The organism is Pseudomonadota bacterium (assembly GCA_016711215.1).
Lineage (GTDB): Bacteria > Myxococcota_A > Polyangia.
In genome coordinates this window covers 115,344-173,014 of record JADJTL010000006.1, presented here as the reverse complement: position 1 = coordinate 173,014, position 57,671 = coordinate 115,344, and the positions used below count along the sequence as shown (strand labels likewise).

At 66.8% G+C, this 57,671-nt stretch carries 54 protein-coding genes and 3 pseudogenes (2 of these 57 cut by a window edge); 42 read left to right on the top strand and 15 right to left on the bottom strand.

Going from position 1 to position 57,671, the window contains the following annotated elements; genetic code table 11:
• From IPL40_15080 to IPL40_15030, 11 genes and pseudogenes are all read left to right on the top strand, one after another.
• A pseudogene (locus IPL40_15080) lies at positions 1-967 on the top strand (phage tail protein); it begins 370 nt to the left of the window's first position.
• A gap of 130 nt (positions 968-1,097) precedes the next feature.
• On the top strand, positions 1,098-1,376 hold the full coding sequence (locus IPL40_15075; protein MBK8482464.1) for a metal/formaldehyde-sensitive transcriptional repressor: 279 nt from the start codon (positions 1,098-1,100) through the stop codon (positions 1,374-1,376).
• Positions 1,373-3,307, top strand: a complete 1,935-nt coding sequence (cadA, locus tag IPL40_15070; protein ID MBK8482463.1) for a cadmium-translocating P-type ATPase — start codon at positions 1,373-1,375, stop codon at positions 3,305-3,307. The genes IPL40_15075 and cadA overlap by 4 nt, the downstream gene beginning before the upstream one ends.
• 102 nt (positions 3,308-3,409) lie before the next feature.
• Positions 3,410-5,314, top strand: a complete 1,905-nt coding sequence (locus tag IPL40_15065) for a hypothetical protein (protein ID MBK8482462.1) — start codon at positions 3,410-3,412, stop codon at positions 5,312-5,314.
• Positions 5,315-5,321: 7 nt separating this feature from the next.
• Positions 5,322-5,840: a hypothetical protein gene (locus IPL40_15060; protein MBK8482461.1), complete on the top strand. Its 519-nt coding sequence runs from the start codon at positions 5,322-5,324 to the stop codon at positions 5,838-5,840.
• Between the two features lie 44 nt (positions 5,841-5,884).
• A complete protein-coding gene (locus IPL40_15055; GenBank protein MBK8482460.1) occupies positions 5,885-6,574 on the top strand; it encodes an N-acetylmuramoyl-L-alanine amidase in 690 nt (229 codons plus the stop codon).
• Positions 6,575-6,591: 17 nt separating this feature from the next.
• Positions 6,592-6,825, top strand: a complete 234-nt coding sequence (locus tag IPL40_15050) for a hypothetical protein (GenBank protein MBK8482459.1) — start codon at positions 6,592-6,594, stop codon at positions 6,823-6,825.
• Between the two features lie 194 nt (positions 6,826-7,019).
• Positions 7,020-7,289, top strand: coding sequence for a hypothetical protein (locus IPL40_15045; GenBank protein MBK8482458.1), 270 nt, complete (start codon positions 7,020-7,022; stop codon positions 7,287-7,289).
• A gap of 12 nt (positions 7,290-7,301) precedes the next feature.
• Complete coding sequence (locus IPL40_15040) at positions 7,302-7,604, top strand: hypothetical protein (protein ID MBK8482457.1); 303 nt, start codon at positions 7,302-7,304, stop codon at positions 7,602-7,604.
• A gap of 74 nt (positions 7,605-7,678) precedes the next feature.
• Positions 7,679-8,344, top strand: a complete 666-nt coding sequence (locus tag IPL40_15035) for a hypothetical protein (GenBank protein ID MBK8482456.1) — start codon at positions 7,679-7,681, stop codon at positions 8,342-8,344.
• Positions 8,331-8,534: a hypothetical protein gene (locus tag IPL40_15030; GenBank protein ID MBK8482455.1), complete on the top strand. Its 204-nt coding sequence runs from the start codon at positions 8,331-8,333 to the stop codon at positions 8,532-8,534. Before IPL40_15035 ends, IPL40_15030 begins: the two co-directional genes overlap by 14 nt.
• A gap of 25 nt (positions 8,535-8,559) precedes the next feature.
• Here the strand turns inward: IPL40_15030 and IPL40_15025 are convergent, their stop codons facing one another.
• The gene (locus IPL40_15025) at positions 8,560-9,234 is read right to left on the bottom strand and encodes a cation transporter (protein MBK8482454.1); all 675 of its coding nucleotides are present in this window, start codon (positions 9,232-9,234) and stop codon (positions 8,560-8,562) included.
• 87 nt (positions 9,235-9,321) lie between these two features.
• Between IPL40_15025 and IPL40_15020 the strand changes: the two genes are divergently transcribed.
• The 6 genes from IPL40_15020 to IPL40_14995 all read left to right on the top strand — a co-directional run bounded on the left by IPL40_15020 (position 9,322) and on the right by IPL40_14995 (position 17,787).
• Positions 9,322-9,738, top strand: coding sequence for a BlaI/MecI/CopY family transcriptional regulator (locus IPL40_15020; GenBank protein MBK8482453.1), 417 nt, complete (start codon positions 9,322-9,324; stop codon positions 9,736-9,738).
• 46 nt (positions 9,739-9,784) lie between these two features.
• Entirely contained in the window at positions 9,785-10,753 is a 969-nt protein-coding gene (locus IPL40_15015) for a hypothetical protein (protein ID MBK8482452.1), read from the top strand.
• Positions 10,754-10,952: 199 nt separating this feature from the next.
• Positions 10,953-12,191 (top strand): TolC family protein, encoded by a 1,239-nt coding sequence (locus tag IPL40_15010; protein MBK8482451.1) that lies wholly within the window; start codon positions 10,953-10,955, stop codon positions 12,189-12,191.
• Positions 12,188-13,369, top strand: a complete 1,182-nt coding sequence (locus IPL40_15005; GenBank protein ID MBK8482450.1) for an efflux RND transporter periplasmic adaptor subunit — start codon at positions 12,188-12,190, stop codon at positions 13,367-13,369. The genes IPL40_15010 and IPL40_15005 overlap by 4 nt, the downstream gene beginning before the upstream one ends.
• 10 nt (positions 13,370-13,379) lie before the next feature.
• Positions 13,380-16,553 carry an efflux RND transporter permease subunit gene (locus IPL40_15000; GenBank protein ID MBK8482449.1) on the top strand — a complete coding sequence of 1,058 codons (3,174 nt, stop codon included), beginning with the start codon at positions 13,380-13,382 and terminating at the stop codon, positions 16,551-16,553.
• A gap of 70 nt (positions 16,554-16,623) precedes the next feature.
• The gene (locus tag IPL40_14995) at positions 16,624-17,787 is read left to right on the top strand and encodes a transposase (protein MBK8482448.1); all 1,164 of its coding nucleotides are present in this window, start codon (positions 16,624-16,626) and stop codon (positions 17,785-17,787) included.
• A gap of 629 nt (positions 17,788-18,416) precedes the next feature.
• Here the strand turns inward: IPL40_14995 and IPL40_14990 are convergent.
• Positions 18,417-18,557: a hypothetical protein gene (locus tag IPL40_14990; protein MBK8482447.1), complete on the bottom strand. Its 141-nt coding sequence runs from the start codon at positions 18,555-18,557 to the stop codon at positions 18,417-18,419.
• Positions 18,558-18,665: 108 nt separating this feature from the next.
• Between IPL40_14990 and IPL40_14985 the strand changes: the two genes are divergently transcribed.
• The gene (locus IPL40_14985) at positions 18,666-19,436 is read left to right on the top strand and encodes a metallophosphoesterase (protein MBK8482446.1); all 771 of its coding nucleotides are present in this window, start codon (positions 18,666-18,668) and stop codon (positions 19,434-19,436) included.
• A 956-nt stretch (positions 19,437-20,392) separates the two neighbouring features.
• The gene (locus tag IPL40_14980; GenBank protein ID MBK8482445.1) at positions 20,393-21,175 is read left to right on the top strand and encodes a transposase family protein; all 783 of its coding nucleotides are present in this window, start codon (positions 20,393-20,395) and stop codon (positions 21,173-21,175) included.
• A gap of 19 nt (positions 21,176-21,194) precedes the next feature.
• On the opposite strand, the gene IPL40_14975 is transcribed toward IPL40_14980, so the two are convergent.
• The 4 genes from IPL40_14975 to IPL40_14960 all read right to left on the bottom strand — a co-directional run bounded on the left by IPL40_14975 (position 21,195) and on the right by IPL40_14960 (position 23,536).
• A complete protein-coding gene (locus IPL40_14975) occupies positions 21,195-21,872 on the bottom strand; it encodes a hypothetical protein (GenBank protein ID MBK8482444.1) in 678 nt (225 codons plus the stop codon).
• Positions 21,873-21,930: 58 nt separating this feature from the next.
• Positions 21,931-22,290, bottom strand: coding sequence for a hypothetical protein (locus tag IPL40_14970; GenBank protein MBK8482443.1), 360 nt, complete (start codon positions 22,288-22,290; stop codon positions 21,931-21,933).
• A gap of 68 nt (positions 22,291-22,358) precedes the next feature.
• On the bottom strand, positions 22,359-23,132 hold the full coding sequence (locus tag IPL40_14965) for a hypothetical protein (GenBank protein ID MBK8482442.1): 774 nt from the start codon (positions 23,130-23,132) through the stop codon (positions 22,359-22,361).
• Between the two features lie 116 nt (positions 23,133-23,248).
• On the bottom strand, positions 23,249-23,536 hold the full coding sequence (locus tag IPL40_14960; protein ID MBK8482441.1) for a helix-turn-helix domain-containing protein: 288 nt from the start codon (positions 23,534-23,536) through the stop codon (positions 23,249-23,251).
• Positions 23,537-24,096: 560 nt separating this feature from the next.
• Between IPL40_14960 and IPL40_14955 the strand changes: the two genes are divergently transcribed.
• From IPL40_14955 to IPL40_14905, 11 genes are all read left to right on the top strand, one after another.
• A complete protein-coding gene (locus IPL40_14955) occupies positions 24,097-24,546 on the top strand; it encodes a DUF2924 domain-containing protein (protein MBK8482440.1) in 450 nt (149 codons plus the stop codon).
• A complete protein-coding gene (locus IPL40_14950; protein ID MBK8482439.1) occupies positions 24,543-24,869 on the top strand; it encodes a recombinase family protein in 327 nt (108 codons plus the stop codon). Before IPL40_14955 ends, IPL40_14950 begins: the two co-directional genes overlap by 4 nt.
• Positions 24,869-26,122, top strand: coding sequence for a recombinase family protein (locus IPL40_14945; GenBank protein ID MBK8482438.1), 1,254 nt, complete (start codon positions 24,869-24,871; stop codon positions 26,120-26,122). Before IPL40_14950 ends, IPL40_14945 begins: the two co-directional genes overlap by 1 nt.
• Entirely contained in the window at positions 26,119-26,508 is a 390-nt protein-coding gene (locus IPL40_14940; protein MBK8482437.1) for a hypothetical protein, read from the top strand. The genes IPL40_14945 and IPL40_14940 overlap by 4 nt, the downstream gene beginning before the upstream one ends.
• Before the next feature lie 115 nt (positions 26,509-26,623).
• On the top strand, positions 26,624-26,824 hold the full coding sequence (locus tag IPL40_14935) for a helix-turn-helix domain-containing protein (GenBank protein MBK8482436.1): 201 nt from the start codon (positions 26,624-26,626) through the stop codon (positions 26,822-26,824).
• Positions 26,821-27,678, top strand: coding sequence for a DUF1819 family protein (locus IPL40_14930; protein MBK8482435.1), 858 nt, complete (start codon positions 26,821-26,823; stop codon positions 27,676-27,678). Before IPL40_14935 ends, IPL40_14930 begins: the two co-directional genes overlap by 4 nt.
• Positions 27,668-28,204, top strand: coding sequence for a DUF1788 domain-containing protein (locus IPL40_14925; GenBank protein ID MBK8482434.1), 537 nt, complete (start codon positions 27,668-27,670; stop codon positions 28,202-28,204). Before IPL40_14930 ends, IPL40_14925 begins: the two co-directional genes overlap by 11 nt.
• A gap of 10 nt (positions 28,205-28,214) precedes the next feature.
• Entirely contained in the window at positions 28,215-29,237 is a 1,023-nt protein-coding gene (locus tag IPL40_14920; protein ID MBK8482433.1) for a hypothetical protein, read from the top strand.
• Entirely contained in the window at positions 29,234-31,924 is a 2,691-nt protein-coding gene (locus tag IPL40_14915; protein MBK8482432.1) for a hypothetical protein, read from the top strand. Before IPL40_14920 ends, IPL40_14915 begins: the two co-directional genes overlap by 4 nt.
• A gap of 17 nt (positions 31,925-31,941) precedes the next feature.
• Positions 31,942-33,771: an AAA family ATPase gene (locus IPL40_14910; protein MBK8482431.1), complete on the top strand. Its 1,830-nt coding sequence runs from the start codon at positions 31,942-31,944 to the stop codon at positions 33,769-33,771.
• Between the two features lie 9 nt (positions 33,772-33,780).
• Positions 33,781-35,727, top strand: coding sequence for an ATP-dependent helicase (locus tag IPL40_14905; GenBank protein MBK8482430.1), 1,947 nt, complete (start codon positions 33,781-33,783; stop codon positions 35,725-35,727).
• Between the two features lie 9 nt (positions 35,728-35,736).
• On the opposite strand, the gene IPL40_14900 is transcribed toward IPL40_14905, so the two are convergent.
• A complete protein-coding gene (locus IPL40_14900; GenBank protein ID MBK8482429.1) occupies positions 35,737-36,141 on the bottom strand; it encodes a hypothetical protein in 405 nt (134 codons plus the stop codon).
• A gap of 38 nt (positions 36,142-36,179) precedes the next feature.
• Here IPL40_14900 and IPL40_14895 point away from each other — a divergent pair, with 38 nt between their 5' ends.
• The 6 genes from IPL40_14895 (at position 36,180) to brxL (ending at position 44,896) form a co-directional block, all read left to right on the top strand.
• A complete protein-coding gene (locus tag IPL40_14895) occupies positions 36,180-37,643 on the top strand; it encodes a hypothetical protein (protein MBK8482428.1) in 1,464 nt (487 codons plus the stop codon).
• Positions 37,640-38,464 carry a Fic family protein gene (locus tag IPL40_14890; protein MBK8482427.1) on the top strand — a complete coding sequence of 275 codons (825 nt, stop codon included), beginning with the start codon at positions 37,640-37,642 and terminating at the stop codon, positions 38,462-38,464. Before IPL40_14895 ends, IPL40_14890 begins: the two co-directional genes overlap by 4 nt.
• Positions 38,465-38,527: 63 nt before the next feature.
• Entirely contained in the window at positions 38,528-39,901 is a 1,374-nt protein-coding gene (locus tag IPL40_14885; GenBank protein MBK8482426.1) for a hypothetical protein, read from the top strand.
• A 300-nt stretch (positions 39,902-40,201) separates the two neighbouring features.
• Entirely contained in the window at positions 40,202-40,354 is a 153-nt protein-coding gene (locus tag IPL40_14880; protein ID MBK8482425.1) for a hypothetical protein, read from the top strand.
• Positions 40,351-43,119 carry a PglZ domain-containing protein gene (locus IPL40_14875; GenBank protein ID MBK8482424.1) on the top strand — a complete coding sequence of 923 codons (2,769 nt, stop codon included), beginning with the start codon at positions 40,351-40,353 and terminating at the stop codon, positions 43,117-43,119. Before IPL40_14880 ends, IPL40_14875 begins: the two co-directional genes overlap by 4 nt.
• Positions 43,046-44,896: a protease Lon-related BREX system protein BrxL gene (gene brxL / locus IPL40_14870; GenBank protein ID MBK8482423.1), complete on the top strand. Its 1,851-nt coding sequence runs from the start codon at positions 43,046-43,048 to the stop codon at positions 44,894-44,896. The genes IPL40_14875 and brxL overlap by 74 nt, the downstream gene beginning before the upstream one ends.
• 530 nt (positions 44,897-45,426) lie before the next feature.
• Here brxL and IPL40_14865 read toward each other — a convergent pair.
• A complete protein-coding gene (locus IPL40_14865; GenBank protein ID MBK8482422.1) occupies positions 45,427-46,581 on the bottom strand; it encodes a hypothetical protein in 1,155 nt (384 codons plus the stop codon).
• A gap of 172 nt (positions 46,582-46,753) precedes the next feature.
• Between IPL40_14865 and IPL40_14860 the strand changes: the two are divergent.
• Both IPL40_14860 and IPL40_14855 read left to right on the top strand, forming a co-directional pair.
• Positions 46,754-46,885, top strand: a pseudogene (locus tag IPL40_14860) (DUF4209 domain-containing protein).
• Between the two features lie 318 nt (positions 46,886-47,203).
• Positions 47,204-48,181, top strand: coding sequence for a DDE-type integrase/transposase/recombinase (locus tag IPL40_14855; protein ID MBK8482421.1), 978 nt, complete (start codon positions 47,204-47,206; stop codon positions 48,179-48,181).
• Positions 48,182-48,670: 489 nt separating this feature from the next.
• Here the strand turns inward: IPL40_14855 and IPL40_14850 are convergent, their stop codons facing one another.
• The 7 genes and pseudogenes from IPL40_14850 to IPL40_14820 form a co-directional block, all read right to left on the bottom strand.
• Positions 48,671-49,666, bottom strand: coding sequence for a nucleotidyl transferase AbiEii/AbiGii toxin family protein (locus IPL40_14850; GenBank protein MBK8482420.1), 996 nt, complete (start codon positions 49,664-49,666; stop codon positions 48,671-48,673).
• The gene (locus IPL40_14845; GenBank protein ID MBK8482419.1) at positions 49,567-50,427 is read right to left on the bottom strand and encodes a type IV toxin-antitoxin system AbiEi family antitoxin domain-containing protein; all 861 of its coding nucleotides are present in this window, start codon (positions 50,425-50,427) and stop codon (positions 49,567-49,569) included. The genes IPL40_14850 and IPL40_14845 overlap by 100 nt, the downstream gene beginning before the upstream one ends.
• A 263-nt stretch (positions 50,428-50,690) precedes the next feature.
• Entirely contained in the window at positions 50,691-50,978 is a 288-nt protein-coding gene (locus IPL40_14840; GenBank protein MBK8482418.1) for a hypothetical protein, read from the bottom strand.
• A 169-nt stretch (positions 50,979-51,147) separates the two neighbouring features.
• Positions 51,148-51,513, bottom strand: a pseudogene (locus IPL40_14835) (DUF393 domain-containing protein).
• Between the two features lie 12 nt (positions 51,514-51,525).
• Entirely contained in the window at positions 51,526-52,248 is a 723-nt protein-coding gene (locus IPL40_14830) for a hypothetical protein (protein ID MBK8482417.1), read from the bottom strand.
• A 48-nt stretch (positions 52,249-52,296) separates the two neighbouring features.
• Positions 52,297-53,214, bottom strand: a complete 918-nt coding sequence (locus IPL40_14825) for a TIGR01777 family protein (protein ID MBK8482416.1) — start codon at positions 53,212-53,214, stop codon at positions 52,297-52,299.
• Positions 53,215-54,011: 797 nt separating this feature from the next.
• Positions 54,012-54,461 (bottom strand): SRPBCC domain-containing protein, encoded by a 450-nt coding sequence (locus IPL40_14820; protein ID MBK8482415.1) that lies wholly within the window; start codon positions 54,459-54,461, stop codon positions 54,012-54,014.
• Positions 54,462-54,907: 446 nt separating this feature from the next.
• Here IPL40_14820 and IPL40_14815 point away from each other — a divergent pair, with 446 nt between their 5' ends.
• The 4 genes from IPL40_14815 to IPL40_14800 all read left to right on the top strand — a co-directional run.
• Positions 54,908-55,510: a hypothetical protein gene (locus IPL40_14815; protein MBK8482414.1), complete on the top strand. Its 603-nt coding sequence runs from the start codon at positions 54,908-54,910 to the stop codon at positions 55,508-55,510.
• A gap of 137 nt (positions 55,511-55,647) precedes the next feature.
• On the top strand, positions 55,648-56,160 hold the full coding sequence (locus IPL40_14810) for a DoxX family protein (GenBank protein MBK8482413.1): 513 nt from the start codon (positions 55,648-55,650) through the stop codon (positions 56,158-56,160).
• Between the two features lie 252 nt (positions 56,161-56,412).
• The gene (locus IPL40_14805; GenBank protein ID MBK8482412.1) at positions 56,413-56,688 is read left to right on the top strand and encodes a hypothetical protein; all 276 of its coding nucleotides are present in this window, start codon (positions 56,413-56,415) and stop codon (positions 56,686-56,688) included.
• A gap of 103 nt (positions 56,689-56,791) precedes the next feature.
• Positions 56,792-57,671 carry the 5' portion of a hypothetical protein gene (locus IPL40_14800; GenBank protein ID MBK8482411.1) on the top strand. Its footprint extends 311 nt past the window's final position, so 880 of the gene's 1,191 nt are visible here — the first part of the coding sequence; it begins with the start codon at positions 56,792-56,794; its stop codon lies beyond the right edge, outside the window.

Sequence of the window (57,671 nt, the reverse complement as noted above, 5' to 3'; positions counted from 1 at the left end):
CGGCGGATCTCGACGAGGTCTACTCGTTCGCGATCGAGGACCGAACCGCTCCGCGGGTGGTCGCGGCCCAAGCGACCGCCCAGAAGATCGTGCAGGTCGGGTTTGATGAGGCCGTGGTCGCTTCCGGCGCAGCAGCGTTCACCTTCGAGCCGCTCGACTTCCCGGCGGTGCCGATCACCGTCATCGGTGCCGAGTCCCTCGGAAGCGTGGTGCGGGTCGACCTCGACACCGAGATGACCCCGGACGTCCGCTACCGCGTGATCGCGGCCTTGGTCACGGACGTCCAAGGCAACCCCGTCGAGCCGCCCTTCGATCAGGCCGTGTTCGTCGGCTTTCGGCCAGCGCGTCCGCAGGGGAGGCGGTTCGACCTGTGGTCGATGCTGCGAAACACAACCGCCGCACCGATGCGACCGGAGACTTGCGACGCTTCATCGCCTGCCTGCAGGAGACACTCGATCTCCTGCTCGCGGAGGCGGATCGGTTCCCGGATCTCTTCGATCTCGAGCGCGCCCCCGAACCATTTCTCGATGCCATCCTCGCCGACCTCGGAAACCCGTTCCCTTTCGACATCGATGCCCTCGGCAAGCGCCGTCTGGCCTCGGTGCTCGTCGAGATGTACCGGCAGAAGGGAACCGCGGGCGGCATCCGAAATGCGATCCGCTTCTTCCTCGGCATCGACGTCGAGGCCATCACGCCGTTCACGGGCACGACCCTCGTGCTCGGCGAGTCGGAGCTGGGCGTCGACTGGGAGCTGGGGCCGTCGGACCGCTTCGCCCGGTACGCCTTCGACGTCACGGTGGGGCTCCCGCTCGCCGACACCGAACGCCAGCAGCTCCGGGCGATCGTCGACTACATGCGACCGGCCCACACCCACTTCGTGGACCTCATCGAGCCCGGACCGCCGCCCACGTTCGAGCACTGGGAGCTGGGGGTGAGCGAGCTCGGGGAGACGAGCGACCTACACTGAAAGTTGCAAGCCGCCTCCCGGGAGAAGCCCCAGGAGAGCGGGTTCGGCAACGGCCGGATGGGTGGCGTCGCCGACCGAGTAGGCACGCTGTCTCACTGGGCAACCATACCCCCCTATGGTATAGAGGCGCATGGCCCATCTCCAGCGAGACCGGGAGAAGTTGCTCGCCCGCGTGAAGAAGATCCGCGGGCAGCTGAACGCGGTCGAGGCGGCGATCACTGAAAACGACGACTGCTCGCGAGTCCTGATGACGCTCGCGGCCTGCCGTGGCGCGCTCAACGGGCTGATGATCGAGATCCTCGAAGGCCACATCCGTTTCCACGTCGTCGATCCGGCGCAGCGGCCTGAGTCGAAGCGCGCCCAGGCGGCTGCCGAGCTGATCGAAGTCCTGCGGACGTATCTCCGATGACTGAGGAGGCGATGGGCGCACCCAAGGAACAGCCCGGCGACGAGCACGAGCACCACCTCGACGCCGCAGAGCTGATCCGCATCGGCCTGGTGGCGCTCGCGGTACTGGCGAGCTGGTTTCTCCCGTGGCGCCCCGTGGCCCGTGTCGAGTTGATCTCGCTGGTGGCAACCGTCGTGGGCGGTTTCCCGATCTGGAAGGAGGCGATCGGGGCGGTGCTCAAGCGGCGGATGACGATGGAGCTGTCCATGACGATCGCCATCGGTGCCGCGCTCGCGATCGGCGAGAGCTTCACCGCCGCCGTGATCGTCCTCTTCGTGCTCGTTGCCGAGGTGCTGGAGCACCAGACCGTCGGGCGCGGACGGAGGGCCATCAAGCAGCTGACTGACCTGCTGCCGCGAACCGCGACCGTGCGCCAGGGAAGCAGCGAGCACGAGGTCGGGATCGCCGAGATCCATCCCGGCGACGTCGTCGTCGTGAAACCCGGTGCGCGTCTTCCTGTCGACGGCGAGGTGGTGGGCGGCCACAGCTTCGTCGACCAGGCGACGATCACGGGCGAGTCGCTGCCCGTAGAAAAGGTCCCAGGCGCTCGGGTGTTCGCAGGCACGATCAATCAGTCCGGTGTCCTCGAGATCCGGACGTCAGGAATCGGGCGCGACACGGCGTTCGGACAGATCATCGAGGCCGTCGAGCGCGCCGAGCACGCGCGCGCACCGATCCAGAAGACTGCTGATCGGCTCGCCGGGTATCTGGTCTACTTCGCGCTCGCGTGCGCCGGGCTTACGTTCCTCGTCACCCGCGACGCGCGCTCGACGATCTCCGTGGTCATTGTCGCGGGCGCGTGCGGGATCGCCGCCGGAACCCCACTCGCCATCCTGGGCGCGATCGGTCGCGCCGCACGACTGGGATCGATCGTGAAGGGCGGGCTGTACTTGGAACGGTTGGGGCACGTCGACACCGTGGTGCTGGACAAGACCGGCACGCTGACGCTTGGCGTCCCGGAGGTCGTCGCGATCAAGCCGATGCCCGGCGTCGACGAGCACGATTTGCTGGAGGCTGCGGGCATCGCCGAGAAGCGATCAGAGCATCCGCTCGCGCGAGCGGTCCTCACGCGTCTGGCGAGCGCCCCTCCAGAGCCGGAGCACTTCTCGTACACGCCGGGCATGGGGATCGTGTGTGCTCACGGCGGCACACAGATCGTCGTCGGAAAACGAGCGCTGCTCGAACAACAGCAGGTGGCTCTCGACACCTGTCCACCGGCACCCGCCGCGCTGACCGAGGTGCTGGTCGCACGAGCCGGGACGCTGCTCGGAGCCATCCACATCGCCGACGTGCTGCGGCCGGAAGCCGTCGCGGCGGTTGCGCAACTCCGCGCCCTCGGCCTGCGGACCGTGCTCCTGACCGGCGACAGCGCGGCTATCGCCGAGGCCATTGGCGAACAGCTTGGTGTCGACGAGGTTGGCGCCGGGTTACTGCCCGAGCAGAAGCTGGAGCGCGTGAAGGTGCTGATGGCCGCCGGCCGCCAGGTCGTCATGGTCGGCGACGGCGTGAACGACGCGCCCGCCCTGACCCAGGCAGACGTTGGTGTGGCGATGGGCTCGGGCACCGACGTGGCGAGAGAGAGCGCGGACGTGCTGCTGCTGGGCAACGATCTCCTGAAGCTCGTGGAGACGCTGCGCATCGCTCGCTCGTGTCGTCGCATCATTCTGCAGAACTTCGTCGGCACCCTGGTCGTCGACGGAGTCGGCGTCGGGCTTGCTGCGTTCGGACTGCTCAACCCGCTCCTCGCCGCCTTCATCCACGTGTCGTCTGAGCTGGCCTTTATCCTCAACTCGACCCGCCTCCTGCCTCGCCCGGCGGCGCGTGAGACCGGGAAACTGGTGACCGAAGCGTTGCCCGTGCCAGTGGCACGCGAGGGCCGCCCCGCGGCCTGACGTCGGCCCGGGCCGTGCTCGACCTGGCGCCGCCCTGACACTGTCCCCGTTCAGGTCGGGGCCGGCTTTGCCCTCGTGGAGGCTCATCTCCGAGGGCAGCCGATGGCCGACCGTCTCGACTACTACTTCCGCCAGCGCGTGAGCGAGGCCGAACTCGACCTCGCGTTCGAGCTGCTCGAGAAGGCCGACCGCAACCTGGCGGCAGACCTCGGCGTCTTCGGCGTCATCAGCGGGGCCGAGCCCACGCCACATTCGCCGGTCCCCGATCTCACGATCGATCTGACGGCGCCCGGCCGGGCGTACGACAACCTCGGCCAGCGCATCTTCTTCGGCACCGGGCAGCGCGTCGACTGCGCCGTGGACGACTCGGGGATCCCCACCGAGGTCACGGTCGCCGGCAAGGAACGCTGGCTCGGGGTGTTCCTGCGGTTCGACCGCCTGCTCTCCGATCCACGCACGGACGGCAACTCGCAACAGGTCTACTTCCGGCGCGACGAGTCGTTCGAGCTGGTCGTTCGCCAAGGACCCGAGGCGAACATCGGCACCGCCCCGAAGGTGCCGCTCCAGCAGGACGAACTCCTCGTCTGCGACGTGCTGCGTCGACAGGGGCAGACGCAGATCATCTCGGGCGATCTCGACACCTCGCGCCGGCAGGCGTTCATCTTCGCCACAGGCGACGCGGTGCAGATCGTGTCGGGGCTCTGGGCCGTCATCGCGCCCGCGGTGAACACCGCCCAGGCCGCGCTCGACTCGGTGGACTCCCTGCTCGCGGGGCACTTCGCGGGCACGGCCAACAAACACGCGGCAGCAAACGTCACCTCCACGGCGCACGGCTTCGTCGCGGCGACCAACGTGCAGGCCGCGCTCGACGAGATCGTGGACGACCTGTCGTCGGCCGTGGCAGGAACGCCAGGCGCCTCGAAGGTCGGTGCCGATGCGGTCGCTGGAGCGCCGAACGCACTGCCCGCTGGAAACGTCGACGGCCAGCTCTCGCAGCTGCTCGCCTTTCTGAACACGCACGTCGGCGCGGTCACCGGTGCTCACAACGCGAGCGCCATCGCAGCGACGGCCCACAACAACATTGGCGGCATCAACGTCCAGTCGCAGCTCCAGGAGATCGTCACCGACCTCGCCGCAGTCGCTGCCGGGACGGCAGGCTCGACGCTGGTGGGCGTGGATGCGGTTGCGGGCGCGCCGAATGCGCTGGCCGCAGGAACGGTGCGCGCCGGGCTCGCAGCGCTTCTCGGGTTTATCAACACGCACTTGAACCAGGCGGCGGGAGCGCACGTCGCCTCGGCGATCTCGGTCGCGGATGCCGGCGGCAACCTCAACGCCGTGAACGTGGAGACCTCGCTCGCCGAGGTCGTCGATGCCTACGAGGGTGACCACTTCCGCGGCAACGAGGCGAACCCGGGTCAGCACCGAACGATCCGCCAGCCGGCGCTCGGTGGCTCGAAGGCGCTCATCCTTGATTCGAATGCGTCGGGCACGGCGCCGACGCACCTGCGCATCTACGCCGACAGCGATTCGCTCTGGTTCACCCTGAACGCGTCGTGGAACGGCAGCGCCTGGGCGCGGGACAACACCGGCTACTTCTCGGGCGGCTTCCGCATGTCGCGGAGCGAGATCGAGTTCCTCCACGAGAACAGCTTCGCCGCGACCTTCACCACCTGGTCGCGCACGTGGAGGCTGCCCATGAGCAGCACCACGAACTCCGCGTTCGAGATGAGCGGCTCGGTGCAGGAGATCGGGCGCCTGGGGATGGAGTGGACGAACGCCGACACCGCGACCCGAACGCTCGCGGGGGGTGGCTCGGTGACCTTCCGGAACCGGTTTCCGGCCACACCGTCGTCGCTCACGTTCTCGGTCTTGAACGCGAACGGATCCTTCTCTGGAAGCCCGAGCTCTTACTTCGCCGACCGCGATGGGTTCGGTTTCTACAGCTACCAGAGCATGCCGTCGCTCTCGACGTTCTGGTGGTTCGGCACGTACACGGCGGTCGCGTGAGGTTCCCATGGCCATCTACGAAGTAACCAGCACCGAGGTCGTCCAGCGCTGCGGCAAGTGCAGCGCCGAGAACCGCATCGCGATGGGGGTGCTGAAGGTGGGCGTCGCCCACGAGGCCCAGACCGACCCGCGCACGATTCCGTTGCCCGCGTGCCCCACGTGCGCGTCGACGGAGTTCCTCATCCGGTCGCCGGATGATGAGCCCGAGTACCCGGCGCCGGGCGCGTTCGGGCATCTGCACCGGCTGCTGGTCGATGAGCTCCACGCCGAGCTCGTGAAGACCGACAAGGTCATCCCGGCGTTGCTCGATTCGCTGGGCCGGGCAGACCAGACGCTTGCGCGGCCGGTGGCGAAGGCCACGCGGGATCGCTGGTTCCCCACCGGCATGAAGATCGAACGGCCGACCGTGGAGGCGGCGCTCGAACCGGTGCCCGTCGTCGTGGAGCCCGTCCTTGCCCCGGAGCCCGAGCTCGGGCCCGAACCTCTGCTGGAGCCGGTGGTCGCACCGATCGAGGAGAGCAAGTGACTGGCCTCGTCGTTGGCGGCGTCGCTACCGGTGCGGCGGAAGGCATGGCCGTCCGGACGTTCCTCGAGGACGGCGTCGTGCGCTTCGCCTCGAAGGGCAAGCGCACGCGCGCGACCGAGCTCGTCATCCACGAGACCGTTACGCGCAGCGTGGCGTCGACGATCGCCGTCCTCCAGAAGCGCGGGCTCAGCGTGCATCTGGTGATGGGCCCTGACGGCGAGCTCACGCAGCACGGAGACCTCGCGACCGAGGTGCTCTGGCACGCGGGGAAGGTTCACAACCGACCCTCGTTCGGCGTCGAGGTCGTGAACCCGTACTACCCGCGGAACCTGAAGCCCGGGCTTCCGTGGTCACGCGTGATCGATGCGCCCTGGGCCCACGAGGGACGCTACGTGCTGCCGACGGCGGCGCAGGCTGAAGCGGTGTGTTCGCTCATCCGCTGGACGACGAGCTCGCCGGCACCCGGCATCGAGGTGCCGCGCACCTGGGTGGGGCTGAACAAGGGTGCGATGCAGCTCGGCCCCGTGGCGGCTGCGGCGAAGCCCGTCGCCGGCGTGCTCGCGCACCACTACTTCGGGCACGCCGACGGCGCGTGGCTCGTGCTCTACGCTTGGATGCGCCTCCAAGCCGGGCTCGCTCCGGAGGTCGCGTTCGAGGAGGCGGTTCGTCGAACCACGGGCGCACGACGGTCCGTCGACGTCTGTGATCTCTTGCCGTCAACGCCCGTCGCCTGAGCTGGAGGGAGATGACGATGGACAACGAGTTCACCTCTGTCGCTGCGTGGCTTCAGGCCACCGGACCCTACGGCCTCGTCGCGGTTCTCGGCTGGGCCTTCTGGCGCGTGAACGAGAAGAAGGACCGCGAGCTCAAGGCGCTGCACGAGAAGATCGTCGAGCTCGCCGAGGCTCAGACCGCCGCCGTCATCAAGGTCGAAGCGGCTCTCGTCGCGCTGCGCGACGCCATCGACGAACTGCGCGGACGGTGACCGCAAGTCGGGCGACAGCTGCGCCCGAGTGCAGGTTCCGCTCCAGGTCCCGCCCCCACATTCCCGCGAGTTTCCGCCCTGTTTTGGGTGTCCCGCAGCGAGGTCGATTCTGCGGCGAATGGCCTTGAGCTGTTCCGAAAGCGACGCCTGTATGTCCTCGACGCTTGGACATCCCGGGCGCGGAGGAAACGACCATGAACGTGAAACAGCTGATCGAGATACTGGAGGACCTGGACCCCGACGCGGAGGTCCTGCTCATGAGCCAGCAGAGCTGGCCATTCGAGAACGGGATCGCCGGGGTCGCGGTCCGTGAGGACCTCGTCGAGGACGACGAAGACCTCGATGACGAAGAGCGCGAGGAGCCCCGGTTCGAAAAGGGCACCGCCGCGAACGACGTCTTCATCGTCGAAGGCCAGCAGCTTCGCTACGGCAGCAAGGCCGCGTGGGACGCGGCTCGCCGCTGAAGGAGAACGACCATGAAGAAGACCATCGGCACCGTCACCACCTACCACGGCAGCGAGCACGCGTACCTGCGCGGCCACAAGGTCCGCATCGTCGCGGTGATGAAGGGCGCGGCCTCGCCCGACCACGACCCGGACAAGGACGGCACCTACCTCCGCGACGAGGAAGACGTCGCGCGCGCCGGCGGCATTACCGCCGACGACCGCATCGAGGTGCAGCCCTGGATCGAACAGGAGGGGCGCTTCAGTTTCGTCGCCAGCGACCCCAGAGCGATTGACCTCGGGTGCTTCAAGCACCTCGCGAGGAAGACCAAGTGAACTGAACCCGCCCGGTGCGACTCGCCGGGTGGTCCGGCGGGTGGCTTCGAGCGCAACCGAAGAAGGAGCCCGCCATGAACAGTAACACGCAGAAGACCCTGAAGAGCATCGAGACGCTGCGCCTGCCCGAGCTGCAGGCGCGATTCGCTGAGATCGTCGGAGAGGCCAGCCGCTCGCCGAACCGGAAGTTCCTCCTGCGCCGCATCGGGGAGGCGCTCGCCGCCCGCGGCAACGACGGCGCGACCGAGGCGCCGAAGCAGGAGCCGAAGGGGAAGGGCCGCCGCCGCGCCGAGAAGCCCGCCCCGACGCCGGAGGCCGCGCCCGAGGTCGCCAACGACGCGGCGCCGCCCGCGCAGACGGAGGCCGCGGAGGTGCCGCGCCCGCGCGGACGCTTCACCGCGATGAGCGTCGAGGAGCTGCAGGCGAAGTACCTCGAGGCGGTGGGTCGCGCCACGGGCAGCGATGACCGGCGTTACCTCATCTGGAAGATCCGCGAGGCCGAGAAGGGCCGCATCCCGGTGGGCCCGCGGCCCGCGCGCACGGGCGAGCCCGCGGACGTGAAGATCCTGCCGCTGCGCCTCGAGTCCGCGATCGTCGAGCGCATGGACGACGCCTGGCGCACGCGCGGCATCAAGAACCGCATGGAGTTCTTCCGCCGCGCGCTCGGGCACTACCTCACGCACCTCGGCGCGGAAGACGCGGCGGCGATGTTCGCCACCGGAACCGATGTCGCCGGCTGAGCACGACAAGCGACGGCTGGTCGAGTGGCTCCGGGCCGAGCTGGCCCGGGCCACCGGCCGTCGGTACCGCATCGACCTCGACGCGCTCGACGCCGAGAGCCTGCGCGAGCTGCAGCGCCTGCTGCACGACCTCGACCACGAGAAGCAGGCGGCCGTGAACCGCGCGCGGCTGATGCCCTGGACGAGATAGACCTGCACGACCGCCCGCTCGGACCTCAACAGCAGGCCTTGCCGTTCCACGCCTCGCGGGCCTCGCGGCCGACGAGACCCGCGATGACCAGCGCCGCGACCGGGTCGGCCCACCACCAGCCGAAGAGGCCGTTGAGGCCTACGCCAGCGAGCGCGGCGAGCGAGAGCCACCAGCACGCCGTCGTCTGGGCCGCGTCTGCCGTCATCGCCTCGCTGCCAAGCTCGTGCGCGATCCGCCTCTTCGCTCGAGCAAGCCAGAGCATCACCGCGACGGAGATGCTCATCAGCACGACGCCCACGAGGCTGAACGACGGACGATCCGCTGTCGACAGCGTGTGGACCGCGTCGAAGGTCACGTAGACAGCGAGCAGGAACAGCGAAGCCGCGACGAGTCGACGTGCCCGGTGCTCGACCGCGTCGAGCCGCTCGTCCGAGAGACGACGGTCGCGCTCCGCGCGTATGCGCCAGATCATCACGAGCGCCGAAGCGCATTCGACGAAGCTGTCGATCCCAAATCCGAGCAGCGCGACGCTCCCGGCAATTACCGCCGCCGCCACGGCGATGACGCCTTCGACGACGTTCCAACCAACGGTCAGGTACTCGAGGGCCAGGGCGCGCCGGAGAGCCCCCGGGCGGGCGTCGTTAGTCTGGCGGGACGTGCCGCATTCGCATGCAGCTTCGGTCGGGGTCACGTGAGCCATGGGCGGCACCGGCAGGGGACTCGACATCGGGTTGGTCTTCATCTACTATAGCAAGTAGTACATGCGCCACAACACCGGGATCGCGCCATGACCTTCCGCGTTCGGTCAGGAAAGAAGGGCATCGAGCTTCGTCTTCACGAGCTCGAGGCTGCCATCATGGACGTCGTCTGGACGAAGAGTCTGTCGGGATTCGCGGTGAGCGAAGTCGTAGCGGTTCTTGAGAAGCAGCGCGACATCGCCTACACGACGGTGATGACCACGCTGGGCCGCCTTCACGAGAAGGGGCTGCTCGCACGCGAGCGCGAAGGCAAACGGTACTTGTACACACCGAAGCTCTCGCGCGAGGAGTTCCTCGAGTCCACGGCACGCGAGGTCCTCGATGGTGCGGTTGGCGAGCATCATGCGCTTGCAATGCTGGTGGAGAAAGTCTCGGAATCATCGACCACAGAGCTCGATGAACTCGAGGCGTTGATCCAGCAGCGGCGGCGGGAGCTCGAAGCATGACCGAGGCTGCGTTTCCGCTCTTGGCACTGCCTTCGTGATGCTCGTCGTGCTGCCAGCGTACGCGTTGCTGGCCAAGGGCATCCTTTGGATTCTGGAGCGAAGAGAATCGGGTGGCGCGCTTCGCCGGCTCAACTCGAGGTACCTGGTGCTCATCGGCTCGAGCGCGGTGCCACTCGTCTGGTTTCTCTCGGCGGGTCTTCACCAAGCGGAATCCGGGTCCGTCGTCGCGTGTCTCTTCGACCACAAGGCTGCCGCGCTATGCTTCGAGCCCGGATTCTTCGCCGTGACCCTGAGCGTCTTGTTGATTGGGCTCTCGGTGAAGAGCGTCCGTGCGACCAAAGGCCCCCAACTCGCCGGCTCGGCACGAGCTCGAGGCCTCGCGCAACGTGCTGAGGAAATCATCGCTGCCCACGAGTCGTTGTGTGACCTCGCTGGACGAATCGCCGTGACTGATGATCCGGGGTTTGCCCTGGGAACGCTGGGGACCTTTCGACCGAAGGTCGTCCTCGGACTTTCCTACGCCGAGGCGTTGCACGATGAGGCGCTCGCGAGCGCGCTCGGGCACGAGGCCGAGCATGTTCGCGCCCTTGACCCGCTTCGCTACCTGGTGCTCTCGATCGCCCTCGCCGCGAACCCCTTTGGACGCTGGCTACTTCAGCCTCATGCAAGCCGCTGGCTGGCGGCACGCGAGGCCCACTGTGACCGAGAAGCTGTCATCCGAGGCGCGGCGCCCTTGTCGCTGGCAGAAGCGCTCGTGCAGGCCGCGCGCCCGACGAGACCCGAAGCCGTAGCGCTCGGGGCCCGCGACACCACGGTCTTGAAGCTCCGCATCGGATTGCTGTTCGCCTTCGCTGAGAAGCGCCCCGTGCCCTGTTGCGGACGCGGTCTTTCGGCCGTTTCAACGGCCTTCCTGCTGCTCGTGATCGTGTCGTTTCTTCCACATCACACCGGTACGGAGGCGCTCGACGCTATCCACGCCGGCGCCGAGCACGCGTTCACCTACTTCTGGCGCTGAGGAACTGATGGCTCGACTTCATCGAACTCGTCTGCTCGCAACTACTACTCGGTTTAGTAGATTCCCGCTCGCGATCGCGCTGAACTTGCTCGCCAGCGCCTGCGCCCATGGTGGACCCGGCGCGCGTTCGGCACGCGAGGCGCCGGCTCCGCACCTTCGCGCCGTCGCGGACGCTCACGCTGAGTCGGGCGCTGTTTCAGTGGACGCAATCCCGGATCCGGCTGCGACTCAGGACGTCACCCTCGGTGGCATCCTTGCGTACGCGGATCAGTATTCCCCCGTCCTGGTCGTGGCGCGAAGCACGCGCTCACGAGCCGAGGGGGCGCGCGTCGCTGCGTCTCCGCTCCTGCCGGCGAATCCAGAGGTCTCGGTCGCCGCGGGTCCACGCTTCGGTTTGGCCGGAACCGGTGTGGACGTGGATGTGGCGCTGATGCAGCAGATCCAGATCGCGGGTGAGCGTGGCCTGCGCCTGGACGCTGCGGACCGTTTTCGCGACCTGACGAACGCCGAGATCGAGCAGATCCGTTGGGCGGTTCATTGTGAGGTGCATGCGGCCTTCCACCGCGCGCTCGTCGAGCGTGAGCGTGGCCGTCTCGCAGAGCGCGTGGTCGCGTTTCAGGAAGAGGTACTCCGCGTTGTCGAGCGCCAAATTTCTGCGGGCGAGACGGCGGCCTTGTCCCTGCGCCTCGCGCAGGCGGAGGTAGCGCAGGCGCGTCAAGTACTCGTCGGCGCGCAGCAGGCCCTTCTTGCTTCTCGCATACGGCTGGCGCAGCTGGCCGGCTGGCCTGCGTCACGCCCCCCGAATCCGGCCGGCTCTGTCGATGCCCCACGCGACCCGCCGCCCCAGGAGCGCCTCATCGCGGTTGCACAGCAGAGACTTCCCAGTCTGCGTGCGGGGGGTGCCCGCGTTCGAGAAGCCGAGGCACGCGTTAGTTTGGCCGACCGCGAGGCGTGGCCCCGACCCTCCCTCGGAGTGCAATACCGGCGAGAAGGGAACCCGACGGACGAGGGCGCCTACAACGTCGTGATGGGCGTCGTCTCGATTCCAATCCCGATCTTTCAGACAAACCAAGCTGAGCGCGCTCGCGCACGTGCGGATGTAACTGTCGCGGAGGCCGAGCTAGCTGCAACGCGGACGCTGCTCGAAGGGCAAATCGCCGAGGCGCGCAGCGAGGTCATCGCCGCGGCTCAGCGAACGCGCGCCTATGGGACGGAGATCCTTCCGCGCTTCGAGGAGAACCTCACGCTGCTGCGGCGCTCCTTCGAGCTTGGCGAGATCGACATTCTGGCCCTTTCGACGGGCCGAGAGCGCTTCCTCCGAATCCAGAGCGACGCGCTCGGCGCCCAGATTGACTATTTCTTCGCGTTGGCCGGCCTCGAGCGGGTCGTGGGTGTCGACCTCTGGCGCGATGACCACCACGAGGAGAGCACTCCATGAACCGCACGTTCGTCACTTGCTTCTTGATCGTCACACTGACCTCCGCCTGCAAGAAGGGCGCTGAGCCCGGCCATACCGAGGCGCGCGAGCACGGTGAAGGTACGGGGCACAGCGAGGAGGGTGAGCACCACGACGAGGGGCACGGGAACGAGGTTCGAATCTCGCCAGAAGCGGCCGAGCGCGCGGGGATCCGAGTCGGACGTGCGGAGAAGCGGGCGCTCACCGGCGGCGTCGCCATCCCGGCCGAGATCCAGTTCGAGCCCAGCAGCACGGCCCATGTAGCGGCCCTCGTCTCGGGTCGAATCACGAAAGTTGCGGTGGCACTCGGTGACCGTGTCCGGCGCGGGCAGCTTCTGGGGGTCGTCGCGTCGAGCGACGTATCTACCGCTCGCTCTCGTCTCGACCAGGCTCGTGCGCGTCTCACCGCAGCAGAGTCCACGCTCCGACGGCAGCAGCAACTCTCGACGGAGGGTATCGGAGCCCAGCGCTCGCTCGTCGATGCCGAGGCCCAAGTTGGAGAGCTTCGCGCCGAGGTAGACGGCCTTCGTCGGCAGCTCTCCGTGTTTGGGTCGGGGAGTGGCGGAGAGCTGGCGTTGACCTCGCCCATCGACGGGGTCGTCGTCGACCTGCACGCCACGCTCGGCGAGGCTGCGATGCCCGAGCAACCCGTGTTTATCGTGACGGACCCGACCAAGGTCTGGGTGCGCGGCAATGTTCCTGAGCTTGAGATTGCACGCGTCCAGTCGGGGTCGGCAGCACTGGTGCGACTACACGCGTTTCCAGATCTGTCGATGCCAGGGACGATCACCTACGTCGCGCCGGCTCTCGACGAACGGACCCGTTCGCTGCCAATTCGCGTCTCCCTGCAAGCGCCAGATGCTCGCCTCCGCAGCGGGCTCTTCGGGAGCATTGAGCTGCTTGGCGGCTCCGCCGATGAGCGCGTGGTCGTAGTGCCCGCCGATTCGGTTGCCCAGCTCGATGGTCAGAACGTCGTCTTCGTGCCGGCGGACGAGCCAAACACATTTCGGCCGCAGCCAGTAGCTCTGGGACGTCACGCGGGCGGCTATTTCGAAGTCCGCTCAGGCCTTTTAGAAGGCGCCAGCTTCGCGTTGTCCGGTGCCTTCACGCTGAAGAGCGCCCTTCGGAGCGGCGAGCTCTCCGAAGGCCACGAGCACTGAGAGGACCACGATGAAGAATCTCGTCGAGCTTTGCCTCAAGTGGCGCCTTCTCGTTCTCGCCCTGGTCGTACTCGTGGCGGTCTTGGGCGTCCGAAACGCATTCCACCTGCCGATCGATGCGGTCCCGGACATCACCAATGTCCAGGTGCAGGTGTTGACGAACGCTCCGGCTCTCGGCCCTGTCGACGTCGAGCGCACGATCACGTTCCCGGTCGAATCGTCGATGAGCGGGCTTCCGGACGTCGAGCAGATTCGCAGCGTCTCCCGGTTCGGACTCTCGGCCGTCACGGTCGTGTTCGACGAGGGGACGGATCTGCTTCGCGCGCGCCAGCTCATTTCAGAGCGTCTCACGCAGGCGCGCGAGCGGCTTCCTGCTGGCATCTCGCCCGAGCTCGGACCGCTTAGCTCGGGGCTCGGCGAGATCTTCCAGTTCGAAGTTCGGAGCGATCGGGTGTGCGCAGCGGGGCAGCCCGATACCGAGCAGTGTCACACTCCGATGGAGCTGCGCTCGGTCCTCGATTGGTTTGCCGCCTACGAGCTCCGCTCGGTCCGCGGTGTCGTGGAGGTCAATTCGTTCGGTGGCGAGCTGAAGACCTACGAAGTAGAGGTGCTGCCGGACCGCCTCCGTGCGCTCAGCATCTCCCTCAACGAGCTCTTCGAGGCACTCGAACGGAACAACGCGACGGCGGGTGGTGGGTACCTCGTGCGCTCGGGCGAGCAGCTCCTCGTCCGAGGCGAAGGCCGTATTCAGAGCCTCGACGAGATTGGCGACGTCCTCATCGAGACTCGGGAGGATGGAGTCCCGGTTCGCGTACGCGACGTCGCGCGCGTTCACCTGGCGCCGATGATTCGGCAGGGGGCGGTGACACGGGACGGACGCGGTGAGGTGGTGACCGGCATCGTGATGATGCTGGTCGGCGCGAATGGTCGCGAGGTCGTCGAAAGTGTGAAGGCCAAGCTCGCGCAGATCTCCCCTTCGCTCCCGCAAGGTGTCCGAATCGACGTGTTCTACGACAGGGCCGACCTGGTCAACCGAACGATCAAGACGGTGGGAACGAATCTCGCGGAGGGAGCTCTCTTCGTCATCGCGGTCTTGTTCCTGCTCCTCGGCAGTGTGAGGGGCGGACTGATCGTTGCTGCCGCGATCCCGTTTTCGATGCTCGTCGCGTTCACGGCAATGAAGCTCCTGGGCCTTTCAGGCAATCTCATGAGCCTCGGAGCCATCGACTTCGGCATCGTCGTCGACGGCTCGGTCATCGTCGTCGAGAACGCGGTGGTACATCTCGCCGCTGCCGCGCGCGGTCGCGGTCGACCGCTGAGCTACTCGGAGGCTGCAGAGAGCGTGCTCGGCTCGACGCTCGACGTGAGCAAGGCCGCGCTGTTCGGACAGGCCATCATCGTGCTCGTCTATGTGCCGATCCTCACGCTGGCCGGCATCGAGGGCAAGATGTTCAAGCCCATGGCGATCACCGTCCTCTTCGCCCTGATCGGCGCGGTGGTGGCGTCGATCACGTTCGTGCCAGTCCTTGTCGCCACGTTCATGCGTCAACACACGGAGGAGAAGGAACCGTTCGTCGCCCGCCTGCTTCATCGTGTCTACCCGCGCCTCCTCGAGCCGCTGATGCGAATGCCGAAGAAGGTCATCGGCATATCCCTTGCGCTGCTCACGCTTACAGGACTCGTTGCGTCCCAGATGGGGGCCGAGTTCGTTCCTCGTTTGGACGAAGGCGCCCTCGCCATCCAGGTGCTCCGGCTTCCGAGCGTGTCCCTCGAGGAGAGCGTGCGGAGCGCGACGCGCTTCGAAACCGTGATGCGCGAGTTCCCCGAGGTGGTGACCGTCGTCTCGAAGACCGGACGAGCAGAGATCGCGACTGACCCTATGGGTGTCGAGCTGTCGGATGCGATCATCATCCTGAAGCCCCACGACGAATGGCAGACGGCGCGGACGCGTGAGGAGCTGGTGCAACGAATCTCAGCTCGCCTGACGGAGGCACTCCCGGGTCTGGGCTTCTCCTTCTCGCAGCCGATCGAGCTACGCATGGCCGAGCTCATCAGCGGTACGCGATCGGACGTCGCGATCACCCTCTACGGCGATGACCTTGCCACACTGGAGCGCTTGAGTTTGCAGTTACAGGCTGCCGTGCGGGGGATTCCCGGCGCCTCTGACGTTCGTGGCGAGCAGCTCGCCGGTCTGCCCACGATGGAGGTGACCGTCGACCGCGCGGCAGCCTCGCGTTACGGCGTCTCCGTGCGCGATGCACTCGACGCGATCGAGGCCATCGGCGGTCGGGGAGTCGGGGAGGTCTACGAGGGCGAGCGGCGATTCCGGCTCCAGGTGCGCGTGCCTGCCGCGCTGCGCGACGACATCGACGAACTGCGAAACCTTCCGGTGAGCGGAGCGAGCGGCCCCCTCGTTCCTCTAGGACAGATCGCCAGCATTCAGATCGTGGACTCGCCCGCGAGCGTGAGCCGCGAGAACGTGCGGCGGCGAACCAACGTCGAGGTGAACGTTCGAGGACGCGACCTGGCGTCCTTCGTGCACGATGCCCAAGCACGTATTCAGAGCCAGGTGCCGATGCCCCCCGGCTATGTGATCCGCTGGGGAGGGCAGTTCGAAAACTTGAGCGCCGCCACGGAACGCCTTGCGGTCGCGGTGCCGCTCGCGCTCGGCCTCATCTTCGTCCTGCTCTACATGGCCTTCGGGGAGCTGAAATCCGCCCTGCTCATCTACCTGAACGTCCCCTTCGCCGCCGTCGGTGGCGTTTTCCTACTCGCCCTACGAGGCATGCCGTTCTCCATCAGCGCCGGGGTGGGATTCATCGCTCTCTTCGGTATCGCCGTGCTGAACGGCGTCGTCCTGCTCACCACCGTCAAGAAGTTACGCGAGCAGGGTCGCTCGCCTGTGGAAGCTGCGCGGGAAGGTGCCGAAGCTCGCCTTCGAGCAGTCGTCATGACCGCGACAGTGGCGGCGCTCGGCTTCATCCCGATGGCGCTGTCGTCCAGCGCAGGGGCTGAGGTTCAGCGCCCGCTCGCGACGGTCGTCATCGGCGGACTCGTTAGTGCGACGTTTCTGACGCTCTTCGTTCTGCCCACCATCTACGCATTCGTGTATCGCAAGGACGAGCCACAACAGCCGCCTGGCCCAGAGGCCCAGGGGCTCGACGAGGAAGGCGCTCCAGCATGAGCGACGTCGACCTACTGGACCGGCATGCCATGGGGATCTCCGCACGGGTACGCCATGTTATCGAGGCCCCATGCTTGCCCTGCTCCTGCGCACGACGGAGTTCGTTTTCTACCACCTGCTCCTTTCGCTCGTGGACCGCGTGAGCCGCCTGCCGCGTGACACGACGGTGCCCGAAGCGATGCGGCTCTACCGCGAGAACATCGCGCTCAAGGCCCAACTTGACGCGCTCGAGCGGCGCCTCTTCCTCATGGAGGGCAAGCCGAAGCGTGTCCCGCTCGGGCTCCGGGCGGCGCAGGTCTTCGCGTACCTGCTCACCCGCGGCGACGAGCCATTCCAGCGCTACTCCCTCTCGGCGCCCCGGACGACCATCATGCGCTGGGCGACGCGGTTCCGGTCGCTGCGACGGCGGCTTCAGCCGGGCGGTCGCCCACCGCTCGATGCCCAGATCGTCGAGCTCATCGTGACGCTCAAGCGCGAGAACCCGGCGTGGGGCCAGCGCCGAATCCGCGAGGAGCTGCGGCGCATGGGGATCCGCGTGAGCGAGCCAACGATCGTGCGCATCCTTCGCGAGCATGGCTTCTCGCCGCAGCCGGGCCGCAGCATCTCCTTCGACCGCGTGCGGGCCGCCGCCAAGGACGCCCTCTGGGCGCTCGACTTCTTCGCGGTCAAGACCGCGAAGGGTGTCTGGCTCCAGGTCCTCCTCGTCATCGACATCCACACGCGCGAGCTGCTCGACCTCCGCGTCTACGACGGCTGGGACGTGGACTCCGCGTGGACGAGCCGGATGTTCAACGCGATCCTCGGTCGAACCAAGCGGCAGCCCGTCGCCGTTGTCCATGATCATGGCCCGCAGTTCCTCGGGCAGTTCCAGCGGCAGATGCGCGTGCTCGAGGTCGACGAAGAGGTCACGCCGGCCCGCATCCCCCAGATGAACTGCTACGCGGAGCGGGCGATCGGCTCCATCCGCCGCGAGCTGCTGCGGCACATCCGCGTGCCCGATGCGGCCGAGCTCCAGTTCTTTCTCGACGAGTACCGGCGCTACGCGAACACCGAGCGCGCACACCAGGGGCTCGATGGACGGACGCCCGAGGAGGTGTCGAGCGCCGCCCCCGAGGCCGAGGTCATCGACCTGGCGGCGATGCGCTCCCGTCGACTGGAGCGGCGCGAGTACGCGCACGGTCTGCTCCACGGCTACACCCTGGTCGAGGGCGACGAGCGGCGCGCAGCGGCGTAGGGTCTGGGCTGGCCACCGCCGGGCTGAGAACGATTCCTTTACTACCGGCGCCTGGGCGGACGGGATTCGTGTGTCCGCGGTGCGCTCGCATCGTGTAGGTTGCTCGGCGAGATGTTCGGCGAGCACCTCCAGCGCGACGATGTTCGAGTCGGGACCAGCTCTGCGCGGGTCGGTTCCGTGCCGTTCACTCGCCGATCGAGGTTTCTTGGGATCTGCCGGGTGCTACCGGCGAATGGGGTAGCATTCTCGGGTCGTGCCAGGCGCCATCACGCAACCCAAGGACCAGGCTGGGGAATTCGCCTGAGAACGAGTTGAATCTCGGCGCCCCGACCTGAGAACTTGGTTGGTGGGGCCGACCGAATGGGGAGCCATTTTTGCCCAAGGCCAACCACCTTGGGCGCCAGGTAAACAGAGGGCCTCATCGGGATGACCGGCGAGGCCCTCTTCTTTTTGCCGTGCTTCCGCAGGGTCTTGCGGCATCTCGGTGATCGGCGCGTGCTCGATGGACGGTGACGCTCAGAGCACGACGTCGCTCGCGAGCTGCTTCGCGACGCCCGAAGAGCGGCTCTGAGGGGCTCAGACCGGGCGCGGCTCTCTGCGCCGCGTTTAACAAGGCGCGGCTCTGAGCTTTACAGCTCGGCCAGCAGCCAACCAGCCACCGACCGGTTCACAGCACCCACGTCGTTGATGTCGCGCGCCTTGTCGTCGTCGCGGGCGGTGTTCAGAGCACGGGCGCGAAATGGATCGGTCTGCCGTTCCGCTGCCGCCAACCGAAACGGCTCTGGGTTAGCGCAAGCTGTAAAGCTCAGAGTCCCAAGGCCGACGGCCGCGCTCGCGCGCTTGGACGACTCGCGAAGTCCGGGCATGGTGGACGGGTCATGATCATCTGCGCCGCCGGCGACATCCACGGAGCCCTCGACCGGCTCTACGAGGACGTCCTCGGCTTCGAGGAGTCCCTCGGCGTGCGCTTCGAGTGGGTGCTGCACGTCGGCGACTTCGGCGTATGGCCGGACGAGGCCCGGATCGACAAGGCCACCAGAAAGCACGATGGCGCAGGTGACTTCCCCGTGTGGTGGTCCGAGCGCGGGGCAGCCCCGCGCCGCACCCTGTTCATCAAGGGCAACCACGAAGACTTCGTCTGGCTCGACGCGCAGTCCGACACTGAGGTGCTGCCGAACCTTTTCTACCTGCGCAACGGGACGACGTTCGACCTGGGCGGGCTCACGGTCGGTGGCGTCGGCGGCTGCTACGGCCCCTCGAACTACGAGCGGCGCTCGAAGGATCTCCAGGGCTACGCCAAGCGGCACTACACCCGCGAAGACATCGACGTGCTGCTCGCGCGGCGACGCGTCGATCTCCTCCTCACCCACGACGCGCCGGCGGGCGTCGTGTTTCCTCGGCACCGGCGCGGTCTCAACTGGGCGAGCGAGGCCATCGGCCTCGACGACCTCGTGCGCGGCACTCGTCCCCGCGTCTGCTTCTTCGGCCACCACCACACCCGCCTCGACTCGCAGATCGACGGCGTGCCGTGCATCGGCCTGAACAAGGTGCGGATGCCCGGGAACCTCGTGGCGATCGATGTCCCCGAGCGCGGACGGGACTGGACGGTGCTCGGGAGTGGCCCCAGGAGACTACCCGGACGCCGTTGAACCTGTGACCGTAGGCCCCGGCCAGAGTGTGCATGCACGCTTCGCCAGGGCCTTCCCTCTGTGCCAACGTTGGCTGAGACAGCCGCTCCTCGATATCTTTGTACTGACGGCGGAGAAACGGTGTCCCCAGCGTGCCCAAGCCATCCCCAATACCAGGTCGAGAGGTCGCCGCCGAGAGCGACGGCAGGCGGCGTGGAGCCGGGCGTAGCAAGCTCGCCGCATGAGGCCGTGGCGCCGGGCGCGCGACGGCAGTTCTCTGCAGCCGAGAAGCTGCGGCTAGTGAAGGCGGCCGACGTGGCCCTCGCGAGCGGCGAGCGCGGCGCGCTGCAGGCGATGATGCGCAAGGAGGGCATCTACAGCTCCCACCTCGCGACGTGGCGGCGGCAGCTCGGCGTGCGTGGCGAGCCGGCCTGGCCTCGCGCAAGCCGGGCCGCAAGCCGAAGCTCGACGCCAAGGACCGCGCGCTGCTCGCCGCCGACCAAGGAGGTCGCCCAGCTCGAGCGCAAGCTCCGGGTGGCCAACGCGCTCATCGACCTCCAAAAAAGCACACGAGCTACTGGGCCTCGCGCTTCCCGAGCCGCCCGAGGACGAGACCTGATGCGGCTCGTCGAGCAACGCGAGGCCCGGTGTGCCGGTCAGCGCGGCGTGCGCGCGCTTGGCGTGGGCCGCGCGTCGCTCTATCGGTGGCGTCGCCCAGCCCGGCACCGCCATCGCGCGGCGTCCGCGCGCGACCCCGAGCCCGCGTCGCTCGACGACGCCGAGCGGCAGCGCTATTCTCGATGCGCTCCACAGCGCCGAGTTCGCCGACCAGCCGCCGACGGAGGTGTACGCGACGCTGCTCGGGCGCGGGACCTACCTCGGGTCCATCCGCACGATCTATCGCGTGCTCGCCGCGGCTGGTGAGACCCAAAGAGCGCCGCAATCAGCGCCGTCCGCAGGCGCACGCGATGCCGTCGTTGACCGCGACCGCGCCCAATCAGGTCTGGACGTGGGACATTACAAAGCTCGCGACGACGCAGAAGGGCGTTTTCTTGATGGCGTACGTCATCATCGACCTCTTCAGCCGGTTCGTCGTCGGTTGGATGGTCGCGACCAAGGAGTGCAAGCACCTCGCAGCCCAGCTCTTCGCCGAGACCATCGCGCGTCACGGCGTCGAGCCCGGCCTGCAGGTCCACGCCGACCGCGGGTCGGCGATGAAGAGCGACACCCTCGCGCAGTTGCTCGACTCGCTCAGCGCATCGCGCAGCTTCAGCCGCCCTCGCGTGTCCAACGACAACCCCTACAGCGAGGCGCAGTTCAAAACCATGAAGTACCAGCCCGACTACCCCGGTCGCTTCGGCTCGGGCTCCACGGCCGCGCTTGGCTCGGCGACTTCTTCGGCTGGCACAACGACGACCATCACCACGCGGGCCTCGCCCTGTTCACCCCGGCCGATGTCTTCTACGGCCGCGTCGCCGAGGTCGCCGGCGACGCGCCAGGTCGCGCTCGACGCCGCGTACCGCACCCATCCTGAGCGCTTCCCCAACGGTGCGCCGCGCGTGCGGCTGCCGCCTGCCGCAGTGCACATCAACCCCATCGTCATCGAGGCCGTCGATATCGCCGCGCTGGCCATCGACAGCGCACCGGACCCGGTCACCGACGACTACGGTCCTGCGCCACCAAACCCAACTGCCACCGACATGCCGATGCCGACCGGGCCGACCTACGGGCGACCGGCCGCGGTGGCTATCGCTACATAGAATTCACGTGCCCACTGTCTCAACCGCGTTGACACGTTCCGAAGCGCCGGTCGATGCATTGCGAGCAGGCCCCGCAGTGGGGGTGCATGTTGGTTCTCGCGCTGACGTGTGCGCAGCTCACGCTGTGTCGAATGAGCCCAGCCGCACCGCTGGCGGCGAGGCGTTCCATGACCTCGGCTCGGGTCTTCAGGACGAACGGATTCTCGATGGTGAGCCGACGTCCGGCGACGGCTTCCAGGATGCGCGAGAAGCCCCAGAGCACCTTGGGGTGCGCGGTCCGGGTCGCGGTGGCACCCACGACTTGGCGAGAAATCGGAAGGTTCAGGCCGATGACGCCATTCTCGAAGAGAAGCACGCGCTCGCGCCCGATGAGATGAGCGACGGCTCCGGCCATCGCAGCGTACAGGAAGGAGCGCGACCGCTGCGTGCGCTCCTGGCGCAGCACCTTGTCCTTCTTGACCACCTCGATGGCCACGTGATCCGGGCCCCACCCCTTCGAGAGCCCTTGAAGGTCGGTGATGAGCTGGCGCTGGATCGCCCAGGTCTTCGAGGCAGAGCGGTGGCTGACCAGGATGACGTTCTTCTTTCCCCCGAGGGCGAGTTCGGCGGCGCCAGCAAGAGAGTCGAGGCCGCCGGAGAACAGCGCGACTTCATCGATGTGGTCCCAGGAGAGGAACGGCGCCCCGTCGTTCGTCAAGAACGTCAACTGCTCGGGAGCGAGCCGCTGCGCAGGCTTGAACTCGAATGTGTAGGAGTCATCCGAGAGGAAGCCGAGGGGTCTGTTCGAGCAACTCCCGCATCTGGGGAGTCGACCACAGGTCCGGGCACTCCACGCCCACGACAAATCGGAAGCGCCGGTTCCATTTCGCGTTGAGGTCGGGGTCGCGGCGGTCGCCGCGCAGCACGGCGGAGTCCGCGGCCAGCACGTAGGAGGCGATGACGATCAGATCTCGGAACTGCGGGGAGAGCCGGCCCGTCAACTTGTCGCAGATGCCGCCGATGTCGACGCCGATGTTCTTGTCGGGTCCGATGGTGGCCAGGCGCAGCGCATCCTCCGGCGCGTCCGGATGGTCGACCCCTCCGCAGAGGAACCAGCGTTCGGTGGGGCAGGCCACTCGGCCGCCCGACGCCGCGGGGTGGGGCCGAGCGGGAGCCGCCCCGGGGCTGTGTTCGACGGGGCCGGTCATTCGGCCGCCCCACGCCGCAGCTCGCCGCGGATCTTCTTCAGCGCATACCCGAGGAACTTGGTGGTGCGCTCCTCGGTGAGGTCCTTCTCGAAGCGGGCCTTGGAGTACCAGCCGCCGGCGAAGGACTCGACAATCTTGGACGCCTGGCGGCAGTGCAGCTCGAGCGCCGTGGAGAACGCCTGCTTCTCGTCGAGGCCTTCAAAGCGCCGGCCCTCGCCAACGTGTTGTGGCAGCTCCTTGCTGACGTAGTAGGTGAGGTAGCGCTCGGTGAAGTGGGCAAAGAAGTCTCGCGCGAGATGCCCGAACTGCATCTCGGTCGCGACCTTCCCAAGCTCTCTGCGCACGTCGTCGGGAGTGCTCCCCCAAAGCGAGGTCGCGCGATCCCGAAGGAAGCCCGACAACGTCTCGACGGCGGCGAGCTGCGCCAGTTCACCTGGACCACTTCGCGCCTTCAGGGAGTCGACATGCCGGTCGACAGCACCGGTGAACGCCGAGGTGAGGTCCGCCGCCGACGGCTTGTCCGAGACGGAGAGTCCGAGGTCGCGCAGTGCCGCCGCGAAGTCCTTACTGCGCGCGGCGTCTGGGAGCTGGCTCAGGAGCCAGAACGCCCTCTTGAGCCCCGGGTCATTAGCGACCTTGGAGAGGTCCTCGTCGACCGCGTCGAGAGTAGCCGCCGCGACCGCGGCCGAGCTCGCACCGCCTCCAACGAGGTCGATGAGCTCCTTCCATCGCCGCGTTCGCGGCAGCGTGCCGAGACGAATGTGTCCCATTCAGAATCGTCCTCGGCCAGCTGCCACCGCCCGGCTGAGCTCGGACGAAGGCGTGCGACACCCGGGGTGCTGGAACTGGTCCTTCGGCTGGTACTTCAACCCCATGGTGTGCCCGCCTACCTGCGCCCTCGCGCCTTGAGGATCTCGAGCGACCGAGCTTTCCCTGAGTCCCGGCGCAGGTAGTCCTTGCGGACAAGCTGGGTCACCAGCTCGTGCGCGCTCGCCGGCGCGATGCCCAGCTCCTCGCCAAGCTCCTTGATGGTCGGGGGGAAGCCGCGCCGCCCGATGTACGAACGGATGGCTTCGAGCGTGCGCCGCTGGCGCTCGGTGATCTTCTCGACAGGTGGTCGGCCGCGTCGCGAACTCGCGGAGCCGTGAGTGCCAGCAGTCTTCTTCTTCGCCATCTGCGGATGCCCCCCTTCGGCCGTTCGCACAGACTGTCGCTCTTGGTCCTCTTAAATTAGGCCGGACGGACCGCAGGGTCAATTCAGGAAGTCAGGAAAAGCCGTAGCTCATGGAAGCCACGCGCCACGCTCGCCGACACTTTCGACCAGCCCCCGGTAGGTAAACAGCGATGGCGCCGCCTGCGCAGATGCGCGCTCGCCATCGACGGGAGCGGCAGATGGACGAGACGACCAGCGCGACGGGAGAGCGTGACAACGAGGACGAGCTCGGCCCCGCGGAGCGCCGCAAGGCTGCAGCGCGGATTCTCGCACGCGGCATCCGCCGGCTCCTGACACGAGCCTCGCCCGCTGCTGGACCGGCTGTGCTGCCCTCATCTCCCCGCGGAGCTGACGCGCCCGACGACGTCTCGGTGGCAGCCGGAAAACGGGAGAGCGTTGCCTTGCCTGTGGTCCCACGTCGAGCGCTCATGTCGAAGGTGAGAGCGGATTAACGGCCGGAGACCACCCGTAGAAAGAGAGGCAGCCAGATGGCGAAAAGAGACGACGGCCTAATCAAGGAGATGATGGCGGTGCGCAAGCTCTCCATGGAGGAGCTGCGCGCGCGGTACCTCAAGCTGTTCGGCGAGGAGAGCAAGAGTCGCAACAAGGACTTCCTCTTCAAGCGCATCGCGTACCGGCTGCAGGAGCGCAAATACGGGGGCCTCACCGAGGCAGCTCGTGCGCGCGCCGAGGTCCTCGCGGAGCAGGCGCCGGTGCGAAGGCGCCTGCCACCGGGCGCCGCCGAGGAACTGGCCTGCGCGGCCCGGCCGCGTGACCCTCGACTGCCGCCACCCGGGACGGTGCTCCACCGAGCGCTCGACGGGGCCAAGCACGAGGTCACCGTCCTCGATGACGGCTTCGAGTACCGCGGCGAGCGGTTCAAGAGCCTCTCGGTGCTCGCCAGCAAAATCGCAGGGACGCGTTGGAACGGCTACGGCTTCTTCGGCCTCCTCCAGCGGGAGAGCGCATGACCACGGCGAGCGCCAACGGCAAGGCGCCCCGCCAGATCCGCTGCGCCATCTACACGCGGAAGTCCACGAGCGAGGGGCTCGACATGGACTTCAACACGCTCGACGCGCAGCGCGAAGCGGCCGAGCACTACATCCGCAGCCAAGCCGCGATGGGCTGGACGGCGCTCCCCACGCGCTACGACGACGGCGGGTTCACCGGCGGGAACCTCGACCGACCGGCGATGCAGCGGCTGCTCGACGACATCGACCGCGGCGAGGTGGACGCGGTGGTCGTCTACAAAGTCGACCGCCTTCACGCTCACTCCTCGACTTCGCCCGGGTGATGGAGCGGTTCGAGAAGAAGAACGTCGGGTTCGTCTCCATCACTCAGCACTTCGACACGTCGTCATCGATGGGCCGATTGGTCCTGAACGTTTTGCTTTCCTTCGCCCAGTTCGAGCGCGAGCTGATCAGCGAGAGAACCCGGGACAAGATTGCCGCCGCCCGCCGCCGCGGGAAGTGGACTGGCGGCCCGCCCGTCCTGGGCTACCGCGTGGACACCGATCGGCGCGCGCTCGCCGTGGTTCCCGACGAGGCCGAGGTGGTTCGGCTCGCGTTCGAGCTGTACCTGAAGACGCGCTCCATTGGCGCGGTCGCGGCGCGGCTCAACTCCCTTGGCCACACGCAGAAGCGCCACACCACGAAGGGCGGCAAGCAGGTCGGCGGCAGGCCCTGGGACAAGAACGCCGTCCATCGGCTCCTGCGGAACCCGCTCTACGCGGGCAAGGTCAGGCTGAAGGACGAGCTTCACCCCGGCGAGCAACCTCCCCTCGTCAGCACGGACGTCTTCGAGCGCGTCGAGAAGTGCCTCGCTGGCCGCTCCACCGGGCGCGGCGTGCGCCGCAGCCGGCGGCCGGAGTTCCTGCTGACGGGCATCCTCCGGTGCCAGGCGTGCGACTCGGCCATGACCTCGTCCATGGGTCGCGGCCGCAACGGCAAGAGCTACCGGTACTACCGGTGCTACCGGGAGGCCAGCGAAGGGACGCCCTGCCCCACCGGGCTGGTCGCGGCCGACCAGGTCGAGGGCGACGTCATTGCCCAGGTGCGCGAGGCCGCGAAGAAGGGCGACCTCCAGCGTGAGATTCTCGCCGACCTCAACGAGGACGATGGCTCTCAGGCGGAGGTCCAGGCCCAGCGCGAGCGCCTGACCGCGCGGCTCGCCGAGATGAACGGCGAGGCCCGACGCCTGCTGGCGGCGTTCTCCAACGGGGGCGCGGGCAGCAAGCTCATGGTCGAGCGCCTCGGGGAGCTGGAAGCGGACATGGACCGCGTCCGCCTCGAACTTGGCGAGGTCGAGGCGCGCCTGCGGGGCGCTGACGGCGTACGCCACGAGGTCGAGCAGGTGGCGGAGTTCCTCAACGCGTTCGACGGGCTGTGGGACACGCTCGTCCCGGCCGAGCGCCGCGAGTTTCTGCACACGCTGGTGCGCCGCGTCTCGGTGGACAGCGCAGCCCGGGAGCTGCACGTCAAGCTCTTCGACCTCGAGGAATGCTCACCGCGCGGCCCGGCCGGCCTTGCCGCGGAGGGCGCGCCATGACCGACATCACGATCACGTTCGAGCCGAGGGCCCGCGCCCGTGAGCGTCGCGTTGCGGAGGCCGCTGCAAGGCCGCCCCGTCGCTACCCCGCGCGCGTCGCTCGGCAACTCGCGCTGGCGCACGCCCTCCAGCGAAGGGTCGATGTCGGCGAGTTCGCTGACCACGCAACCATGTCCCGGGCGCTCGGCCTCACCCGAGCGCGGATCAGCCAGCTCATGGACCTGCTTCTCCTAGCGCCCGACATCCAGGCCGAGATTCTGTTCCTTGAAGTGCCGCCGGGAGCGCAGCCCGTCAGCGAGCGCCGGCTCAGGGACGCCGTACTCGACTCGCTCGACTGGGGCGAGCAGCGACGCCGCTGGGACCAGCTACTGCCTCGTAAGTACTGATATCGCCTCGTTCTCTCCTGAAGATGACTGTTGTTGGTCCATTCCTGACGTGTTAGGTTCTGCCCGATTCTATTATGACTAGGCCGAACCAGACCGTGCGAGGTCGGAGACGAGCATGACGGACGACCGCTGGCTCTCCGTGGAGGAGATCGCGGAGCACATCGGAGTCACGAAGGACTCCGTCTACCGCTGGATCGAGCGCAAGGGGCTGCCGGCGCACAAGGTCGGCAAGCTCTGGAAGTTCAAGAAGGAAGAGGTGGACGAGTGGGTGCGGTCGGGTCATGCGCACGAAGATGGCGAGAAGGTGGAGCGGTGAGCCTGATCGAGGGGGACACCGTGTCGGCCGCGGGCCGCTCCGGCCGGCGGGGAAACGGCGGCCTGCCGGTTTCTCCTGCCTTCACCTTTCCTGCAACCCGGGAGGGCCAGCCCTACGTGTCGCGCCTCGCGTCGCGCGCGGCGTTCTACGCAGAGCTGCATTCGCTGCTCGCTGCGGTGGAAGGCGCCGTTCCCCGCGCGGAGTATCGCCGCCGCGTCATCGAGGACAACGTGCTCTCGCGTCGCACCGCCGCCGCGCGCGAGAAGACCTGGAAGGAGCTGGCGGCGCGCTACGGCATCGACGGCGCGTCCCCTCTGTTTCGTGCATTTCTCGAAGAGTATCGACGGGCCTCATCGGAGAATGACCGCGCACTTACGGCCTACCTTCTCTTCGCGCTCCACGACCGCCTCGTCTGTGACCTCGGCACCGAGTGGATCTACCAGTACCTCAGGACCGCGCCGGGTGATCTACGGACGGCCGACGTGCTCGCGTTCCTCAGGTCGCGCGAGCGGAGCCACCCGGAAATCGCCGGCTGGTCGACGTCGTCGCGCGAGAACATCGCGAGCCACTACCTTTCGGCGCTCAAGGAGTTTGGCCTCGCGCGCGGGGCGCAGCGCAAAGCGAGCGTCCGACCAGCGCCCGGATCGGCATCCGTCCGCTTCCTTCTCCGCGCCCTGCAGCTTTCCGGTGTGGGCAACCTGGCGGCGGTCCAGTCGCCATTGTTCCGGCTGCTTGGCCTCTCGCTCGACGAGACGGTCGACCTCCTCTTCCGGTTGAGCGCGACCGGGTCGCTCCGCTGCCGGATTCAGGGCGACGTCGTCGATCTCGATCTCGGGGGTCCCAATGGACCTTGAGACGAAGATGCGGTCGCTGCGCGAGATGCTGCTCCAGCCTCCGGCCGACCCTTCGGTACGGACCGACTCAAGCGTTCTCGTCGTCTATCCGCCGGAGGAGGAGAACGACTTCCGCGATCACCTTCAAAAGCTTCTGCACCTCCTCACGGAACGCAGCGTGGCCTTCCGCCACGTCGACCTCACTACCCTGCCGTTCGAAGTGCTCGAGGCGCGAGGGCTGCTGCCAGACGTCTTTACCCAGGAGTTCGAGGATCTCGCCGCCATCAAGCGTGGCCTCGCCCGCGCGGTGCAGGATGCGCTCAAGCAGCGTGTCGAGAAGGCTGCCGCCGAGGTTTCTTCGGGCGCGGTGATCCTCAGCGCCACGGCGTCGCTCTATCCCGTCATCAAGTTCGCCGATGTCCTCGCCGACCTGCGGCACTTGCCCTGCCGGATCATTCTCGCGTTTCCGGGGCACGAGGAGGGCGGCAAGCTCTACTTCATGAACCAGCGCGACGGGTACAACTACCTCGCAGTGAAGCTGAGCTGAGGAGCACATGATGCCGATCCGAGACCTGTTCGTGCGGGACCTGGGGCGCAAGATTGAAGGCGTCGTCAAAGTCTACGACCACGCTGCGCTCGCGCAGGAGATCCGCGAGTTCGTCCTCACCGACTGGACGGAGGAGAAGCTTAAGAACGTCCTCGACACTTTCACCGAGAGCTTGGATGCCCGCCGCAAGCGGGCCCAGCCCATGGACGACATGGGCATCTGGATCTCCGGCTTCTTCGGCAGCGGCAAGTCGCACTTCGCCAAGCTCGTTGGCTACCTCCTCCAGAACCAGGCCGTCGATGCGGAGACCGCCGAATCGGCGATGGACCTGTTCGAGAAGCACCTCAACGACGGCCGGTTCGCGCGGGACATCAAGCGGCGCCTGGGTGAGATCCGATTGGCCGCAAGCGTCAAGACGGTGGCCTTCGAAATCAAATCGAAGCAGACGCTGAACAATCCGAACTCGGTCGCGGAGATCCTCCTCTCGACGTTCTACGAATCCCTTGGCTACTCCGACGCCATCTACCTGGCTCGCATTGAGAAGCGACTCGAATCGCGCAGCCGCTACGGAGACTTCAAAGGCGAGTACCACAAACTGTTCGGGCAGACCTGGGAGGAGGGTCGCAAGGAGCACGAGTTCAACCGCTCCCGCATCGCCAAGGTCATGGCGCGCATCTACCCCGAAGAGTACTCCACCGAGAAGGCCGCCCAGGACGGGTTGATGGACGCCTACCGCACCGAGAAGGTCACGGCGGAGTCGGTCGCGAAGGAACTCGTCGAGTGGGTGGACTCACAGCCCACGACCGGGGGCCGCCAGGCCCACCTCATGTTTGTCGTCGACGAGATGGGGCAGTTCATCGGCGATGACCGCAACAAGATCGAGGAGCTGCGGGCTCTCGTCGAGCAGCTCGGGAACCAGGGCAAAGGAAAGATCTGGCTCGTCGTCACTTCGCAGCAAGCGCTGGAGCAGGTGTGCGACCGCGCCAACCTCCAGCTTCCGCTCTCGGCAAGCTCGACGCCCGTTTCTGCGTGAAGGTGGGACTCATCTCCGATGAGATCAACAAGGTCGTCGGAGAGCGGATCCTCAAGAAGCGCGAGGCGAAGACCGCGGAACTCGCGACCCTCTACGCCGAGCACGAAGGCTTCCTGTCGCAGCTCGGCGATCTGAAGAGCACGCGCAACCTCGTCAAGCTCGACCGCGACCCATTCATCGCGAGCTACCCCTTTCTCCCGCAGACCATCAAGCTCGCCCAGGACATCTTCGAGGCGCTCTCGGGCTTTCGCATCTCTGGTGGCGTCCGGAGCATGATCTCGGTGACGCAGGACGTTGCACGAGAGCTGGCCGACCAGGATGTCGGGGCACTCGCCGGCTTCGATCAGGTCTTCGATGCCATCGAGAAGGACCTCTACTCTCAGGAATACCTCGGGGCGAGTGGCGTCCAGGCGATCCGAGAGAGCACCGACCGTGTCCCGGGCACGAAGGTGAAGCCGCCACGAGTCCTCAAGGTTCTCTGGCTGCTCCAGCGCGTGACGTTCGTGCCGCGCACGCCAGAGGTCATCGCGAAGCTGCTCGTACGTGACGTGCGGGCGGACCTCCCCGCATTGCGGATCGACGTCGAGCAAACGCTGCTCGCATTGCAGGCCGCGGGATACGTCGCGCGGGACGAGTCGAGCGGTGAGTACAAGTACCTGAACGAGAAGGAACGAACCATCGAGCAGGAGGTCCAGCGGGTCGTCCGCGACATGGGGCTCGGCCCCGCGGTCCGGCAGGCCAAGGAGCTGCTCAAGGCACGCATTCTCACCAAGGGGAAGCTCGACCAGTTCCAGATCCGGCACGGCAAGTCGCAGGCTCTCTTCGCCTACAACGTCCAGCTCGACGGCGAGGACCTGGCGACCGGAAACGAACTCGCGGTCTCGTTCATCGGTCCGCTGTCAGCCAAGAAGAAGGACCGCACGGAGATCGAGCGCGAGAACAAGGCACGCGGGACCAAGGGGCGCGCGCTGCATTGGATTGCCTCGACACCGGAGTCGCTGGAGGCACGGCTCAAGCGGTACGAGGCGCTCCGAAAGCTCACGGAGGACGAGCGCTTCACGAAGGACACTGCGAAGTCGACACAGGACGCCTTGGGTGAGAAGCGCAAGGAGCTTGCCGCGATCGAGGAGTCGCTGGCTCGGGATCTCGAGCGTTCGTTCCGCGAAGGGCGGATGTACGTGAGCGGCGATGAGCACGAACTCGACGGGAGCCGCGACCTCAAGACCGCCCTCCAGGACGCCGGCAAGACGCTCGCCGGGAACCTCTACACTCGCTTCTCGGACGCCGACAAGCGCTTCGACTTCCGGAACGTCGCGCGCATCCTGAACCCGGCCGAGAAGAAGCTGCACGAGGTCGAACCCGAGCTCGACCTCTTCGACTCTCAGGGAATGCTGCAACGAGAGCGGCCACTCCTCGCGACCGTCCTTGAAGTTCTCAAGGACCTCGCGGACGAGAACAAGCCGACCGACGGCGCATCACTCCTGGCTTTCTTCTCCAAGATTCCGTTCGGGTGGCCGTCGGAGATCGTCCGCCTCACGCTCGCGGCCGCGCTCCGTGGGGGCGCGGTGTATCTGGAAACCCCCAGTGCGCAGGGGACGCGCGAGCTCTTCGACTACACTGAGTCAGGAACTGCCGACCTGTTCACGAAGGTGAACACGTTCAAAGGCGTCACCTTCCGCATCGCGCAAAGCGGCCTTTCCGTCGAGGAGCTGAAGGCAGCTGCCAAGCTGCTCGTTCGGCTCGGCATCACGGATGTGCCAGAGGCGGGGAACGTGATCGCGGCGCGCGTCCGAGATGTCGGATCGCGCCTGATCGAAGCTGGGGAGCGCGCACGGACCTACGTCGGCTTTGCCCTCCCACTGCCCGAGGTCTACAAGGGAGCCGAGGCGCTCTGCAAGAAGGCCACGACAGCGAAGGACCCAACGTCGGTCGTCAAGGACTTCCTCGCGCGTGCGGATGAATGGGTCGGACTCAACAAGTTCGCCACCGACTTCTCTGCCTTCCTCGCCGATGGCCGGGACAAGACATTCGACCTCTCCCGGAGGGTCCTCGACCTCTGTCACAAGCAGCCGGTTCCTGCCGATCGACCCGAGGCCGTGGAAATCCGCCAGGGCATGGAGGATGCGCAGGCGGTCGTCCGTGACCGCGCGATCCTCGAGAAGTGGATCGCCTACCGAGATGCCTACCACCGCGTGCTGGCCCGCTATCGGTCGGCGTACGAGCAGGTCCACGACAGCGTTGCTGAGGAGACCTTGGGCCTCAGGAACGAGCTGCTGGACAGCGATCCCTACCGCAAAGCACCGGAGGCCAAGCGCGACGCAGTGCTCGACCGGTACTTCGGCGCCGAGGGGCCCCTGCATCTCGCGAATGCCGACGTCAGCACGGCCGAGGACCTACTCGCCGCTTCGGGCCGCCACAGCCTGAGCGCCTTGCAAGGGATTGCCGTGGGGCTTCCCGGCTGGCGGTCCACCATTGAGGCGGACCTGTTGAAACTGGCCAAGCCAGAACCGGGGCCGACACCGCCGGCGCCGCCAGCCGAGAAGACTTACGAGTGGCGGCCCCTGGCCGAACTCGGCGGTCGTTCCTTCGGCCCACACGCGGCGAAGGAGTTGGAGCGCAGGCTCGACCAGCTCAAGGAACGGCTCAAGCAGAAGCTCGCGGAAGGCTTCACGGTAGTCGTGAAGTAGACGGAGAACGCTCGAGGATGCGCATAGCCAGGATCCATATCGAGAACTTCAGGTGCCTGCGAGGCTTCGACCTCGCGCCGAAATCCGACATCAACCTTCTCATCGGCGAGAACAACACCGGCAAGTCGAGCCTCCTCCAAGCGCTGGATCGTGCCCTCGGGCGCGGGACCACGTTTGATCTAGAGGACTTCTTTGTCGATGCTGCGAACGCCGCTCCCGCCGCGCTGCCAACGATCCGCATCGACCTCGAACTCCGAGCGACGCCGGAAACGGACTTCAGCACGGCGTTCACCGCCGACTTTGTAGACAACATCGACTTCGATTCGGTCGGCGCGCCCTTTCTCAATTTCCGCACTGAGGCCTCGTTCGATTCAGCAGAGAGCAGAATCCGCGTCGACTACTTCTCGGTGAAAGCCGACGGAACCACGCGGCGGATGCCGACGAGCAAGCGCGGCGTACTTCGCCGCTTCATTCCTTTCTACCTCGCTGACGCGTTCAGAGACACGCTCCGTGAGCTCCGGAACCGCCGTGGCTTCTGGGGACGGCTCGTCGACTCCGTTCTTCTCGATCCGACGACCGCAGCCTCGGTTGCCACTGCACTGCAAGCCATCAACACGTCGATCCTCGCTGCAACGCCTCGTCTCGCCGAGATACGCGACCGCTTCCGAGAGATCGGGCGGATCATCCCGACCGCGCCTGCCCCCAACGACGTCGTCGTGAACCCAGTGGCAGTGGACCCGGCCAGCGTTCTTCGGAACCTGGAGGTTCTACTTCAGACCCTCGACTCTCCGCGCGGCTTCGCACTCGACAGGCACGGCGAGGGGACGCGCAGCGTAGGGTACCTGGTCATCGTTCGGGCGTTCGTCGACCTCCTTGCACGTGAAGAAAATGACAACACGGAAGCGGAACCGGTCCTCGGCATAGAGGAGCCTGAGGTACACCTCCATCCGCACGCCCGGCGCGCGATTGCCGGCGTGCTCGGGGCGCTGGAGCGCCAGACGTTCGTCACGACCCACTCGACAGCCATCGCCCGGCAGGCGGCCGCCGACCACGTAACCTTGCTCCGACGTGCGGGTGGTGGTTGCGTTGCTTCTCAAGTTCCCGTCGAGGACCCAACCAACGCCGGGGCGCCCTTCCTCTCTCCGCGGCAGCGCTCGATCTTGGAGCGGGAGCTTCGTTCTGGTGCGGCCGAAGTCTTTTTCGCCCGAGCAGTGCTTCTCTTCGAGGGCGAATCCGAAGTGCGTGCTCTGCCGTGCTTCGCGCGCGCGTTGGGCATCGATCTCCATCTCCATGGGATCTCGCTGGTGCCCGTGGACGGCAAGGCATACGTGCCCTTGCTTCGAATTATCGGCTCTGCCGCTCTCGGCATCCCATGGGCAATCCTGTCCGATGGGGAGGACCTCGAGGAGGTTGCCGGGCACCTCGTGACCGCCGGCCTCGCCACGCAGACCGCCGTGGACACCGCGAAGACCGCAGGACGGTTGCGCGAAGACGTTCTTCTGCCGCACGACTGCTTCGCTCTTGGGTCGGGCCACGACCTCGAGGCAGCGCTGATATTCAGTGGTGCGCGAACCGAATACGAAGCGGCAATCAATGCTCATCTCGGTGCCGGAGCGCTGGCGAGGTTCGTGGCCGCCGATCCAACTCGTGCTCTGCTCACGGCCGAGGAACGAGTTCATCAATTCATGAAAGAGGGGCGTGGAGACAAGTGGAAAACGCTGTTCGCCGGCATCGTCGCCGACCAGATCACTGCTGGTGGTACTGACCCGGCGCGCGTCCCGCCGCTCATCGCGACCGCACTCAACCGGGTTCGGGACTTCGCGACGAGCGCCGCGGTGAAGGCGTAGGAGATACGGATGGATCCAACGCGCATCAACGCACCGGCTGGCAGAAGAGCGGAGTCCTTTGACGAGGAACTGCCGCCACTGGATGGCGCGTACCTCGTCCTGGCCGGACCGGGCACTGGCAAGACCACGCTCCTCGTCCAACGCGCACGTCATGTGCTCGAGACGAAAGGGATGGAGAAGACCAAGGTGCTCGCCTTGACCTTCACGAATAAGGCGGCCGCCGAGATGAAGACTCGGCTCAACTCGGAGATCCCCGACTCCGAAGCCCGCACCTTCATCGGCACATTCCACGCCTTCGGCAGCCACGTCCTCCGTGCTCACGGCCACGCGATCGGCATTCCCTCCGAATTCGTCGTCTACGACGAGCGAGATCAACTCGCGCTTCTGGAGCAGCTTCAGGAGCAGGGCCAAGTCCCAACCGGCGTCAATCTAGAGAGCCTCGTCCACGCATTCTCGCGCCTGAAGAGCCGCGGGCTCCTGGGCGACCTCAAACAGGACGAGGTACCAGACATCTCAGTCAACCTCCGGGCAATGCACGAGACCTACCGGAGTGCGTTGAGGGCGGCCGGCGCCCTCGACTTCGGCGACCTCGTCCTCGAGTGCGTCCGGCTCTTCCGAGAGCGACCCCAGGTACTCCGTCTCTACCGCGTGGCGTTCGGGTACGTCCTGGTTGATGAGTTCCAGGACACGACGCCGTCCCAGTACGAGTTGCTACAGATGCTGGTCGACGCGAAGGCCCTTCTGCTATTTGCGGTCGCGGACGAGGACCAGCTCATCTTCGAGTGGAACGAGGCACGTCTGGAAACCCTGAACCGCGTCTGCACAGACTTCCAAGCGAAGGTGATCTACTCGACGTTGAGCCATCGATGCCCCCCCAATATCGTAGAGGCCGCCAACGCAGTCATTGCACGTAACCGGTTCCGGTTCCCGGGCAAGCCGGAGATTCGTTCGAAGCGCACCGATGTCGAGCCGATCCGCGTCTTCGAGGCGGCCGACGAGAACCAAGAAGCATCGTTCGTCGTTACGACGGTGAAGGATCTGCGGCGACTCGGCTTGCGGTCTGCCGACATTGGGATCATCGCTCGCGCGCGGCGCCTGTTGGATCAGATCGAGGAGGCGCTGGTCGCGGAGGGGATCCCGGCCGCGCGCCCGAGCATCGCTGGTCTAGGTGGCACCGAAGAGGCCGAGGCGATTCTCCGCCTCCTGCGGTGGCTCCAGAACAGCCGCGACGAACAGAGCGCCCGACACCTGGTCTCGGTTCTATGTCCGGAGGCCGCGGACGCTTTCGAGAGCGCGGTACGTGCGGCGCGAGAGAAGGCGATCGGCGTTGAAGCGGCGCTCGTGGGGGAGCTACCGTCCGAGGACGACCCGACCCTGCGAGCGCTCGTGGAGCACATCGCTCGATGGAGGCTGCTCGCCCGAGACACGCATCGGCTCCTGGCAACGCTGCGGGCGGAGCTCCCGGGGCTGTTTCCGGACTCACCCGAGAACGGAAGCGCGCGCGTGGAGGCTGCGCGGGTTCTTGATGAGCTCGAGCGGTTACGGCAGGGTATTTCCACCAGCGGGCGGCTTGCTCTTCCCGATTTCCTCCTCGGGTTGCCTCAGCTCGTCAGTGCCGGGGCGCTTGTCGGGGCGTCGTCACGTGACGGTACCGTCTCCCTACTCACTTACCACCAGGCGAAGGGCCTGGAGTTCTCGGCGGTGTTCCTGACCGCGCTCGAGGCCGAAATCTTCCCCGACTTCCGCAGCGAACGGGACCTGCGGCGGATGGAGGAAGAACGGCGGCTCTTCTACGTCGGCATCACTCGAACGAAGTCTCGCCTCTATCTGACCTCCGCCCGACAGCGGCGGACCGTACGAGGGAACCTTCGAGGCCGTGACCAATCGTCGTTTCTCGGGGAGATCCCTGCGCAGCTCCTTCAGCGCGTAGCACTGGCGGGCGGAGTGAAACCATGACGATCGCCCTCACGCCGCGCGCGCTGGAAGCTCCTCGAGGACGACCTCGGGAGAGAGATGAAGCGCCTCGGGCTCGAGCGGGACGAGGCGCCGGTGCCGATCGCGAAGCTCGACTATCTCAGCGACGAGGAACGGGCCATCCGGCGACACCTCGACGCGCTCCTCGCTCGGGAGACGAAGACCGAAGGAACGCGCGAGCGGGGCCACGACGCCGTCCGACGTGAGATGGCGTACACCTGCCTGAATCGGCTCGTAGGCCTTCGGTGCATGGAGGCGCGTGGGCTCCTGACCGTGGACGGTGAAGTCACCGAGGTCATCACGACCCGGCCAGAATACGGCGGGCTCTCGCGGCTTCTGCGCGACCTCCGGGCAGCCGGGGGTCGAAGTACAAGCGAGCAGAGGACGCGGAGGCACTGCTCCTCCAGGACGGCCTCACGCAGGCCTTCGCCGCCGTGACTGAGGACATCCGCGTCCTCTTCGACCCGGATCACGAGTACGGCCGGCTCTCGCCGAGCTTCCCTACGCTCAAGAAGGTCATCCAGCAGATCAACGAGGGACTCCCGCCCGAAGTCTTCGCCTCACCGGACTTCCTCGGCTGGGTGTACCAGTTCTTCAACGCCCTGGAGAAGGAGCGCATCCGGCAGAAGACCAAGGGCAAGCCGACCACGCCCTACGAGCTGTCCGTCATCAACCAGTTCTACACGCCCGACTGGATCGTGAAGTTCCTGGTCGACAACACGCTCGGGCGCGTCTGGCGCGAGATGCACCCGGACACGCGCCTGGCACGCCGGGCGGCAGATGACACCGGGCCGCTCGTGGCCCTCGACTACCTCGTACCGCGCACCGGGGAGGACCGCCGACAGGAAGTCCGGCAGGCCCGAGACCTTCGGCTCCTCGATCCGGCCTGCGGGACCATGCACTTCGGTCAGTACGCCTTCGCGCTCCTCTACGAGATGTACCTCGAGGAGATGGACCGCGCCGGCCAGGACAGCTGGCCGGCAACGGCGTCGGTGACGAACCGCGAGGAAATCGCGGCCACCATCCTCGAGCGCAACCTCTTCGGAATCGACATCGACGCGCGCTCGATCCAGATCGCCGCGCTCGCTCTCCTCCTGACCGCGAAGGAGGTCGCGAAGGCGCATGGCCTCTCACCCTCGTCGGTCCGCGTTCGCAAGATGAACCTCGTCGCCGCCGATGCGGTCAGCTTGGGCGAGGAAGAACTGACGAAGTTCCTCGAGCGCGCAAATGGGCGCCTCGGCGACCCGACGCTGCGCCGCCAGCTCATCGGCGCCATCTGGCAGAACCTGCAGCACGTCAATCAGCTCGGGAGCCTGGTTCAGGTCGGCGAGGATCTCGCGGCCGCGACGAGCAACTGGGTGGAGAAGAGTACCCAGACCAAGCGCGGTGGCACCGCCCAGATGTCGCTCATCCGGCCACTCGTGGAGGCGCAGGCGGCGGGTCTCAAGGACGCACTCGTCTCTGCGCTCCATGCGTATGCCGCCGAGAACCGTTCGGATGACGTGGTGCAACGACTCTTCGCCGAGGACACGGCCCGCGGCTTCGAACTCCTGGACGTGCTTTCCGCGCGCTACGACTCCGTCGTCATGAACCCGCCCTACGGAGAGTTCATCGCCGGTTCTTCAAAGAAGTTTGTCGATGCCGCGTACCCACTGACCCGGAACGATATCTACGCGGCGTTCATTGACCGGGGAACTCAACTGCTTCGACCGACAGGCTATCTCGGCGCACTCGTGCCGCGGACCTTCGTCACGAACGTGACCTTCGAGAAACTGAGGACACACGTCCTGCTCAAGCGGAATCCCTTAGTTGCAATGCTAGACCTTGGGAAAGAGGTTCTCGATGGTGCCATGAACGAAACGGCCGCGTTGGTCGCGCGGGGAGGACCGCTCTCGTGAAGTGGCGCTGGCACTGGAAAGACTTCGGCTTTCGCTTCTCCGTTGGCGGGCGGAGCGCCCAGGACTTCTACGAGGCGCTTGCGGACGGCGACTACTACGCGGTTACTAAGCGCCATCGGAAGGTCGCCAAGGACGTGATCGATCTCCACTACAGCGGTGCCAAGGCCCCTTCGTCCGGCTTCCGGACCGTTGCCTGCCCGTGGAAGGATTACGACCGGCACTGGGACGAGGTGGTCGACGCCGATGGTTGGCCGCTGAACTACGCAGGATGCATCGACCACGAAGAGGTGCGCCGGCAGGAAGACCTCGGGGTCGCGCGCGCTTGGGAGTTCCTCTCTGGGCTACGCGACGACACGCCGATCACGGCCGAGCTCGTCCGGGACGTCCATCGCGAGCTGATGGGGGAGATCTACCCGTTCGCCGGCGAGTGGCGGACCGTCCGATTGGAGAAGGGAGGAACAGTCTGGCCCCTGCCTCCGGACGGAATCCAGCCGCACATGGCGCGTCTCGAGGGCGACCTTCTCTCGCAGACACCATTCAACAATGCCGACAAGGACGCACTCTGCGCGTTCGCCGCCGAGGTCATGAACGAGGTCCTCGCGATCCACCCCTTCCGCGAAGGAAACGGCCGCGCGGCGCGTGTCGTCGGATCACTAATCTTTCTCCAGAACGACCTCCCGCCGATTGCCGAATGGGACCGCGATCGCGATGCGGAGGAATACATCCGCGCCTGCAAGGCTGGGATCGTGAAGAACCACGCACCGCTCGCGGTGGTGCTGCGGCGCTGGCTCGACGCCGCGCTGGAACGGGGAGGCGCGTGATGGGCAAGCGTTTGAGCGAGAAGAACCCGTTCCTGCGGGACCCGGGAGAAGAAAAAGCGGCTCATGGTTTCCGCGATCACCTCCTCGCAGCGACAAGAGGGCATCGAGATCTCCGAGGCGCGAGCCGAAGAGGTCTACAAGATCGTCTTCGAGGAGCCCCCTGTCGCCTTCTTTCGGCTCACACAAGCTGGTGATGAACGCGAAAAGCATTTCGTGGAATCGCTCGCGGACAGTGCAACTGGCGTACGGTTCGACGTTTCGCGTCGGGATCTGTTGGCGGTTGATGGAGCCCCACTCTCCTATTGGCTTCCTCCTGATGTGCTCCACCTCTTTCGCTCAGTTCCGGCATTACAGCCCAGCTTTGCAGACGCTCGCCAAGGGAAGGCGACTGGGGATGATCCGCGCTTTACGCGCCAACGTTGGGAGATCGCCCCGACGAAGTTCCGCCGAGAATGGGTCCCCTTTGCGAAGGGAGGGGCATTCTCTCGCTTCTACGTCGACACCGACCTAGTTCTCGACTGGGATCCTCGACATCGTGAAGCGCTCAAGGCATCCGGCAATGCCTTGCCCAGCGAATCGCTCTACTTTCGAGCTGGTCTGACGTATCCCCGAGCTGCCCAAGTATTCAACGTTCGAGTGATGGCCGAAGGCTGCGTCTTCGCCGACAAGGGACCAGCCATTTTCCCCAAGAACGCGGTCGATACCGATTTCCTTCTCGGCGTCCTGAACAGTTCGATGCTGCTCTATCTCTGCAAGGCGCGCACGTCGCGAGAGCAGATGGGCGGGCGGTGGGAGGTCGGAGTTGTGCAGAGGCTCCCGATCCCAAGGCCCGTCGGGGACATGAGGCAACGCATTGCCACGCCGGCACTCCGAACCCACAACGCCAAGGCAACCTGGGACGAGGGCAACGAGATTTCGACTCGCTTCAAGGAACCCTGGCTGGCGACCGTTCTGCAAGAGCACCCGGTACGCCCGCTCGCTGAGGCCCTCGAAGCCATGCTCGCGCGTGAAGCCGCCGCCGACACTGAGATCCAGGCATGGTACGCGGAGATGGATACGGCGGTCTTCGATGCATATGGGCTCTCGCCCGAGATACGAGAGACCGTGCTCAAGGATCTTGGCGCGCGCCCGCCAGAGCTCATCTGGCCGCAGATGGCGGGCAAGACCGCAGAGCAGAAGCGGATGGAACACGTGGTCCGGTTGCTCTCCTTCTGCGTGAAGCAGATCCTCGAAGGCGACGACGACGGTATCGTGCCGCTCGTCACCTGCAACAACGAGCCTCCGCTCGAGGAGCGAGTACTCGCGGAGCTGGGCAAGCTCGTCGGTGCTGACCGCGCGCACGTATTCGGGGGTACGATCGCCCCCGAGCGGCGCAAGAAGGTGCCCGGCCATAAACGCGCCGACTCGATCGGCGACTTCCTGGCCAACGCTTACTGAGCACCACTGCGGCTCTACAAGAGCCGGCCCATCTTCTGGCACCTGGCCTCCAGCCCCGATGGATGTGGCACGCCCGCGTTCGCGGTTCTCGCCCACTATCACCGGTTTCGGAAGGACGCACTGCGCAAGCTCCGCGGGACCTACGTCCGGTCGTTCATCGAGCGCCGCGAACGTGACCTCGCGCAGGCGCGCAAAGCGAACAGGACCGACGACGCTCTCGAGATTCAACAAAGCATCGAGGAAACCCAGGCTTTCGACAAGAAGCTCCAGGGCCTCGAAGAGGGCCAGTTCCCCATCCGCGTGACATGGAAGAGCGCGGCCGAGCAGCCGAAGGGGTGGGATCCGGACATCGACGATGGCGTCAAGGTGAACATCCTGCCACTACAGACGGCAGGCATTCTGCGTATCGCCAAGGTCGTCTCAACGAAGAGCGCCGAGGAGGACGACGAATGATTCTCGCCACCCTCTCCGAGGAACTCCGCACCCTCTTCGGCCGGCATGCCCAAGCGCGGATCGCGCTCTGGTTCGACGAGAAACGGGAGTTCGAACGGCTCCTCCCCGTCTTCGAGAAGCACCTGTCCGGCCAGACCGCGCAGACGTTCACGCTGCTCCGCTACGACGAGAAGGCCGGCCACGGACAGCTCTGGATCAAGCACGAGATCCACTGGGCGAGCCGGGGGCTGCCAACCGCGGAACGGGAGGCGCGCCGCTGCGTCCTCTATCTGCCGTTCCCGGCCGAGCGACTCGACGGCCCCGAGGAGGAAGGGGGATTCCTGGCCGACCTCCTCCTCGAGTACCGCTACCTCGGTGCCACGTGGCTCGTGGACGGGAAGAAGCCGAGCCTCTTCGCGTTCCTGCGGCGGGCGGGCGTCAACCTGCCCAGCGATCCGAAAGACCAGCGGCTTCTCTGGGACGGAGGTCGCGACTCGCTGCTGGCCAAGTTCGCCACCCGCTTCGCGGAGAGCGACGCGCGCTTCTGGGAGCATGCGCTGACGCCAGCCTGGGCTCGGCAGCAGGTGATCGGCGATGTCGAGCAGACCATCCTCGACCTCGCTGCCGATCCCGTCGAACGACTCGGACAGCTCGTCCAGGATGGGCTCCTCACCGAGTTCGTGCAGCAGGTTCGGGACGCCTTCGGTTTCTCTCGCCCCATCCCTCTGCCGAATACGCAGCCGAGCCTCAGTCCGAACGTCCTCATCGACGAGTGGCTCGCCGACCTCGTGCTGCGGCTGGCGCTCACGGAGACCTACGAGGCGTACGGCGAGCCTGCCGACTTCCCGTTCGCGTCACTGCTACCTGATCCGCCCTGCCGCGCCCGCTGCGTGCAGCTCCTGAAGCGCTGGCTGAAGGATGGCTCGGCGGCCGGCGACTACCACCGGCTCATTCGACGAGTCGAGCGCGAGTACGATCTCTCCGGCTGGGCGAAGGGACGTACTGGCACCTCGTTCGCCTTCCCGCACCTCGTGCGGCTCCGCTTCCAGACCTTCTACGACCGGTTCGCCGCCGCGGCGAAGCAGAAGACGCAGTACCTGCCGCTTCTGCGCGAACACGCAAAGGAACTCGCCGCCGAGGCTGACTTCACCCGCGCGAGCCCCGAGCCGCTGCGCGGGTTCGAACTCCTGCACCGGCTCGCCCTGCTCGTGACCGCGTGCGAGGAGGCCATCGAGAAGGCGCGCGCCTGCACAACCGCCGAGGAGGTCGCCAGCCTCTACCTCGGTTACGCCGGACGCATCGACCGCGCCCACTGGCGGCTCGTGGCCGACGCGAGTCGAGAGCCCGACCTCGAGGAGGTCTTCGCGGTCGCGAACCGCGCCTATGGCGAATACCTCACACGCTTGAATAGTGTCTTCTTCGAGGGGCTGCGCGCGCGTGGCGAGTGGACCGTCGGCGGGCTTCGACCGATCGCCGACGTGGTGGCCGGCGTGTGGAGCGGCCGCCGGCCGTTTGCCGTCGTCATCGTCGACGCGCTCCGCTACGACTGCGCGCTCGACATCCGCGAGCGGCTGCGCCTGCCCGAGTCGGCGCTCGTCCCGGCGCTGGCGTGCATTCCCACCCGCACATGGGTTGGGATGACGGCCCTCTTGCCGCTCGGCGGTGAGGAGTTGCGCTACGAGCCTGGGCCGGGCGAGGGGCGCCTTCGGAGCGTGAAGACGGGTGGCAACTTCTCCGACCGCCAGACCCGTCTCCAGTTTCTGCGCGAGCGCGTCGGCGCGACGTGCATGGAGATAGAGGAGGCGGAGAACGCGGCGCGCGCGCCCAAGCCTCTCCCGGACGTCCTCTGCGTCTTTGGCCACGAGACCATCGACAGCCTCGGGCACGACAACGCCAGCGACCTCATCCGGCATCTCCACGTCGAGGTCGATCGCCTGATCAACCTCGTCGGCAAGCTCCATAAGTGGGGTTACCCGGAGGTCCACCTCCTCACGGACCACGGGTTCGTGATGACCAGCGACGAGATCGCTGCACCTATCGTGGCGATCCCTGCCGACCGAGCTCGTCGCCAAGGCCCGCTACGCGCTCCTCGCCGAGGGAGCGGTTGTCGATGCGAAGACGTTCCCGTTCCCGTTCGACCGCAAGGTGCGCGTTGCCGTCCCGGCCGGGATGGCGTGCTTCAAGGAGGAGAAGTCCTTCGCCCACGGCGGCGTTGCCGTGCAGGAGGTCGTCATCCCTCACCTGGTGTCGCGCAAAGAGGCCGCGCCGGAGCGGGTGGGCGTCCGCGTGTTGCCGGGCGCGTACGAGGTCAAGACGCATGCCGTGAAGGTTGTCCTCGAACCGGTGCCATCCGAGCGGGTGGACCTCTTCAGCAAGCCGGCCGGGCGAACCGTCGAAGTCGACCTACGCCGAAAAGACGCGAGCGTCCTGGTGCGGCCAGTCCGCAAGGAGATCGCACCCGACCCGGCGCAGAAGGCAACTGTGGTCTTGATGTTGGACGACAAGCTCGCCTTCATGGAGGGAGACCTTCTCGACCTCGTGGTGCGCGACGTCGACAACCAGGAGGTGCTCTCCCCGGCCGGCCTCCGGCTGACGGTCGCACGAAACTTGTGAGGGATCTTATGGCGAACGAAACAGAACTCGACGAACTCGACACCCTGGCGGTGGACCTCTTTCCGGGCCTGGTGGTCCGAAAGCGACCTCCTCCGCCGCATGCGGACCTCGTTCGGCGTGCCTGCGTTCGTGATCGAGTTCCTGCTCGGCAAGTACTGCTCCTCCGCCGATGATGAGGTGATCCGCGAGGGGTTGGAGTTCGTCCGGCAGACTCTCTCGGACAAGTTCGTCAAGCCCGACGAGCGCGAGCGGGTGAAGAGCGCAATCAAGCAGCACTCGACGTACGAGATCATCGACAAGGTCGGCGTGAGCTTGGTCGAGACGCACGACAAGTACTGGGCCCACCTCGCCAACCTGAACATCGACTACGTCAACATCGACGAGTCGGAGATCCGGAAGCACGACCGGCTGCTCATGGGTGGTGTGTGGGCGGAGATCACCCTCCGCTACGACGACGGCTTCGTCTTCAAGGGCCAAAACCGCCCGTTCTTTATCGAGAAGATCCGCCCCATCCAGCTCTCGAATCGCGACGTGTCGAGCTTCATTGAGGGCCGCAAGCGCATCGGCGACCGCGAGAAGTGGATCGACCTACTGCTCCGGAGCCTGGGTTACGAGCCGAGCCATCCGTACTTCACCCACCGGCGCAAGCTCCTCTACCTGGCGCGGCTACTGCCTCTGGTGGAGAAGAACTTCAACTTGGTCGAGCTTGGCCCGCGCGGCACAGGAAAGAGCTTCGTCTACCAGCAGGTGAGCCCCTACTGCCACTTGGTCTCGGGAGGCCAGACGACGGTGGCGCAGATGTTCGTCAACCTCGCGTCCGGGCAGCGGGGTCTCGTGTGCCTCTGGGACGTGGTCGCCTTCGACGAGGCGGCGGGCGTGAGTTTCAAGGACAAGAGCGGCATCAACATCATGAAGGGCTACATGGAGGACGGCGCCTTCAGCCGCGGGAGCGACATCATCAATGCTGAGGGCTCGATTGTCTTCGTCGGCAATCTCGATGGCGACATCGGCACCATCGTCAAGACCTCGCACCTCTTCTACCCGATGCCCAAGGAGATGGACGCGGCGTTCTATGACCGCATCCATTTCTACCTGCCCGGATGGGAGCTACAGAAGACGCGGGACGAGACGTACACCAGCCACTTCGGTCTCGTCACCGACTACCTCGCCGAGGTGTTTCGCGAGCTCCGCAAGAAGAGCTACACCGACTACGCGGAGCGCGACTTCAAGTTCGGCAGTCACCTCTCCGGACGCGATCAGAAGGCCGTCCGCAAGACCGTCTCGGGTCTGATTAAGCTGCTCCACCCGCACGCGGAGGTACCCCGCGACGAGTTGCGCGAGTACATCGAGTTCGCGATGGAGATGCGTCGACGCGTCAAGGAGCAGCTCAAAAAGATCGCTGGTCTCGAGTACTGGGACACCAGCTTCTCCTACCTCGAACGCGACAGCGGTCAGGAGCGCTACGTCACCGTGCCAGAGAGCGGCGGCGGATCGATCATCATGGAAGGCGCCCTGCCTCCGGGATCTGTCTACACCATCGGCACCGATATCGCCGACCGCAGGCTGGCGCTGTTCCTCATCCAGACGCAGACGAACCGGGGCCCGGCGAATCATCCCCCTCGGCAGCTTGTCCGGAACCATGAAGGAGGCCATCAAGACGGCCGACGCCTACCTCAAGGCGAACCTCAAGAACCTCGGGATAGAGCGCGAGCCGAAGGAATACGATTTCTCCGTCCAGGCCATCAACCTGAACCAAGCCAAGGAGGGGAGCGAGACGACGGTCGCCTTCTTCATCTCGATGGTTTCTGGGCTCCTCGAAAAGCCGGTGCTCGAGCAAACGGTGGTCCTGGGCGAGATGAGCGTCCAGGGCATGCTCCTCAAAGTCAGCGGCCTCCCGGAGCGCATGCAGCTCGCGGTGGAGGCCGGCGCAAAGCGGATCCTCATTCCTAGCGAGAACAAGCGCGACGTCGCCGAGGTCCCCGACTCAGTGCTCACCAAGATCCAGTGGCAGTTCTACGACTCGCCCACCCGCGCGGTCATCATGGCACTCGGGTTGGGCTAGGAGCCGAGCACTCCAGGGCTGCTCTGTGGAGACGGTGAGTTGCATGGGCCAAGACATCACATCCCGAATCCGTGCGATGTCGTCGCCAGAGGAGTTCTCGGACATCGCTCGACGCATCGACGGAGACCGGCCGGACCAACTCGTGCTGCTCTTCGCCGAACTGCACTCGCAGCGTGCGCGGCTCCTCGCGGGCAGCGACGCCGAGCGCGCACGCAGAGACGAGTGGTCCGCCTCGCTGCTGGCAGCGTACGAGTGGCGCGATGCAGGCGAGGGCTTCAGCGCTCTCAGAGCTTCGACGACTGACGCCGACGCGTTTGGCCCCTGGCGCGAGGCGCCCGTGGCCGCCTTCGAGCACTTCTGGGAGCAAGCACAGGCTGCGGACCAGAACCCCGTCCTGCGGGCGCTTTACCTGCAGGGGCTATGGGAACTCAGGACGCTGTGGCAGGCGCACGTGGGGGCGCGGCTCCCGAAGCCCATCGATGTCGCGCGAGCGGTGGTGACGGCCCACGCGGACGCAGCGGTTTGGATCGCCGCCAGGGACCTCGATCCCGCGATCCGCGGGATGCTGGTGGCGCAGCACTGGAAGACAGCGGTGCGCATCGCGGGACAGATAGGCCAGCCTCGCCTTCTCCTCGGTGCCCTGGCCGGTCTTCGAGACCTGCAGCGTCGGTTCATCACAGAGGCACCGCACTGGGCCCTGGCGCTTGTTGAGTGCGAAGTCGGGCTCGCTGCGGGGCGTGGGCAGCGCTACGTCGACTTGGTCCCTGATGACCGACTCCGTGATCTCCTTCGGGCGGTTGACGAGATCGCGCGCGGCCTCGTCAGCATGGGCTCGATGGAGCATGTTGATGTGCAGGTGCTTGACGTGCGGCTGTCCCTTGAGCGCCTCCTCGGCCCCCCGCCCGATCCGCGGGAGGTGGCACGACGCAGAGCGCAGCTGCATGAGGAGCATGCGCGACGAAGCACCTCTGGCATCGTGCGGTCGATGCACTGGAAGTACGCCGCCGCCAAGTACCAGCAGGCGGGCCTTCGGGAGGATGGCGCGCGGGCGATGGCGGAGGCGCGCGATGCGCTCCGGCTCGCGGAGAAGCAAGGTGAGTTCCACGAGATCAGCGTGCCGGTGACCGTCAACCCGGACGATATGGAGAAGATGGTCGCGCCATTCTTCGACGACGCGGAGACGGCGGTCGCCGTGCTTGGGCGGATGTCGACGCGCCTCTTCGCCCCGTCCCTCGAAGGAGGTGGACGCCAGCGCGTAAGGCCCCGGTCCATCGTGAGCCAGATCGCGATCACCGTGCCCGTGGTCGACGACCGAACGCTCGCCGAGATCGCACCCGACACGCCTGAGCAGCTGCAGTTCGAGGAACGGCGGGCGCTCGTGCAAGAGGTGGCGATGATGTCCGGGCTGGTGCTCTCCGAACTCTTCTCGCGACTCCGTGCGGAGCGGCACCTTCACAGCGCGGATCTGCTTGCCATCCTCAGCGCGTCGAACTTCGTCGAGACGGACGACCTGCCGTTCCTGAAGACGGCCGCCGAGCGCTATATGGCGGACGATCGCATCGCCGCGATCCACGTGCTCGTGCCCCGCATCGAGCAGTTGGTCCGCCGCATCCTCAAGGCGGCTGGGACCGAGGTGACAGCGATGCGGGACGGCGAACTGCGCGAGCGCCCGCTCGGCGAACTCCTGCGCGCCAGCGAGGCGGACGGAACCATGCCCCCGGAGTTGGTGCAGCTGCTGCAGTGCCTCCTGTCCGAGGCGTGGATTCAACCTGCGCAACAACGTGGCGCACGGCCTGCTCCGGGAAAACGATTGCCTCTCAGGCCAACGCCGACCGATTGCTGCACACGTCGATGCTGCTGGCGGCAATTCGCCTTGAGGAGGCTCCATAGGGAAGACCGGTGGGCCGCACGAACTCTGACAAAAGCGGTCAGAGCAGTTCGCCGTGGGCTCGACCGTGGCCGCGTGTTACCTGATCGCCAACGAATTCAGGACACGCCCATGCTCTCGCTTGCCTTCCGCACCTTCGAGTTCCTCGTCTACCACCTGCTCATCGTGGTCGTGGACCGCGTGAGCCGGCTCCCGCGCGGAAGCAACCCGCCGGAAATCATGCGCCTCTACCGCGAGAACCTGGCGCTCAAGGCCCAGAACGGCGCGCTGCTCCTCGAGCTCGACGCCGCGCGGCAAGCGCCCGAGGATGCCTCTGCGCGTCCGGGCGGCGCAGGTGTTCGCGCACCTCTTGACCCGCGGCAACCACGAGTTCCAGGACTACTACCTCGCAGCCTCGGACAAGACGCTGGCCCGGTGGACCGCGCTCTTCCGGCGGGGACCATGGCCGTGGCGGAAGACAGCGACGCTGGGCCGGCCGCCGCTCGACGAGAAGATTGTCGCCATCATCATCACGCTCAAGCAGGAGAACCCGCTCTGGGGCGCCCGGCGCATCCGCGAGGAGCTCCGCCGGATGCGCATCAGCGTGAGCGAGCCGACCATCCAGAAGGTCCTGAAGGAGCACGGCTTCCACCCGCGGGGCGGGCATCCCGGCAACTGGGAGCGCTTCAAGTCGGCCGGCCGCGACGCAATCTGGGCGATGGACTTCTTCGTCGTGCGCACAGCACGCGGCGCTTGGTGCAACGTGCTGCTCATCATCGACATCCACACGCGCGAGCTGCTCGACCTCCGTGTCTCCGACGGCTGGGACGTCGACTCCGTCTGGACCGTGCGCGCGCTCTCTGCCTGCATGAGCAGGGAGCACCGCCAGCCGGTCGCCGTCATGCACGACCACGGCACCCAGTTCTATGGGCAGTTCGAGCGGCAGCTCCGCGTGATGGAGATAGACCAGCGGCGAACCCCGGTTGCGCTTCCCTACGTGAACGGCTCCGCGGAAAGAGCCATCAAGTCGGTCCGCTTCGAGCTGCTCAACCACGTTCGCACCCGAAGCGCCGAGGAGCTTCAGTGGTACCTCGACGAGTACCGGCGCTACTACCTGGCCGAGCGGGCGAACCAAGCCCTCGACGGCCAGACGCCCGCGGCCTTCGGGCGCGGCGAGAAGCTGGCCGATGTCATCGACCTTGAGGCCGTCCGCCGGCGCCGCCTCGTCCGGAGCAGCCACGCCCACGGCCTGCTCAACAGCTATAAGCTCGCTGAGGATGAACCACCCCAGCGCCACGCCGCGTAGCGGCATCCGTGCCGTCGTTCGTCGTTCGCACACGGGCCCCACGTGGCGCGGCGGCGGACGTGTGGCCAGGGAGGGCCGGGCAGCGCGAAAACGCGGCCCGGGGGCGCGCCCTGGGCGACACGCGGCCGCTTTTGGCTGCGTGGTTGGCGCCCGTCCATGCCTCGGCGGCCGGCGCGCGCTCCCCGGAGGCCTTTCTTGGGATCGGCAGGTGGAGTACCCGCCGCCAGGACGGGCCGGGGCCGGGGCCGAACCCGGCAAATAGGGTCCAACGACGTGGGCGAGATCCGTGACCCTATCCCGATAGGGTCTCACGACCTCGCGTCGTCTTGAGACTCGAACCACCCTCGCCCGGCCGGGACCCAATCAGAGAAACCGAGTCGCTGCGGGCACTTGCTCACTCTCCGCTCTCTGGGAAAGCGCGCCGGCTGGTTCGCTTGAAGGCATTAATTGGGGAGCCAGGCGCGTCGGGAGCCACGGTTGGCCGTGTGCTCAACCGGCAGCCAGCTCTCGGATCTCGGCGCGCAGTCGGTCGGCGAGGGGCTCGTTCCACCCGCTCTTGGCGTCGGCGATGACCTGCTGCTCGAGCTCGGTCAGTTGGCGGAGGACGGCGAAGCGCGTCTCCACGGTAGCGATGATCTCGGCGGGCTCGATGCGGTCGGATGCCCGGACCAGTCGTTGGATGTCTGCCCAGTCGTAGTCGCCGCCGCGGAGCTTCTCGAACAGCGCGTCGGGATCGAACGGGTCGCGGGACTGCCAAAGCTTGAGCACCGCGAGCCGTCGTAGGAGCTCGCCGTCGAAGGGCGTCGTGGCAAAACGATGGAGGTCGTAGAGGTCCCGGACCTTGACCCGTTGAAACGCCGCGCGCACCTTCTCCGCGATCATCTCGATCGCCGCGAGCGAACGGACGTCAAAGCGATCGAATTCGAGGTGGCCGAAGTAGGCCTGTTGCTTCATGGCACCTGCCACGATCGGCAACGTCGGTCGCTCGCGCAGGCTCACCTGCAACCGGAATCGACCGGCGTCGTTCCAGCTGTGGCTGTACCGGACCTCTCCGCCGAAGGAGGTGTCGTCATCGGTCTTGTAGTACTCGTCGAAAGTGAACGTGATGCCGTGATGCTCGGCGTTGAAGACCTCGACCAGCTCCGTGAGCACGTCGTCGTCGGGCCTGTCGCTGTCCAAGGTGAAGTCGAGGTCTTCAGAAAAGCGACCGGCCGAGCCGAAGATCAGTTTGCGCAGGCACGTGCCACCCTTGAAGGCCAGGTGGTCCATCACGCCGGTGTCGAGGAGCACGCGCAGCGCGTAGGTCAGCACCACGTCGCGCTCAGCGACGAGCTTGTCGCGCAGGCCGCTATTGCGCGCGTGGAGGTCGACGAACTTGTCCTCGATCACTTGCTCTGTTCCTTCTTTCCGAAGACCACCCTGCGCCGCGGCTTCTCCTCCTTCGAGATGAGCACGTCGCGTGGAACGTTCTCCACCACGTTCCACGGTCGCATAAGCTTGCCGCTCGTGCCCCACTTGCGACGCGGCCCGAGCTGGATCTTGCTCTGTGGCCGAACGAGATCCAGGAGCGCGTCTCGCACGCCGTCGGGCACGTCGACCTGGTGAAGGTCCAGGAAATAGCCGAAGCGCTGCATCAGTGCTGACGAGCCCCACTTGCGCGCGAGCTCGAGGAGCGCATGCCACGAGACCTTGCCGGCTGCCCGCTGGGCAATCCTGGAGACCTCACCGATGCCGCCGGCGTAGCGGGGCCGATCGATCGCGTCGAGCAGCGCGCGCTCGGTCGTTGCCATCTGGACGGCGTGACCGAGAACGGAGATCTCCTGAAAGCCGACGAAGCGCTGCTCGGCGACGTGCACGAAGACGTAGCGCTTGTCGCGGATGGTCTCGGACCGGCGTTCCTCCTGGCAGGCGAGGTACACCTCCGAGAAGACCTGCTCGGTGAGCCCGTGGTGCGTGCAGGCGGTGCCGAACGAGTAGAAGTATGGCGAGATGAGCACGGCGCCGGCGGCGAGCGGGTTGGTGTCGGCCACACCCTCGCGGCCGCGGTCGGCGGGAACGAGCTGGAACAGGCCCGGGCGCAGGCGCTCGAACCAGCCCTTCTTCACCAGCCCGTGAGCGAGCTTGCGGGCGTAGCTCTCCGACGCGCCGAGCGCTGCGCGCAGCTCGGCGAGCGTGACGGTCTTCTGGTTCCGCCACTCGAGGTCGAGCACCACCTTGGCCTCGTTCTGGGAGAGAGTCCGTTCCATGTGCCTGGTTGCGGCTTTCGCCGTTCGTTCCTCCTTTAGTAACGTATAGCGGACTTGGCAACCAGGTGCCAGATCGGAGTAACGTTACCGCAACAGTAACGAACAGCCCTTTTTGCAACCTGGGCCTGGCCGGCCGCGAAGGCCACCCGGTCCGCGTCGCGCTCCAGCGCAACCCCGGTCACGAGCTCGAGCAGGCGCTCGAGCTCGCACGGCGAAACGGGACGAGGAGTTTGGTCAGCTCGTGGGACATGGCTCGCTCCTGGTCATGGCACGGGCACCACCGCGCGGGCGTTCTCGAGCTGCTCGACGTTGGCGTCGAGGGGCGGGATGACGTCGTCCAGGTGACGGCCGGCAAGGTCGGACAGGTCCGGGATCTCGGGCAGCCCGAGGATGCCGAGGAAGATGTTGCTGAGGCCGATGAGCTTGCCGAGGCTCGCCAGGGCCTTGCCGACGTTGGCGGCCTCCTGGGCGACATTCGCCTGGGCGCACTGGGCGATGGCCATCAGCCCGGCGTCCTCAAGGTTTGTGGCGCGATCGATGGTGCCGAGCATCTGCTGCAGCTGCTGTTGCAGGTGAGGCAGCATATTCCGCGCCTGCCGGAGCGTGTCGATGACCAAATCGATGAGTCCGATGATGGTCAGCGGCAGAGAGAGCTGCGGAATGAGCTTGAGCCGCTTGGCGAGCCACCGGCTTTTTTTTCAGCTCGCAGGCGCGGTCGGCGCAACGGCCGGTGAGCCGAAGCCGATTCCTGGCGAACGCCTGATAGGCGAGGTCGAGGAGCTGCCTGATGCCGGGCAGCCGCGTCAACGCCACCAGCCGCCCGAAGCCGACCGCAGCATAGAGCCGCCGGAACACCTCGACGCCCTCGACCATCGTGCCATCGGGCAAGCGGCCATGGATCCGGTCCATCAGCGTCGCCAAGGTCAGGCCCACCGAGGCCGAATCGAAGCCCTCCGAGGCGATGTCGACGAAGCGGATGCGCTGTTCACGGTCGCGACCCTGCAGCATCCGCATCTCCCGCAGGCAGACCGGGCACGCACCGTCGTAGAAGACCTCGATGTCGAACGCAGCGATCGCTGTCTGCATGGACGTCTCCCTTCAGAAGCGCAAGTCGACGCCAGCAACTGCGTAGTGGAGCCAGGCGAAGTTGTAGACCTCGTCGTTGTCGGCGCCGCCCTCGACCATCCGATAGCCGATGCGGAGCACCATCCGATCGCTCGCCGCCCAGGTTGCCGCGAGCAAGATGTCCTCGGCTCGTCCCTGCGGCGCAGCGAGCGCGTCGGCGTCGAGGACCAGTCCCAGCGAGCCTCCTCCGGGGCGCCAGCCGACGTGGAAGTTCAGCAGCGGAACGAAGCCCGTGTTCTTCTTACTCGCCGTCTCGGCTCCATAGATGCTGATCTCGGCATCGCGAAGCTTGGCCGTCAGTCCGCCTGCCACCTCCACCGTCTCGTTGCGGACGAAGCTATAGCGATAGGTGAGCCGGTAGGAATCGAAGCGATAGACGCCCAAGAGGGAGCTACCCGCGGCGTAGGTTTGTCCGGCAACGGTCGCGTCGCGGCTCAGCACGCCGGTGGCGTCGATTCGCAGCGGGGCGTAAAGCGCGGAGACCAGGTGTCGATCGCCGAAGCGATAGCCAACGCGCAACCGGAAGACGGGGGTTGGCGGCGCGGACAAGTCGCCCACCAGCGACAACTGGGTGCCTCCGGCCCCGGGGATGCGCACGTCGTTCCTGCTCGCCGACACCACGCCCGCCTCGAAGTCCGCTTCGATGCCGTCGGCCGCGGCGGGCCGAGCAGCGAGCAGCGCCCACGCGCAAACCATCAGGCCGAGAGCCCCGGCCTGTGCCGTTGTGCAAGCGCGTCCCATGCTTCATGCCGCCTTTCCCCGGCGAGCCGCCACGACGGCAGCGAGCGCGCCCTCGAGCGCCGGGTGTTGGAACAGATAGCCGCTGCGTTCAGCGACGTGTGGCAGCGCGCGCTGGGACGCCATCAGGATCTCGCTCAGCTCCCCCAACGCGATGCGCAGCGCCGCCTTCGGCACCGACAGGAAGGCGGGCCGGTGGAGGGCGCGCCCGAGCGCCCTCGTAAAATCAGCGTTGGTCACCGGCTGTGGCGACACCGCGTTGAGGACCCCACGCAGATCCTGCCTTCGGCTCGCGTGCAGCAGCACGCCGATGAGGTCGTCGATATGGATCCAAGGCATCCACTGCTTGCCGCTGCCGAGTCGGCCGCCCAGACCCAGCTTGAAGGGCCCGAGCATGCGGGCGAGCGCGCCGCCGCCCGCGGCGAGGACGATGCCGATACGCACGCAAACCACGCGAACGCCGAGCGCCTCAGCTGCCCGCGCCTCGCGCTCCCACTCGGCGCAGACCTCAGCGAGGAACCCCTCGCCCGCCGGCGCGGACTCGTCGAGCCTCTCGTCGCCGCGGTCGCCGTAGTAACCAACCGCCGACGCCGAGACGAGCACCTCGGGCTTGCGGTCGAGATGCCTCAGGCCCGCCACCAGGTTGCGGGTTCCGACGATTCGGCTCTCCCGGATGCGGCGTTTCTTTTCCGCCGTCCAGCGATCGTTGGCGACGGGCTCGCCCGCCAGGTTGAACACCGCCTCGATGCCTTGCAGCGCCTCAAGCGGGGCGGGCTCAGCCGCGGGATCCCAACGAAGGACTCGTCCGCTGGTGAGCCTCTGGCTGGCCTTGGCTGGATCGCGGCTCAGGACCACAGCGTCCGTCAGGGTGCCCAGCAGCGCGCTTCCAACCAGCCCGGTGCCGCCAGTGATGAGGGCCTTCATGGAATCCTCCTCCAGCGCACAGCCTATTGGTCGTCTTGGTCGTTTTCAAGCTCGAAATCGACCAAACCGCGGGACGCTTCGACGGGCGCTCCAGGCCACGTGCGACGGGCGGCCCGCGAGCCCTGATCCGCACCCGCGCCCTCGCGTGCTATCGCGGCCCCAGCGGTAGCCCGAGCAGCACGATCGCGTTCCACAGCAGATGAGCCACCAGGGCGGGTACGAGGCTCGCTTGGCGCGCAGAGCGCCCCAAGCGAGCCCGCAACAGAGCGCGACCGCCACCAGCGAGGGCGACCCCGTCCAGGCAAACGCTGCGCTCGAGGCCGGCTGCTCCGGGCGCCTGGGAGAAGGTCGCGGCCGCCCTCAATCATGCCGGTGGTCGTTGCGGCCCTCGCCGATTCCGTGGACCCGATAGCGCGCGGCCTGGCAACCGTCGAGCGCGCGAGCGCGCGAGACGGGATCGCCCACGTCGCCCTGCACCCAGTCGAGCGTTCAGTCGAGCGTTCAGTCGAGCGTTCAGTCGAGCGTTCAGTCGAGCGTTCAGTCGAGCGTTCAGTCGAGCGTTCAGTCGAGCGTCGGCTCGCGTGCTTGGGCGCGCGCGCAAACCCCCGCGTGAGACAGGCAGGGCGCCACCCCTCGCGGGCCAGCGCGGGTCGCACCGCGCCACCGACGAAGCCCGTCGCGCCCGTCGGCAGGAGCAAGCGTTCGGGCATCATCGTCACCCTTGAGGATCGCCTCCGCGGCTCGAGCCGCCAACGCCTGGCGCAGGCTGGCGGCGCGGCACCCTCACGATCGGCGCGTCACTTGCTCTCGGCCTCCGCCTTCAGGCAGGCGGCGAACTCGTCGAAGGTGGGCTGCAGGTCTGGGATCGCCCTGGTAATCAACCCCGACAAGAGGCCGTCGAAGACCTCCTCCATCGAGAACTCGACCCTGTCGCCGGCCTCGTCGCCGGCCTCGTCGCCGGCCTTGGGCGCGATCCGATAGGTGCGCTCGCCCTTGAAGAGGCAGCCGAGCGGCATCCCCCCGCGCCATACCATCGTCTGCGGAGGATCGAGCGCCGTCACCTTGACCGGGAAGGCCTGCCCTGGCGCAAGCTTCACCCGCACCGTGACCTTCTCACCCAGCGCGAGCTTGCCCTCGACGCTGGTAATCGTCGTATTCCAGGTCGGCCAGCGTTCGAGGTCGGTGAGGATGCTCCACACCCGCTCTGGCGTGGCACGGATCGTCGTTCGCGCGGCATAGCGTCTCATCGGGCCTCCCTGACACCTGGCGGTGAGCGGACGCGCGCCACCCGCGCGCCAGCTCTTCTGTTGGAACGGAGCGCAAAGGGCAACCGACTGCGGCCCTCGCCACGGCAGCGCCGACCTTACACGACCAAGGTCTCGCCGTCTGTGTTGCGCGCGCGCCCGAGCGCTTGCGTCGCTTCTTCCTGGCACCCGCCTCGCGGCAGACACCCGCATCGCGGCAGGACGCTCCGCGTGCCGAGCCCCACCAGCGTGCCTGGTGGCCGGGGCGACCGCGTCGTCGGGTGAAACGCCGCGCAACCTGCGCGGCGCTCGGCCCGATAAGGACCGCGCAATCGGGCAATCGCCCCCCAGGGCCGTATCCGGACCGACCCGCGCACGCTCGACGCCCGGATCGAATCCGAAGCCGGTCCGCATAGACCATCCGCACAGACGAGGAGAGAAAAGACACCATGAGCACCAACGTTGGTCCGAGTCGCTGGTGGTACGTCGCTGGCGTGATCCTTTGGTTGGGAGCTTGTTTCACGCCCGCCGTCACCCTCTCGCGAGGGATGCAGGAGAAGGTCTCCGGCCTCCAACGAGCGGTCTTCCCCGGGCAACATCAGTTCGACTTCGCGCCCGGCAAGTACACCGCGTTCTACGAGTCTCGCAGCGCCATCGGTGGCGCGCTTTACGCCACGGGCGCCTCATTGTCGGGGCTGAGCTGTGGGCTAACGCGGGACGATGGCAGCGCTGTCAAACTGAAGTCCCCGACGGCGGCCTCCTCCTACAGTCTGGGCGGGTACGCCGGCGCATCGATCTTCCAGTTCGAGGTCGCCACGAAGGGTGCCTACCGCATGGACTGCGCCTACGATGGAGACAAGGGCCAGCGCATCGTCATTTCCGCCGGCTCCGGGTTGATGAGCTCGCTGGTCGCGCCGATCATCGTCGCCGGCCTCATCTCGCTGCTCGGGCTGGGCACGATCATCGTGGTGCGCGTCAAGCGCAAGCGCGCCCTCCGAGCCCTCCTCGGCCAAGGAAACGAGCTCCATGCCCATGCGATGGTCAAGAGCTAGGGCCCCGCACTCGGTCCAGGTCGCGCTCCAGGTCGCGCTCCAGGCCCCTGTTTCCGACACCCAGAGGCGAGCTCCGAGGCCGGCGAATTCCCGGACCCAAGGACCACGCTAGGGGCGTGGTCCGGCAGGCGGGAGGCGTGTATAACTCGGGCTTGCTGCGATCCAATCCAACACCAGCAGCCATCCTCATCCGCTTGGTGGTCGGGCTGATTTTCGCCTCGGAGGGCCTCCAGAAGTTCTTGCACGCCGCGGCGCAAGGCGCAGGGCGCTTCGCGCGCATCGGGATCCCGGCGCCTGAGTTCATGGGCCCCTTCGTCGGCGTGGTGGAGATCGTCTGCGGCACGCTGATCATCCTCGGCCTGGCGACCCGCCTCGCCGCGATCCCGCTGATCATCGACATGCTCGTCGCGCTGGCCTCGACCAAGCTGCCGATCCTGCTCGGACACGGCTACTGGATCTTCGCGCACACCTTCGCGCCGAAGGCCGGATTCTGGGCGTTCCTTCACGAGTCCCGCACCGACCTCGCAATGCTAGGCAGTGCGGCCTTCCTCGGCATCGTCGGCGCCGGACCTTGGTCGCTCGACGCTTTGCTGGCGAAGGAGCGAGCGCTGGCGCCTCCCAGCCAGGCCACGCAGGCGGAGGCGCGATGACACGCGGCCGCTTCCTCGGCAGCTTCCTCGGCAGCTTCCTCGGCAGCTTCCTCGGCCGTGGCTCGGCCCTCGCCTTGGTCTTGATGCTCGCGCGCTCGCGACCTGCTCCCGAGCAGCGCGCCGGGACGGCAGCTTCCCCACGCGTCCTCGGCTACGGCACGGCGATGGCCAAGGTAGGGCGCCGCTTCGAATTGCTGGGGCACGCCACCGCCGCGGGGCGCCAAGACCTCGCCAACCTACCAGCTCGGCGAGTTGGAGGATCCATTCGAGGACACGCTGCCGCATGCCGCGCCGCCCAAGGAGCGGCACCCGGCGCTTCTTCCGGCGCTGGCGCAGGCCTTCGTCCAGACGAACCCTGGGGACCTCCGACACACGCTGGCGACGCACGACCGCACCCAGCCGGCCGCTGCGTTCGCGAGGGCGGCTACAGCACGCAACGCGTGCCACCTGGCCTCCGGTCATGGGTTCATCGAGGATCCCCTCGTGCCGGGTCACAGCATTCCGAACCTCGATCCGCTTACGCCATGAACGACCAGGCGCCGCTGGCGACCGCGCCCTGCAGGACGAACCTGGCCGACGTCACGCACGTCGGGTGCGCGCTGCTGACCAGCGCGGAGGCAACCTAGCAGTGATGTCCCGCCGCCAGCGCTCAGCGCCTCAGCGATGGACGCGGCAGCTGGCGCTCCTCGCGCTGCTGACCGCCGCCCGGCCCGCCACCGCCTATGAGAGCGCGAGCGACACCTGGCGCGACGCGCTGGCTACGCGCTGCTCCGAGCTTGCCACGGTGGTGGGGCATCGCTCAGGTGCCTTGACCCTCGCGCAGTTCGAGGCGGTCACGAATGCCTTTCCTGCCTTGCTGCTCCGGCTCGGCGTGGCGTTCCCCAGCGCACTTGCCGCCGAGGTGAAGGCGCGCGCGAACCTGCTAGAGCTCCATCGGGCTGCGCTCGGGGTGCTGGAGCGGCAGGACCAATACACGCCGGCACCCGCCCTCCCCGCGGGCGTGATCGCTGCGCGCTTCACCCAGCCCGAGGGCTATCGGAGCGCGGTGGCTCAGCGGGTGGGATCGGGCGCGGCTGGCAAACCGCCGCTACCCGCCGGCCTCACGCTCGATTGGCACACACCGGCCGCCAACGGCCGGCTCCCGCGCCCCCACCCTCCGCGCGCGGTCGACGACGCGCTCGTGTTGCGCAGCCCCCACGACAACACCGATGTGCTTTGGATGCTACCGCCAGCCGCCCTGCACGCGCTGCAGAGAGAACCGTGGCGCCTCGCCCAGATCTCCGACCGGGAGCTGCGCCTGCTCTTGGTGCCCTATTGGCGCGGTGAGCTCGAAGAAGCGCGGCTCTTCGTCTGGGGCGGCATCGCGCACGGCCCGCTCGTCGTCTGGGCGGGACTCTCGACCGCGCCGGCGCAGCGCTCGAACGCAGACGAAGGGCGCTCTGGGCGCCTCAGCGGGCCCGTCGCCTTGACCGAACCGGCGTATCTGAGGCTCTCCGCTCGCGTCAGCGCGG

Coding starts and splice junctions, on each gene's coding strand:
- IPL40_15075 (MBK8482464.1), top strand. CDS start 1,098: ATGGCCCATCTCCAGCGAGACCGGGAGAAGTTGCTCGCCCGCGTGAAG.
- cadA (MBK8482463.1), top strand. CDS start 1,373: ATGACTGAGGAGGCGATGGGCGCACCCAAGGAACAGCCCGGCGACGAG.
- IPL40_15065 (MBK8482462.1), top strand. CDS start 3,410: ATGGCCGACCGTCTCGACTACTACTTCCGCCAGCGCGTGAGCGAGGCC.
- IPL40_15060 (MBK8482461.1), top strand. CDS start 5,322: ATGGCCATCTACGAAGTAACCAGCACCGAGGTCGTCCAGCGCTGCGGC.
- IPL40_15055 (MBK8482460.1), top strand. CDS start 5,885: ATGGCCGTCCGGACGTTCCTCGAGGACGGCGTCGTGCGCTTCGCCTCG.
- IPL40_15050 (MBK8482459.1), top strand. CDS start 6,592: ATGGACAACGAGTTCACCTCTGTCGCTGCGTGGCTTCAGGCCACCGGA.
- IPL40_15045 (MBK8482458.1), top strand. CDS start 7,020: ATGAACGTGAAACAGCTGATCGAGATACTGGAGGACCTGGACCCCGAC.
- IPL40_15040 (MBK8482457.1), top strand. CDS start 7,302: ATGAAGAAGACCATCGGCACCGTCACCACCTACCACGGCAGCGAGCAC.
- IPL40_15035 (MBK8482456.1), top strand. CDS start 7,679: ATGAACAGTAACACGCAGAAGACCCTGAAGAGCATCGAGACGCTGCGC.
- IPL40_15030 (MBK8482455.1), top strand. CDS start 8,331: ATGTCGCCGGCTGAGCACGACAAGCGACGGCTGGTCGAGTGGCTCCGG.
- IPL40_15025 (MBK8482454.1), bottom strand. CDS start 9,234: ATGGCTCACGTGACCCCGACCGAAGCTGCATGCGAATGCGGCACGTCC.
- IPL40_15020 (MBK8482453.1), top strand. CDS start 9,322: ATGACCTTCCGCGTTCGGTCAGGAAAGAAGGGCATCGAGCTTCGTCTT.
- IPL40_15005 (MBK8482450.1), top strand. CDS start 12,188: ATGAACCGCACGTTCGTCACTTGCTTCTTGATCGTCACACTGACCTCC.
- IPL40_15000 (MBK8482449.1), top strand. CDS start 13,380: ATGAAGAATCTCGTCGAGCTTTGCCTCAAGTGGCGCCTTCTCGTTCTC.
- IPL40_14995 (MBK8482448.1), top strand. CDS start 16,624: ATGCTTGCCCTGCTCCTGCGCACGACGGAGTTCGTTTTCTACCACCTG.
- IPL40_14985 (MBK8482446.1), top strand. CDS start 18,666: ATGATCATCTGCGCCGCCGGCGACATCCACGGAGCCCTCGACCGGCTC.
- IPL40_14965 (MBK8482442.1), bottom strand. CDS start 23,132: ATGGGACACATTCGTCTCGGCACGCTGCCGCGAACGCGGCGATGGAAG.
- IPL40_14960 (MBK8482441.1), bottom strand. CDS start 23,536: ATGGCGAAGAAGAAGACTGCTGGCACTCACGGCTCCGCGAGTTCGCGA.
- IPL40_14955 (MBK8482440.1), top strand. CDS start 24,097: ATGATGGCGGTGCGCAAGCTCTCCATGGAGGAGCTGCGCGCGCGGTAC.
- IPL40_14950 (MBK8482439.1), top strand. CDS start 24,543: ATGACCACGGCGAGCGCCAACGGCAAGGCGCCCCGCCAGATCCGCTGC.
- IPL40_14945 (MBK8482438.1), top strand. CDS start 24,869: ATGGAGCGGTTCGAGAAGAAGAACGTCGGGTTCGTCTCCATCACTCAG.
- IPL40_14940 (MBK8482437.1), top strand. CDS start 26,119: ATGACCGACATCACGATCACGTTCGAGCCGAGGGCCCGCGCCCGTGAG.
- IPL40_14935 (MBK8482436.1), top strand. CDS start 26,624: ATGACGGACGACCGCTGGCTCTCCGTGGAGGAGATCGCGGAGCACATC.
- IPL40_14925 (MBK8482434.1), top strand. CDS start 27,668: ATGGACCTTGAGACGAAGATGCGGTCGCTGCGCGAGATGCTGCTCCAG.
- IPL40_14920 (MBK8482433.1), top strand. CDS start 28,215: ATGCCGATCCGAGACCTGTTCGTGCGGGACCTGGGGCGCAAGATTGAA.
- IPL40_14910 (MBK8482431.1), top strand. CDS start 31,942: ATGCGCATAGCCAGGATCCATATCGAGAACTTCAGGTGCCTGCGAGGC.
- IPL40_14905 (MBK8482430.1), top strand. CDS start 33,781: ATGGATCCAACGCGCATCAACGCACCGGCTGGCAGAAGAGCGGAGTCC.
- IPL40_14885 (MBK8482426.1), top strand. CDS start 38,528: ATGGTTTCCGCGATCACCTCCTCGCAGCGACAAGAGGGCATCGAGATC.
- IPL40_14875 (MBK8482424.1), top strand. CDS start 40,351: ATGATTCTCGCCACCCTCTCCGAGGAACTCCGCACCCTCTTCGGCCGG.
- brxL (MBK8482423.1), top strand. CDS start 43,046: ATGCGGACCTCGTTCGGCGTGCCTGCGTTCGTGATCGAGTTCCTGCTC.
- IPL40_14855 (MBK8482421.1), top strand. CDS start 47,204: ATGCCTCTGCGCGTCCGGGCGGCGCAGGTGTTCGCGCACCTCTTGACC.
- IPL40_14845 (MBK8482419.1), bottom strand. CDS start 50,427: ATGGAACGGACTCTCTCCCAGAACGAGGCCAAGGTGGTGCTCGACCTC.
- IPL40_14840 (MBK8482418.1), bottom strand. CDS start 50,978: ATGCTCGGCACCATCGATCGCGCCACAAACCTTGAGGACGCCGGGCTG.
- IPL40_14830 (MBK8482417.1), bottom strand. CDS start 52,248: ATGGTTTGCGCGTGGGCGCTGCTCGCTGCTCGGCCCGCCGCGGCCGAC.
- IPL40_14825 (MBK8482416.1), bottom strand. CDS start 53,214: ATGAAGGCCCTCATCACTGGCGGCACCGGGCTGGTTGGAAGCGCGCTG.
- IPL40_14820 (MBK8482415.1), bottom strand. CDS start 54,461: ATGAGACGCTATGCCGCGCGAACGACGATCCGTGCCACGCCAGAGCGG.
- IPL40_14815 (MBK8482414.1), top strand. CDS start 54,908: ATGAGCACCAACGTTGGTCCGAGTCGCTGGTGGTACGTCGCTGGCGTG.